At 67.2% G+C, this 56878-nt stretch carries 51 protein-coding genes, 1 tRNA gene and 1 pseudogene (2 of these 53 only partly in view); 27 read left to right on the top strand and 26 right to left on the bottom strand.

The genetic code is table 11. The features are described from left to right. The 6 genes from AB0N89_RS13265 to AB0N89_RS13240 all read right to left on the bottom strand — a co-directional run. Positions 1-173 carry the start of a hypothetical protein gene (locus tag AB0N89_RS13265; protein ID WP_364204078.1) on the bottom strand. 535 nt of this gene lie to the left of the window's left edge, so only the first 173 of its 708 coding nucleotides appear in the window; its start codon is at positions 171-173; its stop codon lies off the left edge, out of view. Beyond that, positions 122-352, bottom strand: a complete 231-nt coding sequence (locus tag AB0N89_RS13260; RefSeq protein WP_364204141.1) for a BTAD domain-containing putative transcriptional regulator — start codon at positions 350-352, stop codon at positions 122-124. The genes AB0N89_RS13265 and AB0N89_RS13260 overlap by 52 nt, the downstream gene beginning before the upstream one ends. A gap of 353 nt (positions 353-705) precedes the next feature. After that, entirely contained in the window at positions 706-4692 is a 3987-nt protein-coding gene (locus AB0N89_RS13255; RefSeq protein WP_364204077.1) for a TIGR02680 family protein, read from the bottom strand. Continuing rightward, complete coding sequence (locus tag AB0N89_RS13250; RefSeq protein ID WP_364204075.1) at positions 4689-5909, bottom strand: TIGR02678 family protein; 1221 nt, start codon at positions 5907-5909, stop codon at positions 4689-4691. Before AB0N89_RS13250 ends, AB0N89_RS13255 begins: the two co-directional genes overlap by 4 nt. Next, positions 5906-7399, bottom strand: coding sequence for a TIGR02677 family protein (locus tag AB0N89_RS13245; RefSeq protein ID WP_364204073.1), 1494 nt, complete (start codon positions 7397-7399; stop codon positions 5906-5908). Before AB0N89_RS13245 ends, AB0N89_RS13250 begins: the two co-directional genes overlap by 4 nt. An 86-nt stretch (positions 7400-7485) precedes the next feature. Then, the gene (locus AB0N89_RS13240; protein ID WP_364204071.1) at positions 7486-7791 is read right to left on the bottom strand and encodes a hypothetical protein; all 306 of its coding nucleotides are present in this window, start codon (positions 7789-7791) and stop codon (positions 7486-7488) included. 129 nt (positions 7792-7920) lie between these two features. Between AB0N89_RS13240 and msrA the strand changes: the two genes are divergently transcribed. Further along, positions 7921-8415 carry a peptide-methionine (S)-S-oxide reductase MsrA gene (gene msrA, locus AB0N89_RS13235; RefSeq protein ID WP_364204069.1) on the top strand — a complete coding sequence of 165 codons (495 nt, stop codon included), beginning with the start codon at positions 7921-7923 and terminating at the stop codon, positions 8413-8415. A 265-nt stretch (positions 8416-8680) separates the two neighbouring features. Here msrA and AB0N89_RS13230 read toward each other — a convergent pair whose 3' ends face one another. The 3 genes and pseudogenes from AB0N89_RS13230 to AB0N89_RS13220 all read right to left on the bottom strand — a co-directional run bounded on the left by AB0N89_RS13230 (position 8681) and on the right by AB0N89_RS13220 (position 12110). Beyond that, positions 8681-9904 carry a TIGR02678 family protein gene (locus tag AB0N89_RS13230; protein WP_364204067.1) on the bottom strand — a complete coding sequence of 408 codons (1224 nt, stop codon included), beginning with the start codon at positions 9902-9904 and terminating at the stop codon, positions 8681-8683. Beyond that, positions 9901-11360, bottom strand: a pseudogene (locus AB0N89_RS13225) (TIGR02677 family protein); the annotation flags it as partial. The pseudogene AB0N89_RS13225 and the gene AB0N89_RS13230, both read right to left, overlap by 4 nt. A gap of 594 nt (positions 11361-11954) precedes the next feature. Next, the gene (locus AB0N89_RS13220; RefSeq protein ID WP_364204065.1) at positions 11955-12110 is read right to left on the bottom strand and encodes a hypothetical protein; all 156 of its coding nucleotides are present in this window, start codon (positions 12108-12110) and stop codon (positions 11955-11957) included. 237 nt (positions 12111-12347) lie between these two features. On the opposite strand from AB0N89_RS13220, the gene AB0N89_RS13215 reads away from it, so the two are divergent. From AB0N89_RS13215 to AB0N89_RS13190, 6 genes are read left to right on the top strand one after another with little or no spacing between them, the layout of a single operon-like run. Next, positions 12348-14129, top strand: a complete 1782-nt coding sequence (locus AB0N89_RS13215; protein ID WP_364204063.1) for an N-6 DNA methylase — start codon at positions 12348-12350, stop codon at positions 14127-14129. A 23-nt stretch (positions 14130-14152) separates the two neighbouring features. Then, positions 14153-16108: a class I SAM-dependent DNA methyltransferase gene (locus AB0N89_RS13210; RefSeq protein WP_364204062.1), complete on the top strand. Its 1956-nt coding sequence runs from the start codon at positions 14153-14155 to the stop codon at positions 16106-16108. After that, positions 16105-17385 carry a restriction endonuclease subunit S gene (locus tag AB0N89_RS13205; RefSeq protein ID WP_364204060.1) on the top strand — a complete coding sequence of 427 codons (1281 nt, stop codon included), beginning with the start codon at positions 16105-16107 and terminating at the stop codon, positions 17383-17385. Before AB0N89_RS13210 ends, AB0N89_RS13205 begins: the two co-directional genes overlap by 4 nt. Further along, complete coding sequence (locus AB0N89_RS13200; protein WP_364204058.1) at positions 17382-20528, top strand: type I restriction endonuclease; 3147 nt, start codon at positions 17382-17384, stop codon at positions 20526-20528. Before AB0N89_RS13205 ends, AB0N89_RS13200 begins: the two co-directional genes overlap by 4 nt. 50 nt (positions 20529-20578) lie before the next feature. Continuing rightward, entirely contained in the window at positions 20579-22168 is a 1590-nt protein-coding gene (locus AB0N89_RS13195) for a protein kinase (protein ID WP_364204057.1), read from the top strand. 4 nt (positions 22169-22172) lie between these two features. Then, positions 22173-24329, top strand: coding sequence for an AIPR family protein (locus AB0N89_RS13190; protein ID WP_364204055.1), 2157 nt, complete (start codon positions 22173-22175; stop codon positions 24327-24329). A 616-nt stretch (positions 24330-24945) separates the two neighbouring features. Here AB0N89_RS13190 and AB0N89_RS13185 read toward each other — a convergent pair. Both AB0N89_RS13185 and AB0N89_RS13180 read right to left on the bottom strand, forming a co-directional pair. After that, positions 24946-26301 (bottom strand): hypothetical protein, encoded by a 1356-nt coding sequence (locus AB0N89_RS13185; RefSeq protein WP_364204053.1) that lies wholly within the window; start codon positions 26299-26301, stop codon positions 24946-24948. Between the two features lie 410 nt (positions 26302-26711). Next, positions 26712-26784, bottom strand: a tRNA-Arg gene (locus AB0N89_RS13180). A 372-nt stretch (positions 26785-27156) separates the two neighbouring features. Between AB0N89_RS13180 and AB0N89_RS13175 the strand changes: the two genes are divergently transcribed. The 9 genes from AB0N89_RS13175 (at position 27157) to AB0N89_RS13135 (ending at position 35095) form a co-directional block, all read left to right on the top strand. Further along, positions 27157-27810, top strand: a complete 654-nt coding sequence (locus AB0N89_RS13175; protein WP_005155565.1) for a response regulator transcription factor — start codon at positions 27157-27159, stop codon at positions 27808-27810. Beyond that, positions 27810-28424, top strand: a complete 615-nt coding sequence (locus AB0N89_RS13170; protein ID WP_005155567.1) for a TRIC cation channel family protein — start codon at positions 27810-27812, stop codon at positions 28422-28424. Before AB0N89_RS13175 ends, AB0N89_RS13170 begins: the two co-directional genes overlap by 1 nt. Before the next feature lie 85 nt (positions 28425-28509). Further along, positions 28510-29202, top strand: a complete 693-nt coding sequence (locus AB0N89_RS13165; RefSeq protein ID WP_020631674.1) for a response regulator transcription factor — start codon at positions 28510-28512, stop codon at positions 29200-29202. Further along, the gene (locus AB0N89_RS13160) at positions 29199-30623 is read left to right on the top strand and encodes a HAMP domain-containing sensor histidine kinase (RefSeq protein WP_364204050.1); all 1425 of its coding nucleotides are present in this window, start codon (positions 29199-29201) and stop codon (positions 30621-30623) included. Before AB0N89_RS13165 ends, AB0N89_RS13160 begins: the two co-directional genes overlap by 4 nt. Further along, positions 30623-31117 (top strand): carboxymuconolactone decarboxylase, encoded by a 495-nt coding sequence (locus AB0N89_RS13155; RefSeq protein WP_364204049.1) that lies wholly within the window; start codon positions 30623-30625, stop codon positions 31115-31117. Before AB0N89_RS13160 ends, AB0N89_RS13155 begins: the two co-directional genes overlap by 1 nt. Further along, positions 31095-31622: a signal peptidase II gene (locus AB0N89_RS13150; protein WP_364204047.1), complete on the top strand. Its 528-nt coding sequence runs from the start codon at positions 31095-31097 to the stop codon at positions 31620-31622. Before AB0N89_RS13155 ends, AB0N89_RS13150 begins: the two co-directional genes overlap by 23 nt. 81 nt (positions 31623-31703) lie before the next feature. Beyond that, a complete protein-coding gene (locus AB0N89_RS13145) occupies positions 31704-32504 on the top strand; it encodes a DeoR/GlpR family DNA-binding transcription regulator (RefSeq protein ID WP_364204045.1) in 801 nt (266 codons plus the stop codon). After that, positions 32501-33583, top strand: a complete 1083-nt coding sequence (galT, locus tag AB0N89_RS13140) for a galactose-1-phosphate uridylyltransferase (RefSeq protein ID WP_364204043.1) — start codon at positions 32501-32503, stop codon at positions 33581-33583. The genes AB0N89_RS13145 and galT overlap by 4 nt, the downstream gene beginning before the upstream one ends. Positions 33584-33655: 72 nt before the next feature. Then, positions 33656-35095 (top strand): trypsin-like peptidase domain-containing protein, encoded by a 1440-nt coding sequence (locus AB0N89_RS13135; protein ID WP_364204042.1) that lies wholly within the window; start codon positions 33656-33658, stop codon positions 35093-35095. 550 nt (positions 35096-35645) lie between these two features. Here AB0N89_RS13135 and AB0N89_RS13130 read toward each other — a convergent pair. Genes AB0N89_RS13130 through AB0N89_RS13110 form a run of 5 tightly spaced genes read right to left on the bottom strand, consistent with a single transcriptional unit; the run spans position 35646 to position 39025 of the window. Further along, positions 35646-36050 (bottom strand): hypothetical protein, encoded by a 405-nt coding sequence (locus AB0N89_RS13130; protein WP_364204139.1) that lies wholly within the window; start codon positions 36048-36050, stop codon positions 35646-35648. 5 nt (positions 36051-36055) lie between these two features. Next, positions 36056-37123, bottom strand: a complete 1068-nt coding sequence (locus AB0N89_RS13125; protein WP_364204041.1) for a molybdopterin-dependent oxidoreductase — start codon at positions 37121-37123, stop codon at positions 36056-36058. After that, positions 37120-37731, bottom strand: coding sequence for a class I SAM-dependent methyltransferase (locus AB0N89_RS13120; protein ID WP_364204040.1), 612 nt, complete (start codon positions 37729-37731; stop codon positions 37120-37122). Before AB0N89_RS13120 ends, AB0N89_RS13125 begins: the two co-directional genes overlap by 4 nt. After that, positions 37728-38372, bottom strand: coding sequence for a DUF2064 domain-containing protein (locus AB0N89_RS13115; protein ID WP_364204038.1), 645 nt, complete (start codon positions 38370-38372; stop codon positions 37728-37730). Before AB0N89_RS13115 ends, AB0N89_RS13120 begins: the two co-directional genes overlap by 4 nt. Continuing rightward, entirely contained in the window at positions 38369-39025 is a 657-nt protein-coding gene (locus AB0N89_RS13110; protein ID WP_364204036.1) for a glycosyltransferase family 2 protein, read from the bottom strand. The genes AB0N89_RS13115 and AB0N89_RS13110 overlap by 4 nt, the downstream gene beginning before the upstream one ends. Positions 39026-39156: 131 nt before the next feature. On the opposite strand from AB0N89_RS13110, the gene AB0N89_RS13105 reads away from it, so the two are divergent. The 3 genes from AB0N89_RS13105 to AB0N89_RS13095 are packed head-to-tail and all read left to right on the top strand — an operon-like array spanning position 39157 to position 42267. Then, positions 39157-40509: a hypothetical protein gene (locus tag AB0N89_RS13105; RefSeq protein ID WP_364204034.1), complete on the top strand. Its 1353-nt coding sequence runs from the start codon at positions 39157-39159 to the stop codon at positions 40507-40509. Positions 40510-40519: 10 nt separating this feature from the next. Further along, a complete protein-coding gene (locus AB0N89_RS13100) occupies positions 40520-41221 on the top strand; it encodes a response regulator transcription factor (protein ID WP_364204032.1) in 702 nt (233 codons plus the stop codon). Next, entirely contained in the window at positions 41218-42267 is a 1050-nt protein-coding gene (locus AB0N89_RS13095; protein WP_364204031.1) for a HAMP domain-containing sensor histidine kinase, read from the top strand. The genes AB0N89_RS13100 and AB0N89_RS13095 overlap by 4 nt, the downstream gene beginning before the upstream one ends. On the opposite strand, the gene AB0N89_RS13090 is transcribed toward AB0N89_RS13095, so the two are convergent. Further along, positions 42264-43067, bottom strand: coding sequence for an MBL fold metallo-hydrolase (locus AB0N89_RS13090; RefSeq protein WP_364204029.1), 804 nt, complete (start codon positions 43065-43067; stop codon positions 42264-42266). The two genes, AB0N89_RS13095 and AB0N89_RS13090, sit on opposite strands and share 4 nt — an antisense overlap. 71 nt (positions 43068-43138) lie before the next feature. After that, complete coding sequence (locus AB0N89_RS13085; RefSeq protein ID WP_364204027.1) at positions 43139-44200, bottom strand: NAD-dependent epimerase/dehydratase family protein; 1062 nt, start codon at positions 44198-44200, stop codon at positions 43139-43141. A 128-nt stretch (positions 44201-44328) separates the two neighbouring features. Here AB0N89_RS13085 and AB0N89_RS13080 point away from each other — a divergent pair, with 128 nt between their 5' ends. Beyond that, positions 44329-44829, top strand: a complete 501-nt coding sequence (locus tag AB0N89_RS13080; protein ID WP_005155592.1) for a molybdenum cofactor biosynthesis protein B — start codon at positions 44329-44331, stop codon at positions 44827-44829. Here AB0N89_RS13080 and AB0N89_RS13075 read toward each other — a convergent pair. After that, the gene (locus tag AB0N89_RS13075; protein WP_364204025.1) at positions 44826-45104 is read right to left on the bottom strand and encodes an Rv0909 family putative TA system antitoxin; all 279 of its coding nucleotides are present in this window, start codon (positions 45102-45104) and stop codon (positions 44826-44828) included. The genes AB0N89_RS13080 and AB0N89_RS13075 overlap by 4 nt on opposite strands. 55 nt (positions 45105-45159) lie before the next feature. Between AB0N89_RS13075 and AB0N89_RS13070 the strand changes: the two genes are divergently transcribed. Further along, positions 45160-45333, top strand: a complete 174-nt coding sequence (locus AB0N89_RS13070; RefSeq protein ID WP_364204023.1) for a hypothetical protein — start codon at positions 45160-45162, stop codon at positions 45331-45333. Positions 45334-45339: 6 nt separating this feature from the next. On the opposite strand, the gene mscL is transcribed toward AB0N89_RS13070, so the two are convergent. The 6 genes from mscL to AB0N89_RS13040 form a co-directional block, all read right to left on the bottom strand. Beyond that, complete coding sequence (mscL, locus tag AB0N89_RS13065) at positions 45340-45744, bottom strand: large-conductance mechanosensitive channel protein MscL (protein WP_364204021.1); 405 nt, start codon at positions 45742-45744, stop codon at positions 45340-45342. Between the two features lie 93 nt (positions 45745-45837). Then, positions 45838-46479: an SAF domain-containing protein gene (locus AB0N89_RS13060; protein ID WP_364204019.1), complete on the bottom strand. Its 642-nt coding sequence runs from the start codon at positions 46477-46479 to the stop codon at positions 45838-45840. 115 nt (positions 46480-46594) lie between these two features. Further along, on the bottom strand, positions 46595-46933 hold the full coding sequence (locus AB0N89_RS13055) for an FmdB family zinc ribbon protein (protein ID WP_364204017.1): 339 nt from the start codon (positions 46931-46933) through the stop codon (positions 46595-46597). Between the two features lie 808 nt (positions 46934-47741). Continuing rightward, entirely contained in the window at positions 47742-47870 is a 129-nt protein-coding gene (locus tag AB0N89_RS13050; protein WP_364204015.1) for a hypothetical protein, read from the bottom strand. A gap of 409 nt (positions 47871-48279) precedes the next feature. Further along, positions 48280-49209 carry an inositol monophosphatase family protein gene (locus tag AB0N89_RS13045; protein WP_364204013.1) on the bottom strand — a complete coding sequence of 310 codons (930 nt, stop codon included), beginning with the start codon at positions 49207-49209 and terminating at the stop codon, positions 48280-48282. Between the two features lie 21 nt (positions 49210-49230). After that, on the bottom strand, positions 49231-50220 hold the full coding sequence (locus tag AB0N89_RS13040) for a hypothetical protein (RefSeq protein ID WP_364204011.1): 990 nt from the start codon (positions 50218-50220) through the stop codon (positions 49231-49233). Positions 50221-50381: 161 nt separating this feature from the next. Here AB0N89_RS13040 and AB0N89_RS13035 point away from each other — a divergent pair, with 161 nt between their 5' ends. From AB0N89_RS13035 to AB0N89_RS13015, 5 genes are all read left to right on the top strand, one after another. Then, a complete protein-coding gene (locus AB0N89_RS13035) occupies positions 50382-50840 on the top strand; it encodes a hypothetical protein (RefSeq protein WP_364204009.1) in 459 nt (152 codons plus the stop codon). 542 nt (positions 50841-51382) lie between these two features. Continuing rightward, positions 51383-51634: an AMED_5909 family protein gene (locus tag AB0N89_RS13030; protein ID WP_364204007.1), complete on the top strand. Its 252-nt coding sequence runs from the start codon at positions 51383-51385 to the stop codon at positions 51632-51634. Next, complete coding sequence (locus AB0N89_RS13025) at positions 51627-51926, top strand: helix-turn-helix transcriptional regulator (protein ID WP_364204005.1); 300 nt, start codon at positions 51627-51629, stop codon at positions 51924-51926. The genes AB0N89_RS13030 and AB0N89_RS13025 overlap by 8 nt, the downstream gene beginning before the upstream one ends. A gap of 352 nt (positions 51927-52278) precedes the next feature. Continuing rightward, complete coding sequence (locus tag AB0N89_RS13020) at positions 52279-53970, top strand: methyltransferase domain-containing protein (protein WP_364204004.1); 1692 nt, start codon at positions 52279-52281, stop codon at positions 53968-53970. Then, the gene (locus tag AB0N89_RS13015) at positions 53963-55336 is read left to right on the top strand and encodes an aminotransferase class V-fold PLP-dependent enzyme (RefSeq protein WP_364204002.1); all 1374 of its coding nucleotides are present in this window, start codon (positions 53963-53965) and stop codon (positions 55334-55336) included. The genes AB0N89_RS13020 and AB0N89_RS13015 overlap by 8 nt, the downstream gene beginning before the upstream one ends. Here the strand turns inward: AB0N89_RS13015 and AB0N89_RS13010 are convergent. Continuing rightward, a complete protein-coding gene (locus AB0N89_RS13010; RefSeq protein WP_364204000.1) occupies positions 55294-56556 on the bottom strand; it encodes an FAD-binding protein in 1263 nt (420 codons plus the stop codon). The two genes, AB0N89_RS13015 and AB0N89_RS13010, sit on opposite strands and share 43 nt — an antisense overlap. Positions 56557-56712: 156 nt before the next feature. Here AB0N89_RS13010 and AB0N89_RS13005 point away from each other — a divergent pair, with 156 nt between their 5' ends. Then, on the top strand, positions 56713-56878 hold the 5' portion of the coding sequence (locus AB0N89_RS13005; RefSeq protein ID WP_364203998.1) for a methyltransferase. 848 nt of this gene lie beyond the right edge of the window; 166 of the gene's 1014 nt are visible here — the first part of the coding sequence; its start codon is at positions 56713-56715; the stop codon falls past the right edge of the window.

The following is a 56878-nucleotide window of genomic DNA, read 5'->3' as shown; positions in this document are numbered from 1 at the left end:
CACGTGTACGCGGCGGTGATCAGCGCCGGATGCTCGCTCATCGCCCTCAGCTGGTCCGGGAAGAAGAAATTGAACTGTGAACGCAGCAGCGTTCCGGTGAGCAGCAGGACCGGGCCCAGGATCATCGAGACCGCGGCGACGCGGCGGCCGGGGAAGACGTAGTCGGTTTCCATGCCGCTGAGCCTGCCGATCGCGGTGGCCGCAGGGATCGGCTCACGGTCTGTTCTCCCGGCTCAGTCCGTGGGCGGACCTCGGCCGGTTCGACTCCCAATTCCTCGACGAGCCGTCCGCGGACCTCCCGATACAGCCGGAAAGCCGTCGCCCGCTGGCCCGCGCCGTGGTACGCGCGGATCAGCCGCGCCTGCGCGGACCGTCCAGCGGCTGGTCCGCGGCGCGGGCTGTCTTGCCGTCGCGCTGGGCGTCGTTCGCCTCGGCGGCGAGCCCGCGGACGTGCGGCAGGTCTCGCTCCCGGACCGGGACGGGCGCCCGGGTTCCATCAGCCGGCGCAGGTGTTTGACGTAGGTCTGGAGGATGTCAACCGCACTGCGCGGCGGCCCGGTGGGCCGAGGCCGAGTTCCGCCCGGTCGAGCCACACGCGCAGCGAACCCAGCACTTGGATCCGCACAGCCGTCGGCGCCACCGGCAGGAACGTAGCGAGCCGTTCCGCGCCGCACAAGGAAGGGCCCGGCTTTTGGGCCGCTCAGGCTAACGCGGTTCGGCGGGCAGGAGGTCGTGGCCGTTCCAGGTGAACCGGGCCGTGGTGACCGCGTCGTCGCCGTCGCCGCCGGTGATGAGCTGATGGATCCCGACCCCGCCGAGTTCGGCGTAGGTGCACCACTCGTGGTCCGACGTCAGCATCAGGTCGAGGTCGAGCGCGGACAGCAGGCCGAACACCTGCCCCCGGTTGGTGGTGTCGACACCGACGAACACCTCGTCGAGCAGGATCACCCTCGGTGCCTCGGGCGCGGCCTGGTAGTGCGCGGCGACGGCGGCGAACAGCGGCAGATGCAGCGCGATCGCCTTCTCCCCACCGGAAAGCGCGCCGTGCAGCTTCTTCGTCAGCAGCTGCCAGCCCGCCCCGTTCGCGCGGTCCACCTTGACCACGAACCGGTGCCAGGACGTGTAGTCGAAGACCTGCGCGAGCTGCTGCTCCCAGCTGGTCGCGGTGTCGTCCGCCTTCGCCTGCTCGACGCGTTCGCGGAAGAACTTGTGCAGCGAAGCGCGATCCTCGGTGGTGAGCTGGTCCGGATCCTTCAGCAGCAGGTCCCGCGCGGTCTTGGTGCCCGGCGGCAGATCGGGGGAGACCTGCCAGACCAGCCGGACGGCGACCCTGGACGCGGTCCGCACCCGCTCCAGCCGCGCGTTCATCCCGTCCACCAGGTCGTTGGCCTGCCGGATGCGGGCCGCGAGGTGACGGCGGGTCTCGCCGGTCAGCGTCTTGTCGAACAGGTCGCTCTCGCGGCCGGTGATCTCGTGCCTGCTCTGTTCCGCTTCCGCGTAAAGGATCTTCAGCAGTTCGGCCGCGCCGACCCGCAGCCCGTCGACGACGGCGGTGAAGATCTGGACGTCCTCGTCGGTCTCCAGATCGAGTTCCGCGCGCGAGCTGAGCGTGTTCCGGCAGGTGTGCACCGCCTCGGAAAGCCGGTGCAGCGCCTCGCCGAGGTTGCCCGTCGCGTGTGGCACGGACGGCCACGCCGCGGCCACCAGGCGGGCCGTGTCGAGGGCCGACCGCACCCCCTCGGAGGCGGACAGGGTGGCCTGGAACTTCGGCAGGTCCTCGATCCCGCCGTCCGCCGGGAAGACACCGGTGGCGAGCTTCCAGAACCGGAGCGCGGCGGCGTCCTGCTTCTTGGCCGCCTCCTCGCGGGCCCGCGCGTCGGTCGTGCGGCGGACGCCGAGCGCGCCCAGCGAAACGGCCAGCTCCTTGGCGTCGGCGTTCGCGGCGCGGAGTTCGTCGAAGAGCTCACGCAGTTTCGTGCGCAGGCCGTCGATTTCGGCGAGCACCTCGCGCTGGCCGGTGCCGACGGATCCCTCGATCGCGTCGAGCATCGCGGTGAGCTTGGTGCGTTCGACCTCCGTGTCGGAAGCCTCGTCCTCGCGCCTGGCCGCGTTCCCCTCGGACCGGTCCGCCTGATCGGCGAACGTCTCGGCCCGCTGGGTCGCCGTGCGCAGGTTCCCGTTCTCGTACAGCCAGTTCTCGCCCTGGTCGGAGTAGGTGCGCAGGGCCGTGGCGAGCGCGGCCAGCGGCGCGCGTTCGGTCGGCAGCCCGCTCTCCGACGCCTGGCCGGTCAGCTCGTGCAGGGCGGTCTTGGCCTCGGACTCCAGCGCGGAGACGGTCGTCTCCAGATGCCGGACGGCGGCGTCGGCGGCGGTCAGATCGGCCTCGGCCGTGGTCATTTCCCCGGTCGCCGCGAGGAGATCCTCGTGGCCGGGGCGGGCGGCGCGTTCGATCTTGATCAGCTCGCGCCTGCCGCGCAGCGCGGCCAGCTCGCCTTCCAGCTCGGCGATGGTCTTCTCGCGGCCGGCGATCTCGTCCCGCAGTTCGGCGATCCGGCGTTCCCGGGCACCCGAGCGAGCGGAGGCGCCGATGTACGCGGGGGCGTCCTTCGTCCAGCTGCCCGACAGGCTGCCCATCCGCCAGCCGCCGTCCGCGCCGATCGCGGCGGGACCGGTGGGGAGGACGTCGTCGTACGCGATCACTTCCAGGACCCGCCGGATCTTCGCGGGCGAAAGTTCCGCGTCGGCTTCGGGCACCAGGACGTCGGCGAGCGAACGGGGAGAGGCGATCGGCAGCGACCCGGTCTCCAAGAGCACGTCGTGCCCTTCGACGACCCCGTGGGAGTTCACCCACGCGTCGAGCAGACCGGCGCCTTCGAGGGCGGCCTCGATCCCCGCCCGGGCGCTGTCCGGGACCGAGCCGGCGAAGTCGACCAGCCGCCACAAGGGCGCGCCGCTCATCTCGGCCCGGTCCGCCGTGCGGGTGCGCGGCGATTCGGGCTTGAGGACGTCCTCCGTCTCGAGCACGCCGGCCTCGACGAGGAGTTCGTCGTGCTCGGTGCGAGCAGTGGCCAGCGCGGCGCTGGTCGCCGACTCCCGCCGGATGATGTCTTCGAGCACGGTCTCGGCGACCGCGCTGAGCTTGCCCAGCAGCGAGACTTCCGCCTCGGCGTCGCGCACGAGCGCTTCCACGTCGGGGAACCGCAGCTCGCGGCAGCCGATCGCCCATTCGGCGAGCCGGGTGCGCAGATCGCTCAGCGCGAGGTCGCGCGTCGCCGTCGTCAGGTCCAGCTTCTCTTGCGCGGCCGCGAAATCCGACCTCACCCGGTCCAGATCCGTCTCGGCCTGGTGACGGCGGCCGACGGCGCGTTCGTGCTTGTCCAGCGCCCGGCCGATGGTCTCGACCTGGTCGCGCTTGCCGCGGACGGCGGCCTGCAGCAACGGGCGGAGCCGCACCGGTTCGTCCAGCCCGGCGACGAGCTCGTCGTGCACTCCGGCCAGGTTCGCGCGGGTCGCGGCGGATCGGACCTCGGTCTCCTGGGCGCGGACGAGATCGGCCTGCCGTTTCGCGACCTGCTTCGCCGCTCGCGATCGCTCTTCGTCGGCGTCCGCCTCGGCTCGGAGACGGTCGGCGTCGGAGCGAAGCGTTTCGGCCTTCTCCTTCACGGCCAGGGTCCGCTGCCGCAGCTTGTCGAGCTCCTGGCCCTTTTGATACGACTCGGATTCGGTCAGCCCGGAGAGGCGCGCCTCGGTCTTTTCGACGTCCTTTTCGAGCTTCGCCGCCAGCTTCTCGGCGGCTTCCTTCTTCGCCGCGACCTCGTCGTGCTCCTCGGCCGACCGGCGGGCGGCAGCGGCGAGGTCGTCGAGTTCGGTGGTCGCGTTGATGAGGTTCGCGGCACCCGCGCGCAGGACGCGCTGGGCGTAGGTCTTCTGCCGCGCGGCGAGCGCGCGGGTCGCGTCGACCTCGGTCTCCAGCGAACCCAGCCGTTCGCGCTGCGCGTCGAGCCGTTCGAAACCCTCGGCGAGATCCGCGATCTCCTGCTGCCCCAGCGGCGGGAGCGCGCGCGAGAGCAGGTTGGACAGCAGGCTCGGGTCGAGCCGTTGCGAGAGTTTGGGCATCCGCAGCTGGAGCAGCGCGGTGATCAGCGCGTCGTACCGCTGCTCGCTCAAGGTGGGGAACAGCTTCGCGCGGATCTCCGCGCGGTACTCGGCCGCGCCGGCGTGCACGGTCCCGTGGTCGCCGAGGGCCTCCTCCAGCGCGTTCTTGCCCAACGGCTGGCCCGCCTCGTTGACCAGCGGAAGGCCGTCGCCGACCCGGAGATCGGTCGTGAAGAAGTCGGCGTGCACCGTGCTGGTGTGCGTGCTGGCCTGAAGCCGCGCGCCGCAGGTGAACCACTTGTCCCCGGCCATGCCGAATTCGAGCCAGACGAACCCGACACGAGTGGCGCCGGAAGCGCCTTCGCCCATCAGGTTCCAGTGCATACTGCGTTCGCTGGTGCCGAAGGTCGACAGCCGGTTCGCGCGCAGGCTCGCGTCGAACAGGAACGGCAGCAGCAGTTCCAGCGCCTTGGACTTCCCGCTCCCGTTGGGGCCGCGCAGCAGCAGGCGCCCGTCGTGGAACTCGAAGATCTCGTCGTAGTAGCGCCAGATGTTGAGGATGCCCGCGCGGGACGGGACCCACCTCGTCACGGTCACGGCGCCTCCTCGTTTCGGTCGGTGTACCTCGCGGCGGCCGGGAGTGGCCGGACGAGTTCGGCTTCGGCGCGGACCAGCCCGAAACCGGTCAGCACGGCGAGCGCGTCGACGGTCAGCCGCCGCACGCCGTCCTTGCCCCGGTAGGTCTTGGCCCAGCGCGGGAACCGTTTCAGCAGTTTGGCGGTGGCGTTGCGCAGGTAGTCGGTCGTGCGCGGTTCGTCCAGCGCGTCGAGCAGCAGGAGCGCGGCGACCTTGGCGTTGCTGCCGTCATCCGGGAAGCGTTCGTCGGTGGCCAGCCCGTCGACGTCGACGAGCAGCACGCCCTCCGCGCGTTCTTCGAGGACGAAACCGCCCTGTTCCGCGGCGCGCCGCAGCAACTGGCGTCCGGTCGGCGAGCCGAGGTACGCGCGTTCCTCCGCGGTCAGTTCGGCGAAGTACAGCACCGGGTCGTCCACGAGACGGCGGAAGACGGTGTGCCGGAGCCACAGGTTCCGCTGGACGTCGGACGCGCTCGGCGTGTCCTCGTGGCGGCCCGACGAGAGGCCGTAGCGCTGCTCGTGCGACACCGCCTCCAGCAGTTCCTCGAACCGCAGCGCGACGTCGTCGGCGGGCACGGCCAGCTGCGACGGCCCGACCGGCGCGGCGAGCATCCGCAGCAACAGGGTCGCGTCGACGCGGAACAGCACCTTCGCCGTCATATTGTCCACAAAGGACTCCGCGTCGCCGTCGGCGGTCTCGAGGACGCCGTAGGACTCCAGCAGTCCGAGGACGTCCACGAACGCGAGACGCTCGGCCCGGGAAGCGACGTCGAACGCCGTCACCAGGTCGTCTGCGGCGCTCGCCCTGGCGACACGGTCGGCGAGCAGGCCGATGGTGGTCACCGGCACTGTGAGGAGTTCGGCCGCCGCCACGCACAGGAGCACGTAGCGGCGGCGGTCGAACGCCGCGCGTCCGGGCCGCAGCCGCCGGGCGGGACGGCTGGGATCGGCGGCGGCACGGACCTTGACCAGCCGGGCGTAGCCGAGCCGGGGTTCGACGGTGAGCGTCCAGCCGCAGTAGTAGTCGAACCACTGCCGGATGGGCTCGCGGCGGCGCCGGATGAGGTCGAAGGTCTCGGGGGAGCCGCGTTCGCCGATGAGCGGGGTGGCCAGCAGGGCCCGGATCCCGCGCGCGACCTCTTCACGCTCCGCGATGACCAGTTGGTTCGTAAGACTCACGCACCGCCTCCGGCCGTGCTGATCTCGATCTCGTAGTCGGGGCCGCGGAAGACGCCGCTCGTGGTGGTCAGGCGCGCGACCGCGCCCTGGTGCGGCGGCCTCAGGACGATCTCGATCTGGCCGTCGGACGTCGTGCTCCGCCGGGTGCCGTCCGAGCCGACGGGGCTGCCCAGCGCCTGCCCCAGCAGGTCCAGCAGCCGCTCGAAAACGGTGTGGTCCAGCTTCTCGAACGCCGAAAGCCGCACGACCCCGCCGGTGTCGAGCATGTTCCAGGCGGCTTCGAGTTCGGCGCGCTCCTCCTGGGCTCGTACCGCTCTCGCCGCCCGGAGCGCGGTGACGTCGCGGACGCGCCCGGTCTTGGTGAACCGCTCGGTCCGGCCGGCCGACCGGAGCAGTTCCGAGACTTCGACGGGCGGCGCGTCGAGCCACGACGCCGTCGTGCTGACCACTTCCGGGTCCGCGTGGGCGAGATGCGCGTGCCGCGCGGAGCTCAGCCCGAACATCGTGGACCACAGGCGATGCAGGTCCTCTTGCGCGGGGACGACGGTGAACCACCGCGCCAGCTCGCGGAAGTCCGCGACCGCGCTGCTCGCGCGCCGCCGCGACTCGGTGATCCGGTCCAGCACCTGGAGGAGCGTGATGATCGCCCGTCGCGAGACCTGGTGAAGGTCCTCCACACGCGGCGTCGCCCCGTCCTCGGGCAGGAACCACGCGCGAAGCCCGACCCAACGCGCCTTGCGGACGTCGAGCCAGCGCTGATCCGGAGCCGGAAGGGCCGCGCCGTTGAGCGCCCGGCGGTGCACGCGGTCGATGCCGTGGTCGTCGATCTCCTTGATCCGGGTGGCGATCGTGTGGGTGTGGTGCTCCAGGTCGTTCAGGAACTCCTGGAGATACGCGACCGTCGATGCCTTGACCTCGTGAAAAGTCGCGAGATCGGCCTCGGCGTGCAGCAGGCGCTGGAGGTCGCCGTTGAAACGCTTCGTGTTGTCGCGGAACGCCTCAAGATGGCTTTCGACCTCGGTGAGCGTGCTGAACACGCGCCGGTCGGTGCCGTCTTCGAGCTGTTTGGCGAGTTCTCCGAGCCGCTCACCCAGGGCCTCGAGTGTCGCGGTCTGGAGCGCTCCGGTGGCGTTGAGCACCTCGCTCGCGCGGACCACGCCCGCGTACGCCGCTTCGCCCAGCCTGGTCAGCGAATACTGGAGGTTGCGGCGCTCGTACTCGGACGCCGTCCGGTAATCGCCCGCGTGGTTCTGGACGACGTCGAGGAGCTTGTCGTTCCGCAGCTGGTCCAGCGCGCTGACCAGCTCTTCGTCGGCCAGCGTCTCCAGCCAGCCGACCGCCCGCAGCTCCGTGCGGACATCGTCGATCCCGAGCGCCGTCTCCAGCCGCTCGTTCGCCTCGCCGAAGGCGTGCAGGATCGCCAGGGGGAGCCCGGACCTGCTGCCGTCGGTGAAACGGAACAGCTCGGGCGGTACACGGAACGGATCCATGCGTCCTCCGGCGGATGTGCGTGGGGTAACACGTTAGGGGGTCACCCAGGCGAGTCTGAACGGCCCATACTTTTCACGCTGAGTGCTCACGTGGTGAACAGTTCGAGGCGCACCGTGGTCCCCTCCACCGTGACCTCGCGGTACACATGACGGCCTTCGACGAGCTGGTCGTCCTTCATGGCCCCAGGCGCGAAGTGCGACGCTTCGAGCAGCTTGGGCAGGTCCTCCGCCGGAAGGGTCAAGACGACCACGTAGCGCGCGTCGATGCCCCGGTCGTACCGCGTCTCCAGCACCTTGCCGCTGGCGGGCATCGAGATCCCGCCGAACTTGAAGGCGTCTTCGGGCTTCGGGGCCTCTTGTGTCGTTGCGCAGCCGGTCAGCAGCAGAGCCAAGGCCGCGAGCAGAAGCTTCGCCCAGTGTGAGACGCACGGGGGACGTAAGCGTTCCGTCACACTTGGACGGGGATGACAGGGAGGGTTCGACACGTTGTACTGGGTGTCAACGACCAGAGGAGATCAACAGTGACGGAAAAGGCTGTTCTCGCGGGCGGCTGCTTCTGGGGCATGCAGGACCTGTTCCGCCGGCACCCCGGAGTCGTCTCCACCAGGGTCGGCTACACCGGCGGCGACGTGCCGAACGCGACCTACCGCAACCACGGCTCGCACGCCGAAGGCATCGAGATCGTCTTCGACCCGGCCCAGCTGTCGTACCGGCAGATCCTGGAGTTCTTCTTCCAGATCCACGACCCGACGACCCGCGACCGCCAGGGCAACGACATCGGCACCAGCTACCGGTCGGCGATCTACTACACCGACGACACGCAGAAGCAGGTCGCCGAACAGACGATCGCCGCCGTCGACGCCTCCGGCAAGTGGCCGGGCAAGGTCGTCACCGAGGTGACCCAGGCCGGCGACTTCTGGGAAGCCGAGCCCGAGCACCAGGACTACCTGGAGCGCATCCCGAACGGCTACACCTGCCACTACGTGCGGCCGGAATGGCAGCTCGGCGAGCGCTGATCGTCGCGCTGCACGTCTCGCCCGTGCACGCTTACGAGGGCCGTCCCTCTTCGGGGCCGCGCCCTGATCCGGTGCCGGTCTCGCGCGACCTCGTCGAGGTGCGCGCGGGACTGGGGCTGGTGGGACCAGTACTTCAACCATCCTGCGCACCGTTCCGCCGCGGTGACGCTGTTCTCTTCGGTTGTCCCCGGTGACCCACTGCTGGCCCGTCGCAACATCGTGCTGTCGGGCTTCGATGTGGACGCTGTGCCTCGGGGCTCTGTTGTCACGTTGGACTCGGGCGATGGGCCGGTGCGCTTCGAGGTGCACCGGCCCGCGAATCCCTGCGCGTGTCGAGCCGGTAGCGGCCGATCGCGGGCAGCGCACGCACCATCGGCGGATCCCCCACGGAATCCTCGACGAGCCGCAGCGCGCGCAACTTGTGCAACGCTATGGCGAGGAGCTCCTCGTCAGCGCCTTCTTCGGTGACTCCGCGACGCCAATAGGAGGCGTGCTCACTGGCGATCTTCCTGACGTACGCCAGCAGCCGTTCGATCGGCACCGGCCCGTTCCGTGCCGCGAGGTACTCGGCGACGAGCAAGGTGGCGTGGCCATCGGTGCGCTGCTCCGGCATGCGCACATCGGTCAGTTCGTCGTCGGGATCGACCATCGCGATGCCCTCCGCGCGGACTTCGGCGACCAGCCCGGTGGCGGCCTCGATCCGGTGCGTTATCGCATGTCGCTGGCCGGTCAGGTACGCCCGCTCGTCGTCGGCCAGCTCGTCGTAGTAGACCACCGGATCGTCGAGCAGGCGGCGGGTCAACCGGTGACGCAGGGCCCGATTGCGCAGGTCATCAGTGTCGGCGACAGGCTCGTGGGCAAGTTCTTCGAGCCTGGTTTCGAAATCCGCGGCGTCGATCGTCGAAGGGCCCCGGCCACTGGTCAACAACGTGGCCAGCACCCGGCGCTGTACGTCGTACAGGACGTCTCCGTTGTCGCTCAGGTACGCTTCTTCCTCGCCGGCGACACGCTCGAGGACACCCCAGCCGAGCAGCAACCTGACCGCGGCGACGAGATCCGAACACTCGTCTCGCTTGCTCATCGTGAACGACACGCCCGCGTCGACGAGTTCGGGTTCGCTCGCGGCGGCGAGTACGGCCTCGGCGAGGCGGCCGAGGGTGATCTGCGCGTCGGCTCGCTCCAAGACGGCCAGCGACAAGCAAAGCAGGACGTACCTGCGACGGCCGAACGGTGGTTTGCCTTTACCGTCCCGCGCCGGATGGGTCGAGTTGGTCAACGTCGGCGCGGTTTTGAACAAGCGCGCGGATTCCGCGCTGACCAGCAGCCGCCATCCCGTTTCCGTGGCCAGCCAATCACGGAGGTCCGTCGCATGGCGTCGGACGAGCCGCAGCACTTCGTCGTCCGTTCCCGCCGTCAACAACGGCTTGGCGAGCAGCGCGCGCAGGGCTTTCCGCTTCTGGGCAAAGGTTTCCTCGCCGAGTACGGTCACGCGATCGCCTCGACCCTGCCGTTTCCGATCAGGTCGATGATCTCAATCAGGTGTTCCGGCCCGCGGAGGATCCCGTCCGCGGTGTCGATGCTCACCGTTCCGCCGCCGCGCACGAGAGTCAGGCGGACCTCCATCGTGCCGTCGCTCGTGGTGGTACGGATTTCGTGATCGCCAGGGGCACGTGCCGAGAGCGCGTCGCCGAGAAGCCCGAGGAAAAGCCGGAACGCCCGCGTGTCGAGCTCACCCAGCGCCGACAGCCGCGTCGGCCCCGGTGTCGCCAGCCGCTCACGTGCCGCGGCGACCTGCTCGGCTTCGCGCGCCGCCTGCTCGGCCAGGATCCGTCGCTGTTCCGCGCGGTCCGCGACCCGGTTGGGCTGGCCGCGCCGCTCGTAGGATCCCGTCCTGCGCAGCTGCGGGCTGATGTGCACCCCGGCCGCTTCTCGCCACGGGGTGCTCGGCGCGGGTTGCTCTTCCTCCCACGCGGCAGCGGTTTCGTTGTCGACCGTGAGGTGCCTAGTGGAACCGAGCCCGAACGCCGTCCGCCACAGGCGATGTGCCGCGTTGTCGTCCGGAACCTCCGCGAACCAGCGAGCCAAGGTGCGGAAATCCGCCGAGCGATCGGAGCGTCCGGAACGGCGTTCGTTGAGCGCGGCCACCGTGTCGATGAGCTGCGTGATCGCCGTGACCGCGGCTCCACGCAGCAGGCGCGCCTATGACTGATGCCGGGAGTCGGCCGAGACGAACCAGTCGTGCAGCCCACGCCACCGATTTCGCCAACTGTCGTAACAAGCTTCGATCGCAGCGGCGTTCTCACGGTCGTCAGGTGCGACATCGGCGGCTTCACGTTTCGCGGCCACCATGAGGATGTCACTGACGCCGACTTCCTCGATCCTGCCCAGCAGGGTGGCGATCTCCGCGCCCCGGTGGCGAGGTCGGCGATGAATCGGTTGACGTAGTCGATCAGCCGCTGCTTATAGGCGATGAACGCCTCCACGTCCCCGTCGGCGAAGTCGATGACACGGCGTAGCGACGCCATGAACGCTTGCGCGTTGTCTGCCAAACCGGTGAACCGCTCGGCGAGCGCAAGCAACAGCAGATGCACCTTCGCCGGATCGAACTCCCGTTCTCTCGCCAGCTCCACGAGCGCCCGCAACTGCGCGGCGATGTCCTCCAACGCCACCGACTGAAGTGAGCCTCGGCGGCCCAGGGCCTGGTCGTAAACCGCGAGCGCTTCCTCGGCGGCCTGGCCGGCGGCCGTAAGCTGGTACAGGTACCGGGCACGATGGAAGTCGGCGACACTGGTCACCCGGCTCGTATCCGGATCCGCCCGCAAGTTGCCCCAGTCGACGAGCTTGTCCAGCGCGTCCGCCACCTGCTCGACGTCACCCGGCCGGCCCAGGTCCGCCGCGACGTCCTCCGGCCGCATGTGAACGATGAATCGATCCCTCGCCCGTGCGAACGTCAACAGGACGTCGCGATAGAGCGCCGCGTTCGGCGCACTGAGGTGTGCGAACGGCTGAGGCTCCTGGTCGACGGTTACGATCCCATTATGGGGAGGGCACCGACAGTTTCGGATGTGGCCCCTCCGGACGCAGGACGCGACTTCTCGACAGGTGTGCTCAGGTCGCGACGAGCAAAAGAGGCACCACTGAAGTGCCGGGCGCTCGCGACGGCCACCGGCCGGAAATTGTGCGGCGGCTCGTCCGCATACTACTTGTGAGCGGGTCTCGGGCCCTTATCAAGGCGGGCCGGCGGCGCTTTGCGCAAGCGACAAGTTGTCGACTACAACCCGGTTTCCGCGTAGAACATGCCAAGCTTGTCACCGACATCGGCGACCGTGTCGATGACCGCGACTAGGCCGCGGCCGTGAAACCTGTTAACCGTGTCCACCATGCAGTATCGGGTGCTGCTCTACCAGTGCACTTAACTTGTGGGATAGGAAGCAGCTGCCCGCCATACGTGTGAGTCCGTAGAGGGCGTTCTCGGTGCGCAGCGGGAGAAGGCCGGGAGAGATCCTATTCTCCTCCGTCAACCCACCCAGCGAGCGGCGCTAGCCGGAAGGTCCTGGGGCGGTCGTGCCGGAGACGACTAGGCCCTCGAAGCCGTCATGCTCGACGAGGAAGCTCGCGAAGCCGTCGCGATCCAGGTAGCGCGGCAGCACGAAGGGGCGCAGGTCCTCGTCTGCGGTCGGGTCGTGGGGGTGCATCCGGTAGAGCGGAGTCTCGCGCGTGGCCAGCGCGCCCGCTCGCTCGCTGCCTGGCGGCGGTCTTGATGGTCACTTCGAACCTCTTTCGGGAGTTGGCGGCGGGCGAAGCACTCTGGCGACCAGGGCGATCGGCGCAGAACTGTGAACGTGAGCCACTCGGTACACAGTTTGTGAACGCAGGCGTCAGTGTCCACAGCGGCCTTGTTTCGTGAGGAGCGACTCTGTAGCGTTACCGAAGTGAGCCCAGATGAACCCAGCGTGATGACGGCCGCAGCGATCGCGCGGTTGGCAGGTGTTGGGCGTGCCGCTGTGTCGAACTGGCGTCGCCGTTATCCGGAGTTCCCCAAGCCGATCGGGGAAAGCGGAGCCAGCCCGACATTCTCTCAGGCCGACGTCATGGCTTGGCTGGTGGCGACCGGCAAGGCCGACCAGTTGGCGACGGCTGGGCGGACGAGGACTGGTACGCAGGCTCTCGGTGACTCTTCGACGCCGTGGACCGGTGCGAAGAACGCGCTGGCTCGCCGCGGCTGGGGAGACGCGCCGGAACGTGCGCTCACCGATCTCACCTCGGGGCAGCTGCTGGCCAAAGTGATGGTGTCGCTGCTGCCGCGTTCGATCACGGACGTGTGGCGGGTAGACGCCGACGATGTCGAAGAAGCCGAGGTGCCTGCCGTGCTCGACCCGGCGTGCTTCGACGCAACCCTGCTGGCTGCTGTCGCTGACCGTTTCGGTGACCAGGTCCGGCTGGTAGGCCAGGAGATCGACGAGGCGGCCGCCTCGCTCGCGGGATGGAACCTGCGCGGAAGCCCGCACGACGTGCCGTATGAGATCTACGTCGGTGACTCCTTGCTGGACAACCGGCTTAGCGGGTATCTCGGTGCGGCGGCAGCGGTCGTGTGCGAACCCCCGCTCGATCAACCCCAGTGGCCTTCGGTCGAACTGGCTGCCGATCCGCGCTGGAAGTTCGGTGTTCCGGAGCCCCGCGACAGTGAGCTGGCTTGGGTCCAGCATTGTTACGCGCACCTGCGTCCGCGCGGTGTCGCTGTGGTAGCTGTGTCGCCGCGCACCTGCGTTCAGCCATCCGGGCGGAGAATCCGAGCGGAGCTGGTGCGCTCCGGGGTACTCCGGGACGTGATCGCGTTGCCGAAGGGAATGGGGTCAGTACCGGGCACCGATGTCTATCTCTGGGTTCTGCAGCGCTCCTCCGATGCAGCCGAACAGGCGTCAGTGCACGTTGCCGATCTATCGAGGTTGGCGGATCCGGCCGCCGTCCCGCACGACTACGCCGCCTGGCAGCAGTTGTTCGCCAATGCCAACCCGGCCGTCTGCCGCGTTGTTCCGCGAGTCGAGTTGCTCGAGGGAGACACCAGTCTGCTTCCCTCCCGCCATGTCCTACCACGGGTCGATGTGAGTGCCGACGGCCTCGCCCGCGTCACCGAACGCTTGCAGGCTCTCTACGCCCAGGTCGGCCGCGGGCTGCCTCGGTTCGACGCCTCTCGGTCGTCGACCCACCTCGCTCTTGTGGCGCTCGGCGAGCTAGAACGAGGTGGCGCTTTGACGATCTGCTCCCGCGACACGACACCGCGTAAGGGTGATCTGCTGCTGCGGACGCTCGGACGGCCGCCGGCCGTCGCAACCGGCACGTCCTCCGACGACGACGGGATCGCACAGGTTGTTGAACTGGATGAGACTCGCCTGGACGCGCATTTCGTTGCGACTTTCCTGCGCGCCGACGCTGCAGCGCTGCCGCTCGCCAACACGCTCGGTGCACTCAGCCGCGATGACTTGCGCCGCTGCCGCGTCCCCAGCATGTCCCTTGCCGAGCAACGTCGATACGGTGATGCCTTTAGGCACCTGCAAGAGCTGGAAGGCGTGCTGGCCGCGATGGCGAAGGTAAGCGCGAACGTGATCGACCAGACCATCCACGGACTGACGACCGGCGTGTTAGCCCCCGATCTGCCCTCGTTGAAGAACATTGATGGCTCCAACGTAACCGAAGGTGAGACGAGAAAACTGTGACCTCAGGACCTACGCATTCCAAGATGGCGAACGACATCTGGTCGGTCGCCGATCTGCTGCGCGGTGACTACAAGCGGCACGAATATGGACAGGTGATCCTGCCGTTCACGCTGATGCGACGTCTTGATGCAGTGATGGAGCCGACTCGCGCTGCCGTTCGCGCGCGGAACGCCAAACTCGACAGCCAGAATATCCAGAACAAGCAGCGCCCATTGCAGGTCGCGGCCAAATTGTTGTTCTATAATACTTCCGAGCAGAACTTTGATACTATAGCTGCTGATCCGACGGGTGTGGCAAAGAACCTGCGCGACTACATTAATGGATTCTCGCCGAATGTTCGAGAGATCTTGGCGCGCTTCGAGCTGGACAACCAGGTGACCCGCCTTGCGACCGCAAAGATTCTCTATCAAGTAGTCGGAAGATTTGCGGGCATGCGCAACCTGGACAAGCTCACCAACCACGACATGGGCTACGTCTACGAGCACCTGATTCGCAAGTTCGCTGAAGATTCCAACGAGACCGCGGGGGAACACTTTACCCCGCGCGAGGTCATCAAGCTGATGGTCAACCTGGTGATTGCTCCCGATGTCGATACTGTCGCTGGCGAAGGCCAGGTAATCAACATTCTCGACCCTGCGTGTGGTACCGGTGGAATGCTTACTGCGGCTGAAGATCACATCAAGTCGATCAATCCTGGAGCTGAGGTTTACCTATTCGGACAGGAAGTCAACGGAGAAGCCTGGGCAACCTGTCAAGCTGACATGCTCATGCGTGGCCAGCCTGGCCACATTGAGTACGGAAATTCGTTTAGTGCCGACGGGTACGGCGATCGAAAATTCGACTATATGATTTCCAACCCGCCGTTCGGCGTGGAGTGGAAGAAGGTCAAGGAATTTATTGAAGACGAGGCAGAGCTCGGCCATGCCGGTCGATTCGGTCCTGGACTTCCCCGGATCAATGATGGTTCGTTTCTATTTCTGCTGAACATGCTCGACAAGATGGAGCCGGTTGAGGGTAAGGGCGCCCGTCTCGCGATCGTTTTTAATGGTTCTCCGTTGTTCACGGGGGCGGCTGAATCTGGCGAGTCGCGAATTCGTCAATGGATCCTGGAAAACGACCTTCTGGAGGGAATCGTCGCTCTGCCGGATCAAATTTTCTACAACACGGGCATTTCCACTTACTTCTGGGTGCTTTCGAACCGTAAGGCCGAGCAGCTCCGCGATAGGGTCGTTCTGCTCGACGCCCGCGACCAGTGGCAGAAGATGCGGAAATCTTTCGGTGACAAACGCAAGGAGATCAACGACTCGCAGATTGCCCATATCACCAAGCTGTACGTTAATGCGGTCGCGGTCGCGGCCGACGCTGAGCACTCAGACCACGGAAAGGTGAAGATCTTCGGTACCCGCGAGTTCGGTTACCATCGCATTACTGTCGACCGTCCGCTCAAGCTACGCTTCGAGATTACCGAGGACACTCTTGATTTGCTGGACAATGCGAAAGGGCTGGCCAGGTGGGGAGGTCGTGAGGCTCTGGTCGAGGCTCTGCGGGATTCTCTCGGCTCACAGTGGTGGACGAAGAAGGAGGCAGCCGACGCCCTGCATGCCTCTGTCGCTGCAGCTGGCGCGCCCTGGCCGAATAGGGCCGCGCTGCTCAAGGCGTTCTGGGGTGCGATCTCGGTGTCTGACCCCGGAGGTGAGGTACAGAAGGACAATGATGGGAACGTGCTGCCCGACCCCGACCTTCGTGACTACGAGAACATTCCCCTGGATGAGGACATCGACGCCTACTTCGCTCGCGAAGTCACATCGCATGTTCCGGATGCCTGGATCGACTATAGTAAGACAAAGGTCGGTTACGAAATCCCCTTCACTCGCCATTTCTACACCTATGCCCCGCCGCGCCCACTGGCAGAGATCGACGCGGAGTTGCGTGAGCTGGAGGCGCAGATCCAGAAGCTCCTGGGCGAGGTGACCGGATGAGTGCGAGGCTCGATATCACGCTACCTAAGACTTGGGTCTGGTCGTCTCTGAAGTTCTCGACCAGCTTCCTTAATCGAGGTGCCGCACCCGACTACGTAGAAGATGGGCCAGTCCGGGTGATTAGTCAGGCCGCTAACCAAGCGCTTGGCCTCGACTGGGATCGTACGCGATTCCATGACTATCAGGGAAATCCTAGGCGGCTCAAAGGCTACCTGATTCCTGGTGATGTGCTAGTCAACTCAACGGGAACTGGGACGCTCGGCCGCGTTGGATACTTTACGGCCGGGCCAGACAACCTCCCGTGTGTCGCCGATGGGCATATAACTGTTGTTCGTGCGGACCGGCGTGTCGCGGATTCAAAGTTTATTTACTACTGGCTGAGTTCCCGGCTATTCTACGACTTTATCCACTCGGCGCTTACGGTTGGTGCCACTAATCAAATTGAGTTGAACAGAGAGCGTCTGGCGGGAGCTCCTGTAGCCATTCCGCCTCTTGACGAGCAGCGTCGCATCGCCGATTTCCTCGACGGCGAGACTGCTCAGATTGACAGGCTTACTTCCCTTAGGTTGCTTCAATTGGCCCAGGTTGACGAACGCGAAAAAGCGTGGCGAACGGAACTTTTTCGAGGAAGTAGGTCTGGAATCTGGACTCGCGTTAAATATCTCCTGCGCACTAAGGCTCGCTATGGCGTACTTGTGCCTGAATTTGTTGATGAGGGCGTCCCGTTTATTCGAGTAAGTAATCTTATTGGCCTCTCAAGTAGGGATGGCCTGGCTGTGATTCCAAAGGAACTTTCACGGCAGTACTCGCGCACCGTGACCATGCTCGATGACGTCCTCTTGAGCGTCGTTGGAACGCTGGGGAGGGCTGCGGTTGTGTCCGAGGAACTAGTCGGAGCGAATACGGCGCGTGCGGTCGCCGTATTGCGGCTGTATCCACGATATGCATCGGCGCTATTCGCCGCGTGGGTAGGTACTGCGGAATTTGAAAGGCAGGCGTTGCTTGCAACCGGTGCGGACAGTGCTCAGCCAACTCTCGGTATGGAAGACCTTTCCAACTTCTCGGTCAGGTGGCCCGAGGACGAAACCGAACAAAAGTACATGGCTGAAGCTGCCAGCGAGCGTCAGCTAGATGCCGCTGAGTTGACAGCTGTCCTCAACCGTCAGCTTGCACTTCTTGCAGAGCGTCGGCAAGCACTGATTGTGGCCGCAGTGACTGGTCAGATCGATGTTTGGACCACACGTGGTGCGGAACTCTCCGGTGGTGTTGTCGTATGAATCTGCGGGCGCACACCGAGGCCGCGTTTGAAGCCCGCGTCGAGGCTGAGCTTTTCGCGCGTGGCTGGGACCGTGGGCAAGACACGTTCGACGTCGAGTTGGGGATCGACACCGGTGAGATGTACCGATTCATCGGCGCGACGCAACAGCTGGCCTGGGAACGGCTCGTCGACCTCTACGGCGGCGACCAGTCGACCGCGCAGCGCCAGTTCGCGCAGCGCGTGGCTGCCGAGGTCGATGCGCGAGGTGTACTAGACGTTCTTCGCCAGGGGGTTCGTGACCGGGGGGTGCGGATCCAGCTGGCCTACTTTCGGCCAGGTCACACGCTGGCCGCCGATGCGCTCATGGAGTACGAATCGAACCTTCTAACGGTCGCTCGGCAACTGCACTACAGCGGCCGTGATCGGCAACAGTCGGTTGACATGGCGTTCTTCGTCAACGGACTGCCCGTGGCGACGGTCGAGTTGAAGAACCCGAACACCGGGCAGAATGCCGACCACGCTATCGAGCAGTACCGGCGCCGTGAGCCGAACGAGCTATTTTTCGCCAAGCGGGCTCTGGTCCATTTCGCTGTCGATCCCGATCGCGCTTTCGTGGCTACGCGATTGCGTGGACATGACACGCAGTTCTTGCCTTTCAACACCGGAACCGACGGTCCGGGGGCGTCCGGAGGTGCCGGTAACCCGCCTGCGGCGCCCGGCTCTTACAGCGTCGCTTACCTGTGGGAACAGATTTGGCAGTGGGACAACTGGCTGGAGATCCTGCACCGGTTCATCCACATTACGGCACCGGACAAGAAGGCTGTGAAGGTCGGCCCGCACACCGCGCCGCGTATCTTTCCGCGCTATCACCAGTGGGATGCCGTGCAGAAGATGGTCGCGCACGCCCGGACCTATGGCGCGGGGCACAACTACCTGGTCCAGCACTCGGCCGGCTCCGGCAAGTCGAACACGATCTCGTGGCTGTCGCACCGCCTGTCGAACCTGTTCAACGCAGACAACCGGCCCGTCTTCCACAAGACCATCGTGATCACCGACCGGGTCGTGCTTGACCGGCAGCTGCAGAAGACCATCTTTCAGTTCGACCATACACCCGGGGTCGTGAAGAAGATCGACGTGGATTCGACGCAGCTGGCCGCGGCGCTCGACGACGCGACATCGAAGATCATCATCAGTACCCTGCAGATGTATCCGTTCGTGTTGAACAAGATTGCCGATTTGGGGTTGGCCGGGAAGCGCTACGCGGTCATCATCGACGAGGCGCATTCTTCCCAGAGTGGCGACTCGGCGATTCGGCTCAAGCAGGCACTCGGCGCGAACGCGGTGCCGCGCGAGGAGGATGAGGACGATACCGAGTACATGACTCGGGTGCGCGGCAAACAACCGAACCTTTCGTACTTCGCGTTCACCGCCACTCCGAAATCCCCGACGCTGAAGCTATTCGGCACCCTCGATTCGGAACGCGTGCACCCGCGCACCGGGGAGAAGGGCATGCACGTGCCGTTCCATATCTATTCGATGCGTCAGGCGATCGAGGAGGGCTACATCCTTGACGTGCTGGCGAACTACATCACCTACGATACCAAGTGGCGGTTGCGCAATGCCGCCGTCGAGCAGGCCGAGTCGCAGATCGCCAATCCGGACGTCGACACCACCAAAGCGAGAGCGAAACTGGTCCGACTCGCCGAGCGGCATCCAACGTCGTTGGCGCAGAAGGCAAAGCTGATCGTTGACGACTTCCGTGACAACATCGCCGGACGGCTGGGGGGTCGGGCCAAGGCGATGGTCGTCACCGCAGGCCGTCAGCATGCGCACGATCTGTACCAGGCGATTTGCAACTACGTCGAGCTCCGCGGATTCACCGACTGCGGTACGCTCGTTGCGTTCTCCGGGCAGCTGAAAGACGAGAAGACTGAGCTGGAGTTCACCGAGGGACAGCTTAACGGTTTCCCGGAGGGGCAACTCCCGGACCGTTTCGGTTACACAAAGGCAGACGATCCGCAGGCGGCCGCGCGTGACCAGGACGAGTACCGGTTGCTGGTTGTGGCGGAGAAGTACCAGACGGGGTTCGACCAGCCCCTGCTATGCGCGATGTACGTCGACAAGCCGCTGACCGGCGTCGCCGCCGTTCAGACTCTTTCGCGCCTCAACCGGATCCATCCGCTGAAGTCGCAGGACGATGTGCACATCCTTGACTTCGTCAACCAGGCCTACGACATTCAGAGTGCCTTCGAGGGTTGGTTCGAGACGACGATCACCGAACCGACCGATCCGAATCTGCTCTACACCATGCAGCGTGATGTTATGGACTACGCGTTGCTGGTGGCCTCGGAGATGGAGGCGTTCATCCGCGTACTCGCCGCTGCCGGGCCGGGGCGGATGCCGGACGCGGCGGAGCGTAAGTTGCACGCTGAGCTGCACGAATACCTGAAGCCGACTCTTGACCGCTTCGAGGCACTCGAGACCGAAAACGAACGTGAAGGCTTCCGGGGTGCACTTCAGGACTACGTGCGCGCCTATAGCCTCATCGCACAGATCGTCGACTGGGGAGATCGGGACCTAGAGCGGCTTTACCAGTTCGGCCGAGTGTTGTTGATCCGCCTCCCGGGGCGACCGTCGACGTCGGTCGACATAGGCGATGCCGACTTGAGTCACTTCCGACTGGAGTTCACCGGACGCCACAACGTGTCGCTTTCGGCCGTCGGGGACCGCGATGTGCGTGGCCACGCTGCTGACGGTGGCGGCTACCGCGAGCCGGAGATGAAGCCGTTGTCCGAGGTCATCGAGGAACTCAATGACCGGTTCGGATTGGATCTGGGTACCTTCGACCAGGTTCTGGTCTACCAGCAGGTTGTCGGCCTGGTTGAAGACACCGGCATGCAGCAGATCGCCCTCATGAACGACGAGGCCCGGTTCGGACAGGTCGCCGATGACAGGCTCGACGACATCGTTGCCGAGAACTCGGAACGTAACACCGACTTCATGAAGTTGTATTTCGACAACAACGAGTTCCGGAAGGCGATCAAGGAAGCGGCACGAAAGCGTGCGTATCGGATCATCACCGAACCGGCGCGGGACGAAGCGCTGGCGCGGTTGCGTGCTGAGATGAAACGCGAGACCGGTGGCCGCACGATGGAGGGATGACCTTCGGCGTACATCGTCGTAGCGTTTGATCTTCAGGGGAGGGATGCAGCGTGGCAGGCGAGGCGGAGGAACCTGACAGGAGGCGGCTGTTCGCCGAGCGTTACCGGGTGGATGGGTTACTGGGCCGTGGGGGCATGAGCGAGGTCTTCCATGGTTACGACGAACGCCTGGATCGGCGAGTAGCGATCAAGGTGCTGCGCCCGCCATCAGCGGTCCCGGCAGTACCGGACAGCCCGGAGGCCGCCGAGATCCTCGACGCGCAGGAGCGCGACCGCAAGCGGTTTCTGCGCGAGATCCGCACGACCGCCCAGCTGGAGCATCCTGGTACTCCGGCCGTCTACGACACCGGCGTCGAAAAAGGACCTGACGGCAGCATCCAGCTATGGCTCGTCATGCAGCTCTTGCGTGGTTCGACACTGGAGGCAACTCTCGATCATACGGATTATGTCGCCGCGGCGCCGAGCATCGCGTGGGCGGCAGCGATCGCGGCGCAGATCGCGGCGGTGCTGGCCGATGTGCACCGGGTAGACATCGTCCATCGCGACATCAAGCCCGGCAATGTGATGCTTGTCGACGGTGGCCTCGTCAAGGTGCTCGATTTCGGCATCGCGATCCTGCGTGGGGCGGGTGCGTTGCCGAGGTTGACCCAGGTCGATCGGACGGTCGGCACGCCGGCGTACATGTCGCCGGAACAGTGCCTCGGGCAAGCTGTGACGTCGGCGTCGGACATCTATTCCCTGGGCTGCTTGCTGTACGAGTTGCTCACCGGTGATGTGCCTTTCCAGGCGACGACCGATGTGCCACTGCGTGCGCACCACCTGCAGTCGCCTGTACCCTCGGTACGGGAACGGCGGGCCAGTATCTCCGTGACCGTTGACACGCTGGTCGCATCTATGTTGGCAAAGCATCCTCAGGCGCGCCCCTCGGCGGAGGCTGTTTACGAGGCACTCGTGCCCCTGACGGCGGCGCAGACTCCGGGCCAGTCCTCGAGCAGTAACGAAAGCCGAGATCCGACGCGTCCGTTCCGGCGGCCGTTGCTGGCTCCGGCGCAGCGCCGCAAACCGGCGCCCGAGCGCGGCAGGCTCACTGACGAGGAATTCTCGGCGTTGCAGCGGAATGTCGAGGTGCTGCTGGAACATGAACGGCCGTCCGAGGCGATCCGCTTACTGGAGGACGGGATCGACCGTGCGTGGCACGACCGGGCTCTGGCAGTCAGCCTCCGCCACTATCTTGCTGCTGCGTTCTTCTATGCCGGGGAGTACACACGCGCGGCAGATCTGTTCGATGTCGTCGGACGCGAATACCGGGAATATCTGCAGCCGAACGACCCGGTAGTCCTAGACTGCGCCTACCATGCGGGGCACGCCTACGCCGAGCTCGGAAGGTCGGAAGCGGCCTTGCGTCAGCTGCGGTTTTACGTACAGAACGCCGATTTTTCGGCGGACGTGGACAAAGCGGACGCAATTCTCGAGTCCCGTTTCATCATCGCCCAGATGCTCGCAGTGGCCGGTCATCCTGACGAGGCTCTGAGCGAACTGGAAGCTGTCCGCCCCCGTCTGGTCGACGCGTTTGGCGCCGGTTCGACCCACGTCCGCAATCTCGACAAGCAAATCGGCCGTCTGGGCCGCCAGGAAGGATGACAGTTTGACTACGTCCAGCACCCGGATTGGTCACGATGACGTCGCCCTCCAGGTCCGTCAGGTCGAGAATGCACTGCGCACCGTCTATGTTGACGCAGGTCTTCTGGACGCCAATGATCTTGAGGGGAAGCTGTTCGAAGAGCGCAACCCCCGCTTGCTGTCTCGGGCACTGACCGCTCAAGCGGTCAGGATTGTCACCGGTTTCAGCCCGGCGGAGGCTGCGCTGACGGTCATCGATGGCGTGGCTGATCAAGGGATCGACGCGATCGCGGTGGTGACCAGCCCGAACCCGCACGTCTACCTCGTCCAGGCCAAATGGAGCAAGGACGGCAAGGCGAAAAGTGAGCGCTCGGCGGTGATGGAACTGCTCACGGGGCTTCGGCTCATCGATGACGAGGATTTCACTCCGTTCAACCCGCGCGGTCGTCAGCTGGCCGAGTTCGCAAAGACGGTCATGTCCCAGGGGCCGGTTCCGGTCACCCAGGTGGTTGCTCTGATGAGAGCCGACGACGTGACAGAAGGCTTCAGGCAGGCCCTCGTTCATGGAGAGCAGGAATTCAATCGCCACGGGGATGTTCTGCGTCACCGAATCATCCTCGCGGCGGAGATGTGGGAGTCGGTCCGCAAGGATCTCGCGCCGCGGCCCGTCGAACTTTCGGCTCAACTGTTCCCATGGTTTTCGATCAGCTCTCCGTACGAGTCATATCAAGGTGTGGTCCAGGCCGAACAAGTCGCCGAATGGGTGGGGCATGGCACGGATCTGTTCAACCTGAATATCCGCAACCCGCTCGGCAGGACGGCGATCAACAACGAGCTGATTGACACCCTCACGGAGGAACCTGCGCATTTCTGGTACTTCAACAACGGTGTGACGATTCTCTGCGAATCGGTCGAGAAGACCCAGCAGTCCATGCGGTCGCCGCATGCATATCCACTCGGTCTCACCCTGCACGGCGCCAGCGTTGTCAATGGCGCGCAAACGGTTCGTTCCGTGGCCGAGGCGGTCGTCGTCGACGAGGTCGCCGCTTCGGCGCAAATCGGCGTGCGCATCATTGTGACAGGCCAGGCCAAGAACTTCGCCAAGCAGACCACCCAGGCCACCAACCGCCAGAATCGTGTTGAGGCACGTGACTTCATCGCCCTTGACTCGAGCCAGGCCGCTATTCTGGATGAGATGCGAGCCGAACTGGGCCTCGAATACAGCGTCCGCCGCAGCGAGCTGGAACCGCACCCGGATACGGGCTGCTCGGTCGTCGAGGCCGCTTGTGCACTGGCATGTGCTCATCCAGACAGCCAGTACGCAGCTCGGATCGCAACTACCCTCGACGTGCTGTGGGAACGTGGGTCGCAGGGCATCTACGATGTGTTGTTCCGTCCCCAGCCCAGCGCTTATCTCCTGTGGAACGCGGTGCAGGTCCTCAGGGAGGTGCGGCGCAGTCTGCACCGGCTGCGTGCGCGCTATGAGGGAAGGGGCGTCGCCCTGACCGAGCATGGTGTCTACCTGCTCACTCATCTCGTCTTCCGTCGTCTGGACACTGAGGCCATCGACGAACCGGATGCAAAACTGGAATGGGCAGCTCAGGCTGTTGAAAAGACGCCGCAGCTGATCTCGGAGCTTTTGCCCGCGGTGGCGGTCGCAATTGACAACTTGTTCACTGAACGCTCGCAAATTCGTGCCGTGTGCTCGGATGTCTTCAAGTGTCGCCAGGTTGTCGACCGCGCCCTTGGAAACGATCTTGTGGGTCGTGATGTTTCTAGTCCAGATAAGTATCGGCGCGCTCCGGCGCAGCGCAAACGCCGCCGGCCCAATGCGGTCTCCGTTCTCGTCGACAAGGCTGCCCTGACGGAGGGGGACGCGCTCGCGCTCTCTGCGGCCTTCCCGCTTGAGACCGAGGCGTTGCGGGACTGGCTCGCCGAGGACGAGAAACGTTCCCGGGCGACGTGGGTTCCACACCGTGCCAAACCGATTCTCTGGGCGGCTGACGGAAAGCAGTACTCGCCCTCGGGGCTGATCTCCCATATGTGGGAGCTGGCCCGATGGGAGCAGCGGCCCGTTGCGAACCAAGGCACTGCCCGTTGGGTGACCAGTTCCGGCGAGACGCTTGCCGACCTTGCGTGGCGAATTCTCGACGAACTCGAAGCGTCTGACGATGGTGTGTAAGCCGCTGTTTGACCGGTTCCTCGACACCGAAGAGTCATGGATGGGGGCCGTTATTACTTCGCAATATCGTTCACAGCCGTCAGAATAGTGCCTCGTGAAGGTTGGTCATGCCTAGAGTCACACGCTATGAGTCTGGGCGACGTTGAGTGAACACAGGGTTTAAACGCAGACAATAGGATGCTGTGTTGCCGAGCGTGCGGTCCAGCGAGCGAGACTAGCTCTGGGCTCATCGAGTACTGGGGTCAGTTAGAGGAGGCGTTCGGTGGATTTCCGGGGAACGGCTTGGATAAGTATCCTGATGGCGAGCCAGGATCCCCCCGTCAGTGCCAATCTCGCTGAGCGACCGTCCAGCCAGGTCATCCTGCACAACTTCAACTCACCTGCCTGGCTGAAGTGCCGATAGAGTGTGAATGCCCGCACTCGCTGGCGAGGATGACTGCCCTGCGTCCGGGTGAGGCATATATCTGCTCCAGCAAGGCTGGCAATCCGGATTTCACTCACCAGTGTGATCAAGGTTCAGCTGCAATCCACGGTCACCCGACATGGCGACGGCACCAAGACTGCCATGGCTGTGTGGATGTGCACGCCGGCCCCGGAACTGCTGAGTTCCAACCTTTCATGATCCGTAGGCGCCGCCGAAGAGGTCCATCTGCTCCTGCGTGGGCTTCGGAACTCGATGGCGCGGCCCTTTGTACCGGCTGCGTTGTTGACGTTCCTTTGCTGTCTCCTCGCTGATGTCCTCGGCAAGGATGAAGTCGCTGCCGTCATCAATTGAGCCGTTGGCGACGTCAGCGATCACTTTTATGTCGATACCGGAGCTGCCGATCCAGCCTTCTTTAGCAAGATGGAAAAAGGTGGTGTTGTCGATGTGTCGTTCGACTCGGTCGTATCCTAGGTACGCTCCTCCTCGTGGCCCGAGTACGCGAGGATCTTTGAGGACCAAGTGCAGGAAGGATAGTGGCAAATATAGGCCGGGAAGGAGTTCTAGATTCGCCGGGTCAATCTCCCCTGAGGGAGTGTTCGTGCGGCACAGCTTGAGAAAACAGTAATCTGGGCCGAGTCGCCAATCCGTGTGATGGGCCGGCTCGCGCTGCAGGCCTTGCAGCGGCTCCATGCGTTCGATCTGACGCCGCAGGCGCTTGTCGACTAGCACTTCCTTGTTGCCTTCGAGTCGTTTGTACTGAACAAGAATTAGGCTCCGCGAATTCCGGTGGTAGTAAACTAGGTCGACACCAATCTTCCCTTCCTGTGGTGCCGCATTGATGCTAGTAATTTCCATTCGACGCGGTCCGTCGGCGAACACTCGCACGCCGACCCGATTGGTTCGTTGTGGAACCCAGCCTGGGAATGCCCTTGAGTCGTGGTCGATCAAATCCGATTCGTAGTCACTCGGCTTGATGCCAGCCAGAACCGTGTCCTCGACGTCGAGCGGTAGCTCCCACTCGTCAAGGCGCTCGACCGAGTAGCCGCCGATGCGAAGCCCTGCCCTGACCGCGTCCTTGGCGAGAGCCCAGCGGTCAGCAGAGGGGGAGGCAACTCGATGCACCCTGACGTTCATCAGCCACTGCAGCCGCTCGGCGAACGGGGGCCGTAGCGCTTGCAGCGCGCGAACCATATTGTCGTCCGCAGCTTCTGTCAACGTGCCGTTGCCCTGCGTCAATGCCTTGACGATGGAGGCTCGATGGGTTCCGTGAAGCTTTCGTTCAAGGTCCTCGCGACCAATTGGATCGCCGACCGAGCTGGCGTGAATGACGTTCAGCTTGTACGTGAAGGTGCTGTTCGTGTCTCCTTTGCGCAGGACGACGCCGACGTGCGTCAGAGACTTCGATGGTCCGAACACGAAGCACAGGTGCGGAAAGCCGTGCTCGGGCCGACCCAGTCCCAACGGAAAGTTGCTGGTGAAGTGGTCCCGTTCTCGGCGCTCGCCCCGGAGGAAATCGGGTAACGCCTCTAGATGGATCAGATACCCCATCCCTTCAATCTAAACGGTTGAAGTCGACGTTGTGCGACACTTCCACGCGACCGCGACCTCATAGGCCGGGAGATTTACTCGGACGCCCGAGGCGGCTCGCCTGCTTTGGCTGGTCGTCAGGCTTTGTCTGAGTAGCCCGGTAGCCAGACGTGTTACCGCTTCAACATCTCTAAGCAGCACCGATCCCGCCCCAGTGCGTAAGGCTCGCGTCCCGGGAATGGTGACTCTGTCCTCCAACTGGAGGGGCGGCCGGTACCGGGTTGTCATCTGATGCGAGCGCATCGAAATCAACGCGGCTTTGCTGGCCCGCTGTGACCTTGCGGAGGTTCGGGTAGCCGTCGTCTCCCCAGAAGTTACGACGAGTGACCCAGTGAGCTTGCGAGGCAACCGAACATGTGGTCGCTGGAGAGTGCCCCCGGCAGGATTCGAACCTGCGACACCCGCTTTAGGAGAGCGGTGCTCTATCCCCTGAGCTACGAGGGCATGTACTGCCAGGCGCAGCTTACCGGGTGACCGGAGCGGCCCGAGCGTGAGGGCGCAAGTCGCACCCGGGCGGAGCAAGCGGCCAGCCCGGTGAAAGCCCGGAATGACCCGAACGGCGGTTGCGCACCCGACCCCCGAAGATCCCAAGGCGAGAACCGGACACTGGCCGCCCAGTGACACTCGACCTGCGGATCCGTCCCTGAGCACGCACACTCACACCCAGGCAAACAGGGTCTGAATCGAGAGCTAGATCGACACAGATGACCCGCAGGGGTCACTCGTACGTGTCTGGTTTCGAAACCCTGAACAACAGTAGGTAATCTTCGTTAACGGGACGCGAGACGCCGCTCCCCCGGCTGCCGGAGGGCTTCGTTGATCAAGCTCATGTTCGCCGACGACGAGGAACTGGTCCGCTCGGGCCTGCGTGCCATGATGTCCGGCGCTGCCGACATCGAGATCGTGGGCGAGGCGAGCGACGGGAGATCAGCGGTCGAGGTCGCCCGGCGGTACCACCCCGACGTCGCGTTGCTCGACATCAAGATGCGCGCGCCTGACGACGGCATCCGCGCGCTCAGGGCCATCCTCGCCTTGCCGGATCCGCCGACCGTGGCCATGTTGACCACGTTCGACATCGACGACTACGTCAGTCTCGCGCTCAGGCTCGGGGCCAACGGCTTCCTGCTCAAAGACATCGACCCGGCGGCGCTGCTCAGGGCCGTCCGGGACCTCGCGCGCGGCGGCGCGGTGCTCGATCCCGGGGTCGCGGCGCGCATGGTCCAGTCGCATCGGGACGAGCAGCGGGCCGCGCAGCCGGCGCGCAAGCTGCTCGCGTCGCTGTCCGAACGGGAGCGTGAGGTCGTCGGGCTGATCGGCCAGGGACTGTCCAACGCGGAGATCGGCGGGCGCCTCCACCTGTCCGAGGCCACGGTCAAGGGCTACGTCTCGGCCGTCCTGTCCAAGATCGGCGCGGCGAACCGGGTGCAGGCCGCGCTGCTGGCCTACCGCGGTGGCCTGCTCGACCAGTAATGATCCTCACCGCGCTCGAGTTCCTCGGCTTGATCGCGTTCGCCGCTTCGGGGGCGCTCGCGGCGGTGCGGTCCAGGTTGGACGTCTTCGGGGTGGTCGTCGTCGGGCTGACCACCGCGCTCGGCGGCGGGGTCATCCGTGACGTCCTGCTCGGGATCACGCCGCCCACGACCCTGCGGACCTGGCCGTATCTCGCGGTCTGCGGCGGGACGGCGCTGGTCGTGTTCGTCTTCCACCCGCAGATCGCGAAGCTGCGGCGCGCCGTGCTGCTCGCCGACGCGCTCGGGCTCGGGGTGTTCGCGACGGCGGGGACCACCATCGCGTTGAACGCGGGCGCCACCCCCTACGCGGCGTGCCTGATCGGGATGACGACGGGTATCGGCGGCGGCGCTGTGCGTGATCTACTCCTGCGGGAAATCCCGCTCGTGCTGCGGAAGGAGATCTACGCGGTCGCGGCTCTCGCGGGCGCGGTGCTCGTCGTGATCGGTCACGCTCTGCGACTGCCGCCGGGGCCGGTGACGGTGGTAGCAGCTGCCGTCGTGGTGGGGGTCCGAATGCTCGCTTTGTGGCGCAGATGGAACGCACCTGTTGCAAAAGGGCCCGAGACCGGCTGAAACGTCTTCTGGACCGCCGGATTTCCTTTGTTGGTTCTGTGTGTGTTCTTAGGCGAGTCTCAGCACTCTGCGTAAGACTGTCGCCATGCGCATCCTCGTAGTGGACGACGACAGGGCCGTCCGTGAATCACTCAGGCGATCCCTTGAGTTCAACGGGTACCAGGTGGAACTGGCCGGGGACGGCGCGCAGGCCCTGGAAGCGATCATCGCCAACAGACCCGACGCGATGGTCCTCGACGTGATGATGCCGCGGCTCGACGGCCTCGAAGTGGCCCGACGCCTGCGAAGCACCGGTGACGACCTGCCGATTCTCGTCCTCACCGCGCGGGACACCGTGTCCGACCGGGTGTCCGGCCTCGACGCCGGTGCCGACGACTACCTGCCGAAACCCTTCGCGCTCGAAGAGCTTCTCGCGCGCCTTCGCGCGCTTCTGCGTCGCGCGATCCCGGACCCGCAGGCGGGACAGAACGCCGAGATCCTGTCGTTCGCGGATCTCACCTTGGACCCGGGGACGCGCGAAGTGCGCCGGGCAGGACGGGAGATCAGTCTCACCAGGACGGAGTTCGCCCTCCTGGAACTGTTCCTCTCCTACCCGAAGCACGTCTTGACCCGCAGCCGGATCCTGGAGGAAGTATGGGGATACGACTTCCCGACGTCGGGCAACGCGCTGGAGGTCTACGTCGGCTACTTGCGCCGAAAGACCGAGGCTGGGAACGAACCGAGGCTGATCCACACGGTTCGGGGAGTGGGCTACGTCCTCCGGGAAACCCCGCCGTGACCGATCCGGTCCACGGCCTCGACGTCTCCGAAAAGGATCCGCGCGGCGACCGCTGGGGCACCCGGCGCTTCTCGCTCCGCGGCCGGGTGACGCTGCTCGCGGCCGCTTCGGTCGCGGGCGCGGTGGCGCTGGTGTCCCTCGGCGCGTACCTCGTCGTGCGCGACAACCTCTACCAGCAGGTCGACGACAACCTCGTCGCCCGCGCGCACGCCGCGGTCGCGTCGCCGCAGGTGCAGACCGAGCTGCAGCAGGTGCCCGGCGCCTTCCTCGCCAGCGCGGACCTGCAGATCGGCCAGCTGACGGTCGGGGAGAAGGTCCGGCTGACCTACCCGCAGTCCGGCAGCCGGCCGCCGTACGGCGACGACGAGATCGCGGTCGCCTCCGGGGACAAGGCGTTCTCCCTGCGCACCGATCCGAAGACCGACAGCCGCGTCGTCGCCCTCCCGCAGGGCGCGGGGCAGGCGATGGTGCTCGCCCAGTCGCTCGGCCCGACCAAACGCACCCTGAACGAGCTTTCGGTGGTCCTGTTCCTGATCGGCGGCGCCGGGATCCTGGTCGCCGCGGCCGCGGGAACGGCGGTCGCGAGAGCGGGCCTCAGGCCGGTCGACAGGCTGACGTCGGCGGCGGAACGCGTCGCCACCACCGGCGACCTGCGGCCGATCCCGGTCAGCGGCGACGACGAACTCGCCCGCCTCACCCAGAGTTTCAACACGATGCTGGGCACGGTCGCCGAATCGCAGGAACGGCAACGGCAGCTCGTCGCCGACGCCGGGCACGAACTCCGGACGCCGCTGACGTCGCTGCGCACTAACCTGGAGCTGCTCCTGTCCGCGAGCAGGCCGGGCGCGCGGACGCTGTCCGACGAAGACCGCAGCGACATCGAGGCCGACATCCGCGGCCAGCTCGACGAGCTGACCCAGCTGATCGGCGACCTCGTCGAGCTCGCGCGCCAGGACGAGCCTCGGATCGAGCACGAGCGGGTCGAGATGGTCGACGTCGTCGAGCGCGCGCTGGACAGGGCACGCCGCCGCGCGGGCGAGATCGAGTTCGACGTCTCGCTCCAGCCGTGGGTGCTGACCGGCGACACCAGCGCACTGGAACGCGCGGTGCTGAACCTGCTGGACAACGCGGTGAAGTTCTCGCCGGAAGGGACGACGGTCGGGGTCCGGCTGTACCCGGTCGGCGACGGCACCGCGGTGCTCGAAGTCGAGGACTCCGGGCCGGGCATCGCCGACGAGGATCTGCCGAAGGTGTTCGACCGCTTCTACCGCTCGTCCGAGGCGCGGACGCTGCCCGGTTCCGGGCTCGGCCTGGCCATCGTCCAGCACGCGGCGCAGCGGCACGGCGGCGACGTCTACGCGGGGCGTGCCGCCACCGGCGGCGCGCTGATGACCTTGCGACTCCCGGGAGCCCCCGCCTGATGGGCGACTATGACAAGGGCCTCGAACTGCTCCGGCTTCTCGGCGGCGTCGGGAACCCCGCCGTGCTGGAGCTGTTCGAGGCCGTTCAGGCCACGGACTACGGCAGAGAAGCCGTCGCTTTCGTCTACGGCGGTGTCTACCAGCGGCCGGGGCTTTCGCTGGCGCAGCGGCAGCTGGTGACGGTCGCGGCGCTGGAGGCCTTGGGCTACGCGGAGGCCCAGCTCGCGTTCCACCGTGCCGCCGTGGCGAACGTCGGCGGTGACCTGGGGCAGGACGACGAAACGACCCGGCGGCTCAAGCGGATCGCGGTGTACACGGCGAAGGGCGGCGTCGCGCCGGAGCTGGCCGACGTCCTCCAACAAGCGAAGGCCGCGGGGGAGCTCGGGCAGGCCGTCGAGACGATCCTGCATCTCGCCGTCTACGTGGGCTTCCCCGCCGCGCTCAACGCGCTCGCCATTACTCTGACGGGTGATGAGCACCGAGAACGCGCCTGAGATGCCGCCCCGCCGTCTGCTGTGGACTCTGCTGGTGGCCGCGGTGCTGCTGGCCGTCGACCAGCTGACCAAAGGGTGGGCCGTCGACGCCCTCACCGACCGCGCGCCGATCCCGGTGATCGGCGACTTCATCCGGTTCCGGCTGCTGTACAACCCGGGCGCGGCGTTCTCGCTCGGCGCCGATTCCACCTGGATCTTCGCGATCGTGGCCGCGGTCGCGGTGGTCGCGTTGCTGTGGATCTCGCGCAAGGTCCGCTCGGCGGGCTGGGCGATCTCGCTCGGTCTGCTGCTCGGCGGCGCGACGACGCACCTCGGCGACCGCCTGTTCCGCGATCCCGGATTCGCGCGCGGTCACGTCGTCGACTTCATCGACTACAACGGCTGGTTCGTCGGGAACGTCGCCGACATCGCGCTGTTCTTCGGCGCCGTGGCGCTGTTCGTGTTGAGTTTCCGCGGCGTCCCGATCGACGGCGTCAAGCAGGTAGAGGAGACCTCCGCCGAATAGCCTGCCTTTTCACTGCGCGAAGTCCTTGTTTGATCGTGTAGGATTTTGTGTGGTTGATCCAGTGCAGTCATCGGAGGCTTCGTGCTCGCGCGGCAACGACAGGCGGTGATCCTCGAGGAGGCGCGCCGGACCGGGGCGGTCCGGGTCAGCGATCTCGTCACGAGGCTCGGCGTCTCCGACATGACGGTGCGCCGCGACCTCGACGTGCTGGCCGCCCGGGGACTGGTCGAGAAGGTCTACGGCGGCGCCACCTCCATCGTCGGCAAGAGCACCGACGAACCGGGTTTCGAGGCCAAATCCGTGCGCCAGCGCGCTCAAAAGGAGGCCATCGCCGCTCTTGGGGCCGGGCTGGTCCGGCCGGGCACCGCGATCGGCATCTCCGCCGGCACCACCACGTGGACGCTGGCCAGGGCGCTCGACGAGGTCCCCGGCCTGACGATCGTCACGAACTCCATCCAGGTCGCCGACGTGCTGCGCGGCGCGAACCAGCCGGATCGCACGGTGGTCCTCACCGGCGGTGTCCGCACGCCGTCGGACGCGCTCGTCGGGCCGGTCGCCGTGCAGAGCCTGCGCTCGCTGCACCTGGACGTCGTCTTCCTCGGTGTGCACGGGATGGCCGACGGCCCAGGGTTCACCACGCCGAACCTCACCGAATCCGAGACCGACCGCGCGCTCGTCGAAGCGGGCCGCAAGCTGGTCGTGCTGGCCGACCACACCAAATGGGGCATCGTCGGCATCTCCACGATCGCCGGGCTCGAAGAGGCCGACGTCGTCGTCTCGGACGACGGTTTGTCCGACAACGCAAGGGAAAAGCTCACCGAGCAGGCGGGTGAGCTGATGATCGCCGAAACGGCGGAGACGGCTGAGGCTGAAGAAGCGTGAAGCGCACGGTTAGGCACCTGGCCGACGGCCGGGAGATCATCTATTTCGACTCGCCCGGCGCGCCCGAGCGCACCGCCGAGGACACGCGAGACCTGCCTCAGGTCGCGGCGGCGTCGGAGATCCGGCGCGACCCGCTGACCGGCGAATGGGTGGCGATGGCCGCGCACCGGCAGACGCGGACCTACAAACCGCCCGCCGACCTGTGCCCGCTGTGTCCCACCAAACCCGGGAAGCCCAGCGAGATCCCGGAGCCCGACTACGACGTCGCGGTGTTCGAGAACCGCTTCCCTTCCTTCTCCCGCACCGTCATCGGCGAATCGTCCACAGTGGATGGCGCGGGCCTGGTGCCGATCGCGCCGGGCGCCGGCCGCTGCGAGGTCGTCTGCTTCACCAGCGACCACGACGGTTCCTTCGCCGGGCTGACCTCGAAGCAGGTCCGCGCGGTCGTCGACGCCTGGGCCGACCGCACCGCCGAACTGTCCGCGATGGACGGTGTCGAGCAGGTCTTCCCGTTCGAGAACCGCGGTGAAGAGATCGGCGTGACGCTGCATCACCCGCACGGGCAGATCTACGGGTACCCGTTCGTGACGCCGAAGACCGAACGGATGCTGGAGGTCGCCCGCGCCTACGAGGCCGAGCACGGACGTCCGGTGATGGGCGACGTCCTGGCCGCCGAGCGGGAATCCGGGGCGCGGGTCGTGGTCTCGGGCGAGCACTGGACGGCGTTCGTGCCGCCGGCCGCGCGCTGGCCGGTGCAGGTCCAGATCGTGCCGCATCGCCAGGTGCCCGACATCCCCGCGCTGTCGGACGCCGAGCGCGACGACTTCTCCGACGTCTACCTCGAAGTCCTTCGCCGCTGCGACGGGCTCTACGACCGGCCGCTGCCCTACATCGCGGCCTGGAACCAGGCGCCCGCCAAACGCGATCGCGAACTCGGGTGGCTGTACCTGGAGGTGTTCTCGGTCCTGCGGTCCAAGGACAAGCTGAAGTACCTGGCGGGGTCGGAGTCCGGAATGGCCGTGTGGATCAACGACGCGACCCCCGAGCAGATCGCGGACAGGCTGCGCGCCACCCGCTGAGGAGGCCATACTCATGTGCGATGCACAGCTTTGGCTCAGGAACTTCTCAGGACCATCCCGCAAGGTGAAGACATGACCGAGAACGACCCCAGCGGCCAGGACGCCGAGAAGGCGCGGCCCGCCGGCACCCAGCCGGACGCGGAGCAGAGCGCGAGCTGGGCCGCACAGCCTGCGCCGCAGCAGCCTGACGCGACCGGCCTCGGCGGCCATGCCGCTCCCCAGACCGGAGCGCAGCAGGCCTACACCCCGGAACAGCAGTACAACCCGTGGTCGCCCCAGGCCCAGACCCAGCAGGCGCCGGCTCCGGAGCAGCAGACCCAGGCCCAGCAGCACCCGTACACCCAGGGACACCAGATCCCCGGCCAGCAGCCGTTCACCCAACCGGGTCCTTCGGTCTACGCGGTCCCGCAGCAGCGCCAGGCGCGGAAGTCCACCTCGGGCAAACTGCTCGCCGGTGTCGCGGCGATCGCCCTGGTGGTCGGCGGGGTCGCGGGCGGCACGGTCGGCTACCTGACCGGTGACGCGTCCGGTGGCGCTTCCGTGAACGCGCTCGACGCGCCGAAGCCCGCCCAGCAGACGGGCAACCTGCCCGCCGGTTCGGTCGAATCCGTGGCGCAGAAGCTGTCGCCGAGCGTGGTCGAGCTGCAGGTGTCCGGCCGGTCGGGTGCGGGCGAGGGTTCCGGTTTCGTGCTCAGCACCGACGGCTACGTGCTGACCAACAACCACGTCGTCGAGGTCGCCGCCGGTGGCGGCGGGCAGATCCAGGCGGTGTTCCAGGACGGCAAGAAGGGCACGGCGACCGTCGTCGGGCGTGACCCCACGACGGACATCGCCGTGGTGAAGGTCAGCGGCGTCAGCGGCCTGACCCCGGTCGAGCTCGGCCGCTCCGACGACCTGCGCGTCGGGCAGCCGGTGGTCGCCATCGGTTCGCCGTTCGAGCTGGCGGGCACGGTCACCTCGGGCATCGTCAGCGCGCTGAACCGGCCGGTGAGCGCCGGTGGCGGCGGCGACCAGACCACGGTGATGTCGGCGGTGCAGACCGACGCGGCGATCAACCCGGGCAACTCCGGCGGACCGCTCGCGAACATGGCGGGCCAGGTCATCGGCATCAACTCGGCGATCTACAGCCCGAAGTCCGCGCAGGGCCAGGGCGGCGAGAGCGGCGGCAACGTCGGCATCGGCTTCGCGATCCCGATCGACCAGGCGCGCCGCACGGCCGACGACATCATCAACACCGGCCAGGCGACGCAGACCTTCATCGGCGCACGGGTGCAGACCGCGCCGACGGGTGGCGCGCAGCTCGGCGAGATCTCCCCGGGCAGCCCCGCGGAGAAGGCGGGACTCAAATCCGGTGACGTCGTAACGAAGCTGGACGACCGGGCGATCCCCAACGCGGACGCGCTCGTCGCGGAGATCCGCACCCGCGCGCCGAACGACAAGGTGAAGTTCACCCTCAACGGTGGCAAGGTGATCGAGGTGACCCTCGGCGGTCAGCCCGTCACCCCGAACTAGTCCCTTACCGAGACGCTCGGCCGCAGTGCGCGGCCGAGACCAGCTCCGGCTCGAACCCCCAGCGGGCCGGACCCCAGAGGCCACGCGCGACCGGCTGCCAATCCCGGTCGTGCGTGGTCCTTTTTATCGAGCGGTAAGGCAAAGGTGTCTGTTCGCCGACCGGCGTCCCGGCTTCGGATGTTGTGAAAGTGGCTTTCGCAACGCCATCGCCCACGAGAACGCGTCGGGTCGGGGTGGTCGTGAGTGGCGATTCGTGTTCTAACCCGAATCGCCACTCACGACCTCTTTCACCGGCGCCCGGGCCCGTGAAGGCCGCCGCGCTCGGCCGGGTGCCCCGGCAGGCACGCGAGCGGTCGAGCACGACACCATTGCCTCACTCGCGTGACCGGATGGACGGCACCTGTGACCGGACGGACGACACGCGACGGGGACTTGGCTGTCGCAGCGTGTCGTCCGTGCGGTCACGCGAAAACGCCGGACCGTAGGTACTCAAGACACGGTTGGCCCTAACTTGAATCGCCACCCACGACCACCCTGACCGACATGTCCCTCAATGACGCGCTTTTCGCGGGACGAGCCCGGCCACGAGGACGCCGAGCCAGACGACAGCGAGCGTGACGAGCAGGCCCGTGACGGTGTCGGCGTCGTGCAGTCCGGGGTTCCGTGCGCCGCCGAAAGGCCGCCACAGCAACGGGAACGCGATCAAGGTCAGGACACCGGTGAGGACGGCGCCCGTCTTGACCGGGGTCTTCCAGCGTTCCGGGAGGAACCGGCTCAGCGCGAATCCCGCCGCGCCGACGATCGGTGCGATCAGCAGGTCGTGCGCCAGCGGACCGCCGGCGAGCCAGCCGAGCGTCCCGAAGACGTCCGGGCGCAGCGGGAAGGCGTACTCGGCGAACAGCGTCGCGCCCCAGACGAGCGCGCCGAGGCCGGGCAGGAACAACAGCAGCCGCATCGTCTTCACAGCGTCTCCAGCCGGGTGACCCATTTCGTCTGCAGGACGCCGGGCCGGTTCGGGGCGATGATCCGGCACGGGAAGCCGTGGTCGGCGTCGAGCACCTCGCCGTTGAGCTCCAGGGCCAGCAGGGTGAGGTCGTCCGCGGTGTGCTCGCCGGGGAGGTCGCTGATCCCGTACGGCCCGGCCTTCTCCAGCGAGAACACGCGGACCGGCGTACCCGGCGTGCTTCCCGCGTGCCGCAACAACTCCGGCAGCGAGACGCCGCTCCACTGCGCGGACTGGCTCCAGCCCTCGACGCACGCGATCGGCAGGTCGGCCGACGTCCTCGGGAGCGCGCGGAGTTCGTCCAGCGAGTAGGTCTTCGTGCCTTTCGGCGTCACCACGGACAGCCGCCAGCCCGGATCTTTCGCCGTGTCCAGGACACCGGCCGCCTCGGCGGTCCTGTTCACCGGCAGGCCCTGTGATCCCTTGTCGCTCCGCCAGGACAGGCCGGAAACGGTGCGCAGTAACGGAACCGTCGCTCCGGCCGTCGCCACGACGGCGACGCCCGCGGCCAGCCAGGTCGTGCGGAGGAAGGCACGTCGTGAGGGCTCGGGTGCTTTCGTGAGCGAGCGGCGGACGATCGGGAGTTTCACGGCGACATGCACCAGGATCGAGCCGATCGCCACCCACGCGACCGCGTAGTGCAGCTGCGGGAAGTAGAACGTCCACGGATAGTTCTGCGCGACGTTGAAGAGGCCGGTGGCGAGTTCGAAGAAGGCGGCCGCGGACAGCACCAGGATCGACAGGCGTTCGAGCGCGTGCGGCAGGGACCGGATCACCGGTCGTTCGAACAGTTTCGGGTAGACGCTCCAGAGTTTGGCCAGCAGCAAGGGAATCGACGCGATCCCGGAGAGCACGTGCGTGCCCTGCGTGACCCGGTACAGCCAGACCGGGCGGCTCGGCCAGCCGAACCACGACGGCGGATGCTGGACGAGATGGCTGAGCAGGCCGGTGACGAAGCACAGGGTGAAGGTGACGGCGAGGGCGAGCCCGATCCGGGACGTCACCCGCTCGGAGGTCGCGTTCATGCTTTCTCCAGGCAGGCGAACCAGCGGTGGTCGCGGCGGGTGGCCCAGGCGACCCGGAACGCGGTGCGGGCGGCGAGTTCCGCGATCGCCTCGACGCCGACCCACGCCCAGGTGAACCAGGCGCCTCCGTCGTCCGGGCGCAGCCGGACCCGGTCCTGCCGGATGCCGCGGCCGGGCGGGTCGAGCTCGACGATCAGCGTGCCGCCGTCGCCGACCAGTTCCGCCATCCGCGTGAGCAGCCGGAGCGGGTCGCCGCCGATGCCGATGTTCCCGTCGGCGAGCAGGATGTGCCGCCAGCGTCCTTCGCCGGGCAGCCGGTCGAAGACGTCGCGGTGGAGCGCGGCGGCGCCCCGGGCGTGGGTGAGCCGGACGGCGGTGGCGGAGATGTCGACGCCGAGCGAGGCGACACCGCGTTCGGTCAGCGCGGCGGTGAGCCTGCCGGGGCCGCAGCCGACGTCGAGGGTCGGGCCGTCACAGGCGTCGAGGAGGACGTCGTCGCCGTCGCAGGGGATGGCCGTCCAGCGGTCCACCGGCAGGTCGACGCGTTCGCCGGTCGCCAGTTCCAGCCAGCAGCGGTGGCCGAGCAGGCCACGGTCGAAGGCGGTCACCGGACTTCGGCGACCGCTCGGGCGAACCGGCTCGCCGGCCGGAGAGCCGCGACCCGGCGCGCGTCCACGATCGTGTCCACATCGGACAGTGTGGGCAGGATGCCGGGGTTCAGTCCGACATCGGTGAGCGCGCGGAGGGTTTGACGGCCGGTGTCGTCGCGGGACATCGGGACACCGGCGAGAGCCTTGGCGTGCAGGGGATCCTTGAGTCCCAGCGCCCACCAGCCGCCGTCCTCGGCCGGTCCGAGGACGGCCTCCCCGAGCCGGTTCGCGGCCTCGGTCAGCAAGGCCGGAGTGACCTGCGGGGTGTCCATCCCGATCTGGAGCACGGGTTCCCCGGGACGGACGGCGTCGGCGTGGGCGTTGGCGAGCCGGACGTCGAAACCGTCGCCGCGCTGGGGGATCACCTCCGTCTTTCGCAGCACCGCGGCGATTTCCTGGCCATGTGTCGCTTCGTCGAGATCGCCGGTCAGCGCGACGACCACGCGGGCGTCCGGGGTCAGCAGGGCGGTGTCGAGGGTGTCGAGCAGCGAAGCGGCCGCGATCCCGGCGGCCTGCTCCGGCGTCGCGGGCGGGCAGAGCCGCGTCTTCGCGAAACCGGGTACGGGTGCCTTGGCGACGATCAGCAGGCAGAACGTCATCGGCTCAGCACCCGCCCGAAATCCCTCGCGGCACGGAGGGTGCCACGCAGCGAGCCGGAGACCTTCGACTTCGTGCCCTTGGCGCGTTCGCCGTACGAGACGTCGAACTCGACGACGCGCCAGCCCGCGCGGCGCGCCTTGATCAGCAGTTCGAGCGGATACCCGAAGGCGCGATCGGTGACGTCGAGATCCAGCAGCGCCCGCCGCCGGACGGCCCGCAGCGGGGCGATGTCGCGGACCGGCAATCCCTTGTACCGCAGGAGAGACGAGATCACCGCGTTGCCCGCTCTCGCGTGCCACGGCCAGACACCCGGCCCGGTAGGCACCCGGCGTCCGACCGTCATCTCGGCGACGGCCAGCCCCCGCACCAGCGCCGGCAGTTCGGCGAGGTCGAGGGAACCGTCGGCGTCGGCGAAACACACGACGTCCGCCGTGGCCGCCTCCAGCCCGGTGTGCACGGCGGCGCCGTAACCGCGCCGGGGTTCGTGGACGACCTTCGCCCCGAGCCCGGCCGCGATCCCGGCGGAACCGTCGCTCGATCCGTTGTCGACCACGATCGCCCGATAGCGTGCGGGCAGGGCCGCCAGCACCCCGGGGAGGGCGCCGGCCTCGTCGAGACAGGGGAGCACGACGTCAACCTGGTCATCGTTCACCCCTCGCACGTTAAGTCCGGGGTGGACGGACGAAAACCCTTGCCGTGCTTACCGAATCATGACGTCGGTCAAGTTCTTACCGAGTTCTGACGGTCCTCGTCCTCACGCCGCCGGGCGGCGGGAACGCGGTTATGGTGCCGGTGATGTCCACTGTCACCGCCCCCTCCCGCACGGGCCGCCGGGCCGATCTGATCGTCGTCGGGCTGGCGATGCTCGTGGTCGCCGCCGCGATCGCGGTCGGCCTCTATCACAACCGTCCCGGCTCGGACGTGGTGATCTACGCCTTCGCGCCGCCGCTGTTCGGGTTGTGGCTGCCGCACGTGGGACCGGGCTCGGTCGCCGCCGTCGTGCTCGCCCTCCTCGTCGTCACCAAAGGTCCCTTGCTCGCCGCGCGGCTGCGCTGGCGCCCGCTGCTCGCGCTCGGCTACGTGACGGCGCTGGCGTGGACGTTCTCGCTGGCGATGATCGACGGCTGGGCGCGCGGGTTCACCGGCAGGCTGGCCACCGAACACGAGTACCTGCACGAGGTCCCGGGGATCACCGACATCCCGAAGATGCTGAGCGAATTCTCTTCGCGCATCCTCGATTACCAGCCGAACTCGTGGACGACCCACGTTTCCGGGCATCCGCCGGGCGCGACGCTGGTCTTCGTCTGGCTCGACAGGCTCGGCCTGCACGGCGGCGCCTGGGCGTCGACGTTCGTCGTGCTGGTCGGCTGCCTGGCCGTGGTCGCGGTGCCGGTGACGCTCTCCGCGCTGGGCAGGCAGGACGCCGCGAGGACGGTCCTGCCGTTCGCCGTGCTGACCCCGGGCGCGATCTGGCTCGGCGTTTCGGCGGACGGGATGTTCGCCGGGGTGACGGCGACCGGGATCGCGCTGCTGGCGCTCGCCACGCGACGGCGGATCCTCGCGCTCCCCGGTGGTCTGCTGCTCGGGTTCGGGCTCTTCCTCTCCTACGGTCTCGTCCTGCTGGGCGTGATCGTGCTCGCCGTCGTCCTGCTGACCCGCGAATGGCGGATCCTGCTGCTCGCCGCGGCGGGCGTCGCGGTGGTCGTCGTGGCGTTCGCGCTGACCGGCTTCTGGTGGGTCGACGGGTATCACCTGGTGGTCGAGCGCTACTACCAAGGGATCGCGACACTGCGCCCGTACTCCTACTGGGTGTGGGCGGACATCGCGGCGGTGCTGATCGCGATCGGACCGGCCGTGATCGCCGGGACGCGGCGGGCCGGGGCGGCGTTCCTCGCCGGGCCGAAACGGTCGTTCCGCGACCCGGTCGTCCTGATCGTGCTGGCCGCGGCGCTGACGATCGCTTTCGCCGACCTTTCCGGCCTGTCGAAGGCGGAGGTCGAACGCATCTGGCTACCGTTCGAGGTGTGGCTGCTGCCCGCGGTGGCGCTGCTGCCGTCGAAAGGGCGGCGGTGGTGGCTCGCCGCGTCGGCGGCCACGGCGCTGGTGGTGAACCATCTGGTGCTGACGAGCTGGTGAGGTGGACCGTATGACGGAACAGGGCCGCGTGCTCGTGGTCGACGACGACGAGACCGTGCGGGACGTCGTCCGGCGGTACCTGGAGGTCGCGGGTTTCGACGTCGACGTCGCCGGGGACGGCACCGAGGGGTTGCGGCTGTTCTCCGAGACCGGGCCGGACCTCGTCGTCCTCGACGTCATGATGCCCGGGCTCAACGGGCTGGAGGTGTGCCGTCGGCTGCGGCAGGTGAGCCAGGTGCCGGTCGTGATGCTGACCGCGCTCGGCGAGGAGGAGAACCGGATCGCCGGGCTCCAGCTCGGCGCCGACGACTACGTCACGAAACCCTTCAGCCCCAAGGAACTCGCGTTGCGCGTGGCGTCGGTCCTGCGGCGGGCGCGGATGCCGCGGCCGGAACCCGCGGCGCGCACCGTCATCGACGGGGACCTCTCGTTGCAGATGACGGCGCGGCAGGCGACCCTCGGCGGCGTCGAACTTCCCTTGACGAGCCGGGAATTCGATCTGCTCGCGTTCTTCCTCGCCCATCCCGGCGTGGCGTTCTCCCGCGCCGATCTGCTGGAGAAGGTCTGGGGCTGGGACTTCGGCGACCAGTCCACCGTGACCGTCCACGTCCGACGGTTGCGGGAGAAGATCGAGCGGAACCCGGCCAAACCCGTCCGCGTCGCCACCGTCTGGGGCGTCGGCTACCGGTACGACCCGGTGGCACGGCCGTGATCGGCTCCGGGGAGTCGCTCGGCGAGATGCTGGCGCACGCCTGGCACATCCTGCCGTTCGCGCTGATGTTCGCGGTGCCGGTGGTGCTGCTCGGCGTGCTGGCGTTGTACCTGCTCAGGCGCGGTTCGCTGGCCAGCACGATGACGATCCTCGTGCTGATCCCGGTGCTCGCGACGCTGATCGCGGTGCTCGGGATCAGCGGGTTCATGTTCACCCCCGCGCTGACCACGATGACGCTGGTCTGTCTGCTGGTCGCGCTGGTGACCGTGCCGGCGGCGCTCGGGCTCGGCCGCATGATCGCGCGGCGCAGTGTGTGGGAGCGGGAAGCGCGGGAACGGGAGCGCGCGGCGGAGGCGTCGCGGCGCGAACTCGTCGCGTGGATCAGCCACGACCTGCGCAGCCCGCTGGCCGGGATCCAGGCGATGGCCGAGGCCGTCGCGGACGGCATCGTCGCGGAGCCGATCGAGGTCACCGGCTACGCGCGGCGGATCAGCGGCGAGACCACGCGGTTGTCGGGCATGGTCGGCGACCTGTTCGAGCTGTCGCGGATCACCGCGGGCGCGCTGGAACTGACCATGGCCGCGGTGCCGCTGCGCGACGTCGTGAGCGACGCCGTCGCCGCGCAGGCGCCACTCGCGGAACAGAAACGCGTGCGGATGATCGAGGACGCCGACGTGTGGCCGGTCGTCTCCGGCAGTGATCCGGAGCTGGCGCGGATCGTGCGCAACCTCGTCTCCAACGCCGTGCGGCACACCCCGCCGGACGGGACGGTCGCGGTCCAGATCGGCATCGAAGGCGGCGAGGCGCTGCTGGCGGTCTCCGACGGCTGTGGCGGCATCCCCGACGACGAGATCGGGCGCGTCTTCGACGTCGCGTTCCGCGGGACACCGGCGCGGACGCCCGAGCGCGGCGGGCTGGCGAGCGGCGGCGGGCTCGGGCTGGCGATCGCGAAGGGCCTCGTCGAGGCCCATCGCGGCCGCATCGGCGTCCGGAACCACGGTCCGGGCTGCCGCTTCGAGGTCCGGCTGCCGTTGGCGATGCCCTAAAGGCGCAGGAAGCCCATGTCCGGGAAGTGCGCGGGCGCGATGATCGCGCCGGTTTCTTCGGCTTCGGCGAGGAAGCGCCGCCGGGTGCGGAGCGCGAGGTCCGGGTCGATGTCGCCGAGGAAGCCCACGCGCGTGTCCGTGAGCTGCGCGGGCGTGTGCAGGACGTCGCCGAGCAGCAGCAGGCGCTCGTCGTCCGCGGTGATGTCGAGGACGTAGTGACCCGGCGTGTGGCCGGGGGCGTGTCTCGCCACGATCCCGGGCGCGATCTCGGCGTCGTCGCCGCTGATCGCCTCGGTCAGGCCCGCGGCGCGCGCGGTCTCCATGCCGACGCGAGGCCAGTCGCCCGTTCCGGCGGGCTCGATCAGGGCGTCCCAGTCGAGCTGCCCGAAGACGACCTGAGCGCTGGGGAAGGTCAGGTCGCCTTCGGGGGCGATCCAGCCGATGTGGTCGTTGTGCAGGTGGGTGAGGAAGACGGTGTCGATCTCGTCGACCGGGCAGCCGGCCTTGTCCAGCGCGGCCGCGAGGTCGCCGCCCGTGCCCATCGGCGGGGTGGGGTCGCCCTTGGCGGGCGTCATGCCCTTGGGGAAGGCGAACTCGCGCGGGCCGAGGCCGGTGTCGACGAGGATCGTGCGGCCGGTGCCGCGGATCAGGAACGCGCCGGTCGGGACGTGGACGGTGCCGTCCTCGTCGAAGACGTCCGCGTGGGCTTCGGGGTCGAGACCGGGGAAGAACGCGAGCGGCAGCCTGATCAGGCCGTCGCCGAGCGCCTCGATCTCGATGTCTCCGACGGTGATGCCCACCAAAACCCCCAAAAAAGTCGATTCCGTTGCCGGGAACGACAACCGAGCGGGGGCGGGGTCTGTTCCCGGTTTCAGGAAGCGACCGGTTCCCGCAGTTCAGCGGTGGCGAACCCGGCGATGCCTTCGGCGAAACCGGTTCGCGCGCTGAAGCCGAGCAGGCGTCGGGCGCGGGCCGGGTCGGCGACGACGTGCCGGACGTCGGCGGGCCGGGCGCCACCGACGATCTTCGGAGCCGGGCCGTCGCAGGCCTTCGCGAGCTCTACGGCGAGTTCGCCGACGGAGTGCGACTGCCCGGAACAGATGTTCAGCGGTGTCAGGTCGCCTTCGGGGCCGTCGGTGGTCAGCGCCAGGACGTTCGCCCTCGCGACGTCGTGGACGTGGACGAAATCGCGCTGCTGCTTGCCGTCCTCCAGCACTGTCGGCGCCTCGCCGCGCAGGAGCGAGGACCTGAACAGCGACGCGACGCCCGCGTACGGGGTGTTCTGCGGCATCCGGGGCCCGTAGACGTTGTGGTAGCGCATGGCCCAGACCGTCCCGCCGGTCTGCCGGGCCCACGCCGCCGCCAGATGTTCTTGCGCGAGCTTGGTGGCCGCGTAGGTGCTTCGCGGCCGCAACGGCGCGTCCTCGGGGACCAGCCGCCAGTCGAGCTCGGCGCCGCACGCCGGGCACGCGGGCTCGAAGCAACCGGCGTCCACATCGGACTGTTCGCGCGGCGACGGCGGGATGATCCCGTGGATGGGGCATTCGTAGCGGCCTTCGCCGTAGACGACCATCGACGACGCGAGCACCAGCTTCCGGACTCCGGCCCGGTGCATCGCGGCGAGCAGCACCGCCGTCCCGTAGTCGTTGTTCAGCGCGTACGACGGAGCGTCGGAGGGATCGACGCCGTGTCCGACGACGGCCGCCTGATGACAGACCGAGTCGACCCCGTCCAGCAGCTCGGCGACCAGCTCCGTGTCGGTGACGTCGCCGCGCAGGAACCGGTGTCGGCCGGTGTACCCGGGCGGACGCGAAGAACCGTGCGCGGTGCGCAAAAGATTGTCGAGGACGACGACCTCGTGGCCCTGATCGGACAGCAGATCGGCGATGTGGGAGCCGATGAACCCGGCCCCGCCGGTTACCAGTGTTCGCACCTTTCCGACGCTAGGGGCGATCCCGGCCGTCAGCGCCGGATCCGCGGCTCACGTCAGGGAATCGTCACAACTCGCGGCCCGCGGCACCACGGGAGCGAAGATCAGCCGAAACCGGATACGGTGTGCGTATGGAACGGAGCGCACAACGGCTGGGCCGCGCACTGGTGGTCATCGTGGACGACCGGGTCGCCCACGGCGAACACGAGGACAACACGGGACCGTTGGTCACGGAGCTGCTCGAAGAGGCCGGGTTCATCGTCGACGGCGTCGTGGTGGTCGAGGCCGAGACGGCCGCGATCCGCAACGCGCTCAACACCGCGGTGATCGGCGGCGCCGACCTGGTGATCACCGTCGGCGGCACGGGGGTCTCCCCGCGCGACCGCACACCCGACGCGACGGCCGGTGTGCTCGACCGTCCGATCCCGGGCATCGGCGAGGCACTGCGCGCGTCCGGTCTGGCCGCCGGCGCGGTGGACGCGGGCATCTCCCGCGGGCTCGTCGGCGTCTCCGGCAGCACGCTGGTGGTCAACCTCGCGGGTTCGCGCGCGGCCGTCCGCGACGGCATGGCGACGCTCTCGTCGCTCGTGCCGTACGTGATCGACGAGCTGTCCGGGCTCGAAGAGGCCTAGTTCTTGGCGGCGGGTCCGGGTTCGGTCCCGGGCTCGCCCTTTTTGTCCTGGTGGAGTACTCCTTCCACTTTTTCGGTGACCTGGCCGATCTTGTCCTCGAACCGGCCGCCGGTGACCTTGTTCGCCCCGGCGGACGCCGCCGTGACGCCCTTGGCGGCGACGTCGCCCGCCTTCTCGGCCAGCGGCCCGGCCTTCTCGCGGACTTCGCCCGCGACCTCTTCCGCCTTGTGGACGGCCTGCGCGGCCAGCCCCTTCGCTTTGTCGACAATGCCCATGCGCTGATGGTCCCACCGGTGGGCGGCGCCCGCGACCGGTGCGAAAATGGACGTCATGCCAGGTGAAGACGAGGACAAGCGCCCTTCCGCGGCGAACCGGCGCCGGGTCGACGAGATCTTCGGCGACGTCCTGCCCGACACGACCTCCGACGAGCGAGAGCCGGGGCAGCGCGCCCCGGACTCCGACTCGTGGTACCTGGAGAACCGGCCGCCTCATCACGACCGGTGATCCGGGTCAGCCCTGGCGGTTCTGCTGCGCGCGCAGCAGGTCGCGGATCTCGGTGAGCAGCTCGACGTCGGTCGGCTCCGCCGGGCCCGCCTCTTCACCGCGCTTGCGGCGCTCCTGGACGTGCTTGACCGGCAGCACGATCACGAAGTAGACGACACCCGCGACCAGCACGAAGTTGATCGCCGCGTTGATCACGCCGCCGAAGTCGAGGAACGTGGCGTCGTTCGCGGCCAGGATGTTGAACCCCAGCCCCTTGGCGGCGTCCGACCCGCCGATGGTGTTGATCAGCGGTTTGATCAGGCCGTTCGTGAAAGCCGTGACGATCGCCGTGAACGCCGCGCCGATGACCACCGCGACCGCGAGGTCGACGACGTTCCCGCGCATCAGGAAGTCCTTGAAACCCTTGAGCAAGACGCTCTCCTCTTCACCTGGGACGGTTCGCCGACCGTCCCTTTTTCCGTACCGGGGGGACGCAGGCGCCCGCCGCCACCGGGCAGGCGCGAGCTAGCGGAGGGTAACCGTTAGGGACCGTTCCAGCGAAGTGGCCGCGACCCGTGTCGCGAGGGCGGAAGGCAGGGAAAGCAGCACCAAAGGTCCCTTGCTCCCGGCTCCGGCGGCCTTCGGGTCACGGGTGCCCTGCTCGCCGACGGCCGCCACCATGGCCATGCTGGCCAGCACAGACGCCTCTCGTCTCGGCTCGGCGGCCGCGACGACGTCGACCCGTTGGCCCGGCCTCAGCAATTCGGCGACAGCGGCGTCGGCGAGCCGCACCGGGACGGTCGAGCTCTCGGGATCACCCGATCCGGGGATGGCCGTGTCCAGCAGGCGGACGTCCGTCAGCGGTTCACCGGCTCGCGCCGCGCCGACGAGCATCCGTCCTTCCACAGAGGCCCGCTGACCGGTGGCACCCTGTGGACGGACGTCGTCCGGGAGGTCGACGAGTTCGAGGTCCCCTGCGCGCAGCAGCGCCCCGGCCGGGAGGTCACGTGCGGAGACCACGGTCGCGACGCCGGGCGCGCCGCGGGCGGACGCGGGCAGGAAGAGCGCGACCAGGCCGCTGAGCAGCAGAGACAGGGCAAGCCAGCGACGGAGCAGCCGAGCGGGCCTGCCGCGGAGTCTTCGCAGGACGGGCAGATCGTGGAACACGGGATTCCCCCTCGTCGATCGGTGATGATCTCGACGCTAGGGGCCGTCCGCCGCCCGGGAAAGAACGAAAACCCCCGGCTGTGGATAACCGGGGGCCTGTGGACAACTCGGGAGGTCAGGAAGCGGCGGCGGCCGTTTTCGTCGTACCCGTGGAGGAGGATGCCGAGCTCTTCGTGTCCGACTTCGACTCGGTCTTCGACTCCGACTTGGTCTCGGTCTTGCCCTCGCTCTTGGACTCGTTCTTGGACGACGAACTCGAGGTCGTGTTGGCCTTCGAGTCGCGCGAATCGTTGCGGTAGAACCCGCTGCCCTTGAAGACCACGCCGACCGAGCTGAAGACCTTGCGAAGCGGGCCCGAGCACTGCGGGCACACGGTCAAGCTCGCGTCGGAGAACGACTGCACGGCCTCGAAAGCGTGGTCGCATTCCTTGCAGGCGTACTGGTAGGTGGGCACTGCTGCTCCTTCGTGCATTGGCACTCAGCCGACAAGAGTGCTAACGCCACACGGTACCGGGGCATTCCGACGCAGGTCAAACAAGGTTTCCCAAGGTCACATGAGGACCTGGTCACGCCCTCTGTTCCGTACCTGTTCCGTGCCGGACCGAGATCGGCTCCGGTCCAGGGTACGAGCCGTCATGGGCTGAGTGATCTCCCCGCGTGCGACCTGGCCGGGCTGATTCGTCGTGCAAGCCTGATCGAAGTCTCGTGTCCATCAGGCGTCGTAGGTCTGTCACAGCCTGGCGTCCAACCTGGGGTCGCGCGATCGACACCCCTTCTGACCTGCCGGTTTCCGGTTGTCACTAATGGTCAACACTGGGCGACGTCTGACGGGCTGGATACGGCGTGACGCGGTGGCAGTTCGCCCCGTCTTCCTCGCCCCTGCCGCTGTTAGCGCCGGGCTGCCGGTGTCAAGGGTGAGCGCAGCTCATCGCGTAGCGACGCCGTAGGCGCCCTTGATGGCGGTGGCTCGGTGTTAAACGATCGCCAGCGAGGTAGGCCATCTCGGGCCTCTGAATGCGTCTGTCTAGGTCTGAGGAAGTAACGACGAACTGCTAGGACTCATCACGGACCACGCTAAACCAACCTCAGAACATGTCATGCCACGTCATGCCACGTCAGAACACGTCACAACACGCGTCTGAGATGTCGGGTGTGGGTACACCGCAGAGATACAGTGCAGTGGATAAGGTCGAATCTTTGTCCGATGAAGTTCCCGTCGGGGTCACTCCGAGTGAGCGACCCCGACGGGGGGTTACCGCTGATCAGCGTTGGTACCAGGCGGCCAAACCTAGTAGCACCAGCACGACCACGGTTACCAGGTGGTTCACCGTCAGCGTCACCTTGCCGGTGATGCTGACGGTGAACCGGTTCTTACGGCCATGACGAGCCACGGCCTTCACCTATCCCATTCCCCGAAGTACTGCGCGAGCGAGTGCCCGGCAGCGTCGAGATGTCGGGGTGTTCCTCGACGGCCGTGCCAGGAACCGACTGGGGTAAGGCTGCCTGTGCAGCGTAGAAGGCGAACCCGACACGAACGGCATCCGACACGCGAACTGTGGCCAATGCGCATAGCGGCGGATTATGCGCATAGGCGGCGCGCTGCGGGTGCTGCCCTGCGGCGGGCTCGCCCGGCGGCGCCTGCCGGAGCGGAGCGGGAGGCCGGCGTCGCCTCCTGGGCGTAGCCCGCCGGACGGGTGGTGACCCGCGCGCCGCCAACGGCGGCGCCTTGATCCCATAGAGCCAAATTCGGCAGGACTCGCTTGTCTGCGCTTCGGCGGCCGCTCGGGGCGTCAGGGTGGGCTACACGCGCAGCGTCTTAACGATCTCGTCGGCAAGGCTGGCGTTACCGGCGGCAACGAACTTTTGGCGCGGGTTCATCGCCGCGGTGATGTCAGCGAGCGAATCGAAGCTGTAGTCAAGGGAGAGCGGTCGGCCCTGGAGATCGACGACGGTTCCGCCTGCGGCATGAAGCACGTAGTGGCCTGGAGCTAGGTCCCAGATGGCGAATCCCTTTGCGAACTCGACAGTGGCGTCGGTCAGTCCGGCGGCCACGTGGCACAAGCTCACTGAACCGAAGTCGACACCGATGCGCCCCTTCTTCTTGTCCCCGGCGGACGGTGCGCTGAGAGCGGCTAGGAATCCCTCCTGCTGTGCAAGGGGAGCGAACCGCGCATCTGGGCGCATTAAGTAGTTGGTCACCAGGGCTTCCGCGAGGTTGGCTTGCGAGGGCTGGTCGAGCACGTACCTCGTGGAGTCGGCTGTGACCATGAACGCCCGGTCAACGCCTTCGTCGTCTCGCGCGCCGACGTAGAGCTGAATGTGGTGGAAGATATCTCCGATCACCGAAACGATCGGCCTGGCGAGAGCACGAGAGTAGACCATGATGTGCGTGTAGCCGTAGAGGCCGCGCACCGCGAGTTCGCTGGTGTCCAAGGGGTCGACAAGAATGCAAAGATCAGGGTCGGGGTCTGGGCCGATCACTTCCGGGTCGGCTTCCTCTGATGCGTAGACGAAGGACGTCAGGTGTTCGGCGATGGCTTCCTTGTAGCGTCGATGCATCCACAGGTCGAAGTCTGAAAGGAAGTTGTCACTATGGCGAACGTTCTCGTGTTCTCCGCGATTGCCAGTGATGGCGGCTTTCACCAGGCGGGGCCGGATTTCGAGCATCATTCCCTTGACCAGATCGGCGATGCGTGCGGCCAAGTCGGGGATTGACGGTTCGTGGTTCATCGAGTGGGCCACCTTCGTGATCTATCGCAGTTCCAGCGGAGGTTCAATGCCGGGCGGGCTCATGGTCGCGGCGATGAAGATAGCGGAGAAGTCTGCCTTCCGCAGGTTGTGCACGCCTGCAAGGTCATCGAAGCTGTAGGCGCGGGGATCGTCGCCTTTGGTCATGGCTCCGAATACGGCAAAATACAGGTCGGCAGTCGGGTAGCGTGCACGAACTTGCTTTTCGAGGTATCCGATAGCGTCGGAATGCTTGACCTCGAAATCACAGAGAACGATAGTCGGGTGATCTTTGGCCTCGGGGAACACGGAAGCGTCGTCAAGTTCGATACCGCCGCGAACCTTGTTGCATCGCAGGTAGCCGATGGGGCATCGCGAAAACCGTGAAGACGAAAGAAAAGTTGCCATGACCAAACCTGCCTCGTTGATGCCGAAGCAGATATCAACGTCGAGGCGGCTGCCGAGATTCTTGATCTGATTGCCGAGTCGCTCGATCCCCAGACCGAATGTTTCCCAATTCAAGTCCAGTAACCGACCTGGCTGGGGGTTCGGTAGCGAGAAGACGTCGATAGTAGAATCGCCGAATTCGGCCCTGGGGACCGCGAGGGCGAATTCTTCGCCGACCTGGTTTCCTGGGGCGGCTCGGGCACCCTCTGTATGAATCCTCTGCGGGGGAGACTCTTGAGCAGGAGTTTCCGCCCTTGTCTGGGGTGGCTCGGGTACAAACTCGATTCCGCCTTCGTGTGGCCCGAAGAGTTGTTCGGCTTGCCAGCCGGGGAGCATCGCTTCAAGGATTCGGCAGTGGTCCGCGTAGGGCAGGCCGACGAGTTCGCCGGACAGCCATCGATAAAACTGCGCTTTGCTGGGAAAGCTGCCCCTCAGGCTCTTGTCGACCTTCTCGGCCACCTTGTCGTACTCGCGGCAGAACGCGCGGTAGCTCTGCAAGTGTCGTCCTCTGAGTAGGACTTTGAGGACGATCGGCCGGGCTTCCTGAGCTGTGGTGTCGGGGCTCATGAGACCAACGTAGCACGGGAGACGAGACAAGACGAGACAAGGTGAGTGCGAGACGCTGTGAGGCGAGACCGAGACGGTGTCGTGACGGGACACTCATTTGGCCGATTGTTGTAGGTACGCCGGTAAAGGCGTATCCGACAAGCGGGAAGGTTCACTACGACATGGCGATCGAAAAGGGCATCCGATTCAGCGTTGACCACGATGACGCGTTTCCGCAGGGTCTTGTGGTGGTGGGCGAGGTTTCGCCGGACAACGAATATCAGTCGCGTGAGGAGAGGGCGCAGGGGCGGCCGACGAGGCAGCGGGTGGACGAGGTGACCGGGAAGCGGCAGTGGAAGTTCATGGCGACCGACCCCGGTGAGACGAAGGCGAAGCGGGCTTCGTTCAAGATCACGCTGCTGGCCGACGTGCAACCGGTGCCCACGACGGGCGAGGTGATGCCGGGTATGCGCCCGGTGGAGCTGGACGGGCTGACCGCTGAGCCGAAGGTGGCCGGGCAGGGTGAGTACAAGTACCTGTCCTACGTGTTCCGTGCTACCGGATTCAAGGCGGCGGGAAGTGGCGCGGGCGGGAAGGCTTCCCGGTCGACGGCGGGTGAGTCCTCGGCCAAGGCCGCGTGACGGCACTGACTTCTAGAGGGAAGTGGTGTCGTGACGTCGAAAAAGCAGGTGTCCGCGTGGGAGTCGGCGTATCGCGTTTATCGGGACGCGGCGGACGTGGATGCGCGGTCGCGGGGCGCGAATCCGGATGTTGCGCGAGAGATGGCGGCGGCGTCGCGGTTGGTCGCTCAGGCATGGCGAGCGCTGGGCAGTGATCCCGACCTGCCGTGGTGGGTGGTCGCCGCCGTGGGGTCCGCCGCGCAAGCCTTCGAGGACCAGGCACGGCAGTGGGAACGCAAGGCGGGAGGTGACGAGTATGCGGGAGGGGTTCGGCCCAACGTGGGTGATCAGTCCGTGGGACGAGGTGACGGTGGAGGAAACTGGTTCGGGTCCGGGGTCGCCCCCGGCGCTGGTGCTGTCGGGCATAGCGGGATCGCTGACGATCCGTCCTCCCGAACATCGGGGCGACTGGCTGAGCCGGGCCGTCTTCCTTCGCCGACTCCGCGATTGCGCGGACGAACTGGCGGCACTGCTCGAAAGCCGCGCACGGGCCGGGGTCTGTGATGACGACTCCGGGCAGGAATGAGCCGCAAACACTCAAGGATGCGCACGACGTTGCGGCAGCGACTCGCCCGCTGCCAGGGGCAAGCCTGTCGACGTGGCTGAAATGGCGGCAGGCCAACGCCAGAATGTATCGCGCGGTGTCCGATGTGGACCGCTTTCATCACCACGAGATTCGGTACTGGGTCGCGCACGAGGACAGCAAGGCGGAAGAACTGGCCGCGAGGATTCAGGCGGAGAAATCGGATGCCTAGCAGCGTGCAGGAATGGGGAGGCAACGGCGACGGCTCGATGCTGGACGGCAAGACGGCGGCGCAATGGTTGCGGCGGGTACGTCGATTTCGGCGACTGACCCAAGCTCAACTGGCCGCGCGATCCGGCATCAGCCCTCGGCACCTCGGCCAACTAGAGCGGGGCGAACGGCCGTTGACCACGGTGACTACAGCGGTCCGCCTGGCGGACGGCCTGGATATCGCACGGGAGCACGTGTGGTTGGTCGCGCTTCGGGAGTTCGAACGTAAGGAGCGCGCACGGTCGCAGGACTGACTCGATAGGCAAGAACTGAATATCGAAATTTTCGCACGTGGTGACGTGTGGCGGATAAACGCGTCCTCACGTGGCTAAAAGTGTCCCTTAAAACGCAGAACCGGCCCTTGGCTACCAACCTGTTCCGGTTCTGCGCCTGTCCACTGGAGCAGTGAACAATGACGAAGATAAATGACGGCACACAGTGCGAGTCAAGGGGGGTCACCCGAACGCGCTGTACGGAATGCAAACGGTTCGCTCGGCTGCTGCCGGGTGAGGAGAAGTGCTCCCCGTGCATGGGGATGCTGCCGCTGCCGATCGTGGTTCCCGCTGCTGGTCTGCGGGGTGGTCGGTGATGAACGCGCAGGAGATCATGACCACGCTTGCGGTCGGCGGCGGCTTGGCGGTGGTGTTGTGGGTGCTGGCCAAGGTCGGCCGTGTACTGGCGAGTGTGTTCGAGGCGCTGGCCGCGTTGGCGGTGCTCGGTGTGGCGCTGTGGGGCCTGCTGCGGGCGGTCGGCTGGGTTGGTCGACAACTCGTCGGGCACTGGCGTACCTGCCTGGCGCTGCTGGGTTTGTGGGCCTGGTGCACGGTGCTGGGCTGGGTATCCCTCGTCGTCACGGTCGGCGTGCTGGCAGCGGTGCTGCTGGTGTGGTGGCGGCTGGACGAGGTGGGCTACGACCAGTGGTGCGGGCGGTGGCTGCGGGCGTGGTGGCTGCGCTGGGCCCTCTACGGGCGCAAGCTCGCCGGGTGGCTGCACGCCTGCGGGCTGACGGTTCGCGATGACGCGATCCCGGTCGACGTGACGGTGAACCTGGTTTCTCGTCGGCGCAAGCGTGAGGCGGTCGCGAAGGCTCGTCAGGAGTCCGGGGTGGCTGTGCCGAAACTCCTGTCGGTCCGCTCGGGGCCGTCGTGGGATGAGGTCCGGGTCCGGTTGGTCCCTGGACAGAAACCGGAAGACTTCGATGAGGCCGCGCGAGAGCTGGCGGTAGCGCGCAAGGTCCAGCGCTGCCAGGTGCGGGAGCTTGAGCCGGATGTGGTGTCCATCGACTTCATGCGCCGCGATCTGCTCGACACGGCGGTGACGTGCCTGCCGGTCCCGGAAATGGTCTCCGTGGACGGCTCGGGCGTAGATCTGCGGGCGGTCTATGCGGGGTCGACCGAGTACGGGACCCCGTGGACGCTGCCGCTGGTCGGTGGTGGCGCGCACACGCTCGTGGCTGGTGCGTCGGGGTCGGGGAAGGGGTCGGTCCTGTGGGCTCCGCTGGTGTCGGCTGCGGCACCGATCCGCGCCGGTCTCATCCGGGTGTCCGGGATCGACCCGAAGGCGGTCGAACTCGCTTACGGGCGCGGGATCTTCGCCCGCTACGGCGTGTCCGGCAGGGAAGCCCTGGAGGTCCTGGACGCGTTGATGGAGGAGCTGGAGAACCGTAAGCGGGTCTTCGCCGGGAACACTCGTCAGGTCCCGGTCTCGGCGGAGTATCCGGTGGAGCTGCTGGAGTTCGACGAGATCGGCGCTCTGACCCGCTATACCGACCGCAAGACCCAGCCCGCCGTCGTCAGGGCGGCCGGAAGGTTTACCGGCACGGTGCTCGACGCGGGCTGCGGATCCGGCGAGAACGCGCTCTACCTCGCGGCGCGAGGGCTCCGGGTGCTGGGTGTCGACGTCGCGGAGACCGCGCTGGACCGAGCACGACGGAAGGCCCGCGACCAAGGCCTCGACGCCGAGTTCGCGACGGCGGACGCGCTGCATCTGGAGCGGCTCCGACGTCGATTCGACACGGTGCTCGATTGCGGTCTCTTCCACACTTTCGACGCGGACGAGCGAGTGGCGTACGTCAAGAGCCTCGAAGCGGTCACCAAGGGGACGCTGTACATCCTGTGTTTCCGCGACGGCGAGAACGCCGGGCCGCACCCGGTGAAACGCGAGGCGCTGACAAAGCCCTTCGGTGCAGGATGGCGTGTGAAGACCATCGCGGAGGAGCGCGTCCGGACCAGGTTCCACGACGAGGACGGCGCTCCCGCGTGGTTCGCGACGATCGAAAGAGAGCCGCCGGATGAGTGAGTTGCGAGACCTGCTGGCCGACGCCGCCGCCCGCGCGGCCGCGTACCGCGAAAGCGTGGCCGACGCTCCGGTCTTCCCGGACGACACGTCGGGCGTCCGCGAGAAGCTCGGCGACCTGCCCGAGATGCCCGTCCCGTCCGCCGATGTGATCCGGCGGCTCGCTGACGCCGTCGAGCCCGCGCTGGTGGGGAGCACCGGGCCGAGGTACTTCGGTTTCGTCACCGGCGGCGCGCTCGACGCCGCGACGGCGGCCGACATGCTGGCGACCGGCTGGGATCAGCCCGCGTTCAACAAGGTCACCTCGCCGGCCGGCGCGATCGTCGAGGAAGTGGCGGGCGAGTGGCTCAAGGACGTCCTCGGCCTGCCGTCCCACGCCTCCTTCGGGTTCGTGACCGGCGGACAGGGCGCGAACACGGTCGGCCTGGCCGCCGCCCGGCATCACGTGCTCGCGCGGGCGGGCTGGGACGTCGAGCGCCGCGGGTTGCCCGGGGCGCCGCCGCTGCGGGTCATCGCGAACGAGGAGCGGCACGCGACGATCGACCGCTCACTCCGTCTCCTCGGACTGGGGACCGACGCCGTCACGCCGGTACGCGCGGACGACCAGGGCGCCCTCGACATCGCCGGGCTGGAGAAGGCGCTCGACGGTCCCGCAATCGTTTGCCTTCAGGCGGGCAACGTGAACACCGGCGCGTTCGACGACTTCGCCGCGGCGACCGAGATCGCCCACCGGCACGGCGCGTGGGTCCACGTCGACGGCGCCTTCGGGCTCTGGGCGGCCGCCGCTCCCGCGCTCAGGCGGCTGACCGCGGGACTGGAAACGGCCGACTCCTGGGCGGTCGACGGGCACAAGTGGCTCAACGTCCCGTACGACAGCGGATACGTCTTCTGCGCCCATCCCGAGTCGCATCGGGCCGCGATGTCGCTCACCGCCGCGTACCTGACCGGCCAGGGCGATGGCGGCGTTCGGGCGCCGAGCGACTACGTCCCGGAGTCCTCACGACGGGCGCGCGGGTTCGCCACGTGGGCGGCGCTCAGCGAGCTGGGACGTTCGGGGATCGCCGAGCTGATCGAGCGATGCTGCGCGCTCGCCCGCAGGTTCGCCGAGCGGCTCGCCGCCGCGGGCATCACCGTCGTGAACGACGTCGTGCTGAACCAGGTTCTCGTCGACTTCGGGGAAGACACCGAGCGCGTGGTCGACGCCGTTCAACGATCCGGTGAGTGCTGGATGGGCGCGACCACGTGGCGCGGCCGGCGGCTGATGCGCATCTCGGTGTCCAACTGGAGCACGACCGAAGCCGACGTCGACCGCAGCGTCGTCGCGATTCAGGCAGCCCGGGCGTCCGTGGCGTCCAGCGGAAAGGCGTAGCTCGCCCCGCCGAGCCGCCGCGCCGTCGCGTGCAGGGCGGCGTTGGCGTCGCGCATACGTTGCAGCGTCACGAGATCCCCGGGCGGCGCGGTCCGCTGGACCCCGAACAGCACGGTGTACGGATCGCGCGCGATCGGGACCCGGGGCGCGGACACGCGCGCGCTCGGGAAGAGATAGAGGAGCACGCTGCCGCCGGCGCCGAGCATGTCGGGCGTCAGCGCGGCCAGCGCGTCGCCGAGCACTTTTTCCGCGTGCGAACCGGGAAGCAGGACGTTCGCGCGGGGATGCGGGTGATACCACGAACCCGTCGACCGCAGAGACGCCTCGATCGGCAGGATCCGGTCGACGAACTCCCGGTACGTCGCCTCGACGATCTCGGCGGAATCGTGCCGGAGGTCGCCGATCGGCGGCGACTGCGCGGAAACCGCCTCCAGGACGAAACGCCAGCGCCCGTCCACGTACCGCGCCTGGCCGTCGACGTGGTCGAAGCGGAGTTCGTCCACCAGCCGCCGCTGATCGCCGAGATACGCGCCGAGATCGTGATACGTCAGGCGATGCCGCCGGACCCTCGACGGCGCGCGGGTCAGCGCGACGGTGGCCCGCGTGATGATCCCGTGCCGTCCCTGCGTCCCGCGGACGGCGTCGAAAAGCGCGGCGTTGGTGCTGGGCGAGCAGGTCACCAGTTCCCCGTCGGGGGTGACGACGTCGAGATCGTGGACGTTGTCCGCCTGCGAGCCGTACCGGTGGCTCGCGCCGCCGAAACCGCCGGTGGACAGCAGACCGCCGACCGAAAGTTCCAGGTAGTCGGGAAGAACGGGCGGGACGCTGCCGGTGCGCAGGGTCGCGTCGACGACCGCGCGCCAGCGGGCGCCCGCGTCCACGCTGATCCGATCCGGGCCGAAGGGGCGGACGCCGCCGAGTGACGACATGTCGACGACGATCCCGGCGTCGACCAAGGCCTGCCCGTCGACCGAGTGGCCGGCGCCGCGGGGTACGACGGGGATTCCGTGCGTGCGGCCGAAGCGCACGAGGGTCGCCACGTCGACGGCGGTGGCCGGGAAGGCGACGGCGAGCGGACGGCGGTGGACGTGGTCGCCGAAGTCCCGCTCAGCGTCCGCGAGGTCACGGTCGCGGACGCTGAGCGTTCCGGCGAGTTCGGGCAGTGCCACGGCTCCGCGTCCGGGGATCGCCAGCCGGGGTTCGAATTCGTGGTGTGCCACGGGATGCGACCTCCGGTCCGGGGAACTGCCCTCTCCTCGGACAACGACGTTAAAGGTCGCGGACGGCGTCTGGCCTCTCCCCGATTGCGAGCAGTCGTGGATAAGCCTTGCCACACCTCGCGCCCCTAGCCTGACCGAAGGGCGAAGGGAGCACTAATGTCGGTCGACGACGCGGGACGGCTCGGGCTGAGGGCGTTGGCGGATCTGGCGACACCGATGGCGGTCCGGGTGGCGGCCACCTTGCGGGTCGCCGATCACATCGCGGCCGGGGCGCGGACCCCGGCGCAACTCGCCGCGGTGACCGGCACGCACGCGGGGGCGC

The sequence above is a fragment of the Amycolatopsis sp. NPDC089917 genome (assembly GCF_040684635.1).
Classification (GTDB): domain Bacteria; phylum Actinomycetota; class Actinomycetes; order Mycobacteriales; family Pseudonocardiaceae; genus Amycolatopsis.
This window is presented reverse-complemented; position numbering and strand designations above follow the sequence as displayed.

Bases quoted from the DNA above. Each gene is read 5' to 3' on its own strand.
- AB0N89_RS13245 (WP_364204073.1), bottom strand. From the start codon at position 7,399: ATGGATCCGTTCCGTGTACCGCCCGAGCTGTTCCGTTTCACCGACGGC.
- AB0N89_RS13220 (WP_364204065.1), bottom strand. From the start codon at position 12,110: ATGCACCCCCACGACCCGACCGCAGACGAGGACCTGCGCCCCTTCGTG.
- AB0N89_RS13210 (WP_364204062.1), top strand. From the start codon at position 14,153: ATGGCGAACGACATCTGGTCGGTCGCCGATCTGCTGCGCGGTGACTAC.
- AB0N89_RS13205 (WP_364204060.1), top strand. From the start codon at position 16,105: ATGAGTGCGAGGCTCGATATCACGCTACCTAAGACTTGGGTCTGGTCG.
- AB0N89_RS13200 (WP_364204058.1), top strand. From the start codon at position 17,382: ATGAATCTGCGGGCGCACACCGAGGCCGCGTTTGAAGCCCGCGTCGAG.
- AB0N89_RS13185 (WP_364204053.1), bottom strand. From the start codon at position 26,301: ATGGGGTATCTGATCCATCTAGAGGCGTTACCCGATTTCCTCCGGGGC.
- AB0N89_RS13170 (WP_005155567.1), top strand. From the start codon at position 27,810: ATGATCCTCACCGCGCTCGAGTTCCTCGGCTTGATCGCGTTCGCCGCT.
- AB0N89_RS13165 (WP_020631674.1), top strand. From the start codon at position 28,510: ATGCGCATCCTCGTAGTGGACGACGACAGGGCCGTCCGTGAATCACTC.
- AB0N89_RS13155 (WP_364204049.1), top strand. From the start codon at position 30,623: ATGGGCGACTATGACAAGGGCCTCGAACTGCTCCGGCTTCTCGGCGGC.
- AB0N89_RS13150 (WP_364204047.1), top strand. From the start codon at position 31,095: ATGAGCACCGAGAACGCGCCTGAGATGCCGCCCCGCCGTCTGCTGTGG.
- AB0N89_RS13135 (WP_364204042.1), top strand. From the start codon at position 33,656: ATGACCGAGAACGACCCCAGCGGCCAGGACGCCGAGAAGGCGCGGCCC.
- AB0N89_RS13130 (WP_364204139.1), bottom strand. From the start codon at position 36,050: ATGCGGCTGCTGTTGTTCCTGCCCGGCCTCGGCGCGCTCGTCTGGGGC.
- AB0N89_RS13125 (WP_364204041.1), bottom strand. From the start codon at position 37,123: ATGAACGCGACCTCCGAGCGGGTGACGTCCCGGATCGGGCTCGCCCTC.
- AB0N89_RS13115 (WP_364204038.1), bottom strand. From the start codon at position 38,372: ATGACGTTCTGCCTGCTGATCGTCGCCAAGGCACCCGTACCCGGTTTC.
- AB0N89_RS13105 (WP_364204034.1), top strand. From the start codon at position 39,157: ATGGTGCCGGTGATGTCCACTGTCACCGCCCCCTCCCGCACGGGCCGC.
- AB0N89_RS13100 (WP_364204032.1), top strand. From the start codon at position 40,520: ATGACGGAACAGGGCCGCGTGCTCGTGGTCGACGACGACGAGACCGTG.
- AB0N89_RS13080 (WP_005155592.1), top strand. From the start codon at position 44,329: ATGGAACGGAGCGCACAACGGCTGGGCCGCGCACTGGTGGTCATCGTG.
- AB0N89_RS13075 (WP_364204025.1), bottom strand. From the start codon at position 45,104: ATGGGCATTGTCGACAAAGCGAAGGGGCTGGCCGCGCAGGCCGTCCAC.
- AB0N89_RS13070 (WP_364204023.1), top strand. From the start codon at position 45,160: ATGCCAGGTGAAGACGAGGACAAGCGCCCTTCCGCGGCGAACCGGCGC.
- AB0N89_RS13045 (WP_364204013.1), bottom strand. From the start codon at position 49,209: ATGAACCACGAACCGTCAATCCCCGACTTGGCCGCACGCATCGCCGAT.
- AB0N89_RS13040 (WP_364204011.1), bottom strand. From the start codon at position 50,220: ATGAGCCCCGACACCACAGCTCAGGAAGCCCGGCCGATCGTCCTCAAA.
- AB0N89_RS13035 (WP_364204009.1), top strand. From the start codon at position 50,382: ATGGCGATCGAAAAGGGCATCCGATTCAGCGTTGACCACGATGACGCG.
- AB0N89_RS13030 (WP_364204007.1), top strand. From the start codon at position 51,383: ATGACGACTCCGGGCAGGAATGAGCCGCAAACACTCAAGGATGCGCAC.
- AB0N89_RS13025 (WP_364204005.1), top strand. From the start codon at position 51,627: ATGCCTAGCAGCGTGCAGGAATGGGGAGGCAACGGCGACGGCTCGATG.
- AB0N89_RS13020 (WP_364204004.1), top strand. From the start codon at position 52,279: ATGACCACGCTTGCGGTCGGCGGCGGCTTGGCGGTGGTGTTGTGGGTG.
- AB0N89_RS13015 (WP_364204002.1), top strand. From the start codon at position 53,963: ATGAGTGAGTTGCGAGACCTGCTGGCCGACGCCGCCGCCCGCGCGGCC.